This is a genomic window from Pedobacter glucosidilyticus (assembly GCF_002483235.1).
GTDB lineage: Bacteria > Bacteroidota > Bacteroidia > Sphingobacteriales > Sphingobacteriaceae > Pseudopedobacter > Pseudopedobacter glucosidilyticum_B.
Genome location: NZ_DLHN01000027.1, coordinates 31,939 through 78,655, shown reverse-complemented (window position 1 = coordinate 78,655; position 46,717 = coordinate 31,939). Strand labels below are relative to the sequence as shown.

General features: G+C 35.0%; 39 protein-coding genes and 1 tRNA gene. 31 read left to right on the top strand and 9 right to left on the bottom strand.

Going from position 1 to position 46,717, the window contains the following annotated elements; genetic code table 11:
• Positions 1-123 precede the first annotated feature (123 nt).
• The gene (locus B2745_RS11850; protein WP_304066820.1) at positions 124-1,104 is read right to left on the bottom strand and encodes a type I phosphomannose isomerase catalytic subunit; all 981 of its coding nucleotides are present in this window, start codon (positions 1,102-1,104) and stop codon (positions 124-126) included.
• A 244-nt stretch (positions 1,105-1,348) separates the two neighbouring features.
• Between B2745_RS11850 and B2745_RS11845 the strand changes: the two genes are divergently transcribed.
• A complete protein-coding gene (locus tag B2745_RS11845; RefSeq protein ID WP_304066818.1) occupies positions 1,349-4,117 on the top strand; it encodes a TonB-dependent receptor in 2,769 nt (922 codons plus the stop codon).
• An 85-nt stretch (positions 4,118-4,202) separates the two neighbouring features.
• Here the strand turns inward: B2745_RS11845 and B2745_RS11840 are convergent, their stop codons facing one another.
• Together B2745_RS11840 and B2745_RS11835 are read right to left on the bottom strand one after the other, a co-directional pair.
• Positions 4,203-4,403 carry a YwbE family protein gene (locus B2745_RS11840; protein WP_304067080.1) on the bottom strand — a complete coding sequence of 67 codons (201 nt, stop codon included), beginning with the start codon at positions 4,401-4,403 and terminating at the stop codon, positions 4,203-4,205.
• 124 nt (positions 4,404-4,527) lie between these two features.
• Entirely contained in the window at positions 4,528-5,754 is a 1,227-nt protein-coding gene (locus B2745_RS11835) for an NADP-dependent isocitrate dehydrogenase (RefSeq protein WP_304066815.1), read from the bottom strand.
• A gap of 168 nt (positions 5,755-5,922) precedes the next feature.
• Between B2745_RS11835 and B2745_RS11830 the strand changes: the two genes are divergently transcribed.
• Positions 5,923-6,327: a hypothetical protein gene (locus B2745_RS11830; RefSeq protein WP_026902886.1), complete on the top strand. Its 405-nt coding sequence runs from the start codon at positions 5,923-5,925 to the stop codon at positions 6,325-6,327.
• A gap of 1 nt (position 6,328) precedes the next feature.
• On the opposite strand, the gene B2745_RS11825 is transcribed toward B2745_RS11830, so the two are convergent.
• A complete protein-coding gene (locus B2745_RS11825; RefSeq protein WP_304066812.1) occupies positions 6,329-8,125 on the bottom strand; it encodes a DNA polymerase III subunit gamma/tau in 1,797 nt (598 codons plus the stop codon).
• 325 nt (positions 8,126-8,450) lie between these two features.
• Between B2745_RS11825 and rpsF the strand changes: the two genes are divergently transcribed.
• The 4 genes from rpsF (at position 8,451) to mtgA (ending at position 10,295) form a co-directional block, all read left to right on the top strand.
• On the top strand, positions 8,451-8,807 hold the full coding sequence (gene rpsF, locus B2745_RS11820; RefSeq protein ID WP_026902888.1) for a 30S ribosomal protein S6: 357 nt from the start codon (positions 8,451-8,453) through the stop codon (positions 8,805-8,807).
• On the top strand, positions 8,807-9,070 hold the full coding sequence (gene rpsR / locus B2745_RS11815; RefSeq protein WP_026902889.1) for a 30S ribosomal protein S18: 264 nt from the start codon (positions 8,807-8,809) through the stop codon (positions 9,068-9,070). The genes rpsF and rpsR overlap by 1 nt, the downstream gene beginning before the upstream one ends.
• A gap of 13 nt (positions 9,071-9,083) precedes the next feature.
• Positions 9,084-9,527 (top strand): 50S ribosomal protein L9, encoded by a 444-nt coding sequence (gene rplI, locus B2745_RS11810; protein ID WP_026902890.1) that lies wholly within the window; start codon positions 9,084-9,086, stop codon positions 9,525-9,527.
• A 69-nt stretch (positions 9,528-9,596) separates the two neighbouring features.
• Positions 9,597-10,295 carry a monofunctional biosynthetic peptidoglycan transglycosylase gene (mtgA, locus tag B2745_RS11805; RefSeq protein ID WP_304066810.1) on the top strand — a complete coding sequence of 233 codons (699 nt, stop codon included), beginning with the start codon at positions 9,597-9,599 and terminating at the stop codon, positions 10,293-10,295.
• Here the strand turns inward: mtgA and B2745_RS11800 are convergent.
• Positions 10,292-10,777, bottom strand: coding sequence for an ABC transporter ATPase (locus tag B2745_RS11800; protein ID WP_304066808.1), 486 nt, complete (start codon positions 10,775-10,777; stop codon positions 10,292-10,294). The two genes, mtgA and B2745_RS11800, sit on opposite strands and share 4 nt — an antisense overlap.
• Positions 10,778-10,900: 123 nt before the next feature.
• Here B2745_RS11800 and B2745_RS11795 point away from each other — a divergent pair, with 123 nt between their 5' ends.
• Positions 10,901-11,350, top strand: coding sequence for a hypothetical protein (locus tag B2745_RS11795; RefSeq protein ID WP_304066806.1), 450 nt, complete (start codon positions 10,901-10,903; stop codon positions 11,348-11,350).
• A 69-nt stretch (positions 11,351-11,419) separates the two neighbouring features.
• The gene (locus tag B2745_RS11790; protein ID WP_304066803.1) at positions 11,420-11,644 is read left to right on the top strand and encodes a hypothetical protein; all 225 of its coding nucleotides are present in this window, start codon (positions 11,420-11,422) and stop codon (positions 11,642-11,644) included.
• Between the two features lie 44 nt (positions 11,645-11,688).
• Here B2745_RS11790 and B2745_RS11785 read toward each other — a convergent pair whose 3' ends face one another.
• Together B2745_RS11785 and B2745_RS11780 are read right to left on the bottom strand one after the other, a co-directional pair.
• A complete protein-coding gene (locus B2745_RS11785) occupies positions 11,689-12,477 on the bottom strand; it encodes a (Fe-S)-binding protein (protein ID WP_304066800.1) in 789 nt (262 codons plus the stop codon).
• 109 nt (positions 12,478-12,586) lie between these two features.
• Positions 12,587-13,888 (bottom strand): (Fe-S)-binding protein, encoded by a 1,302-nt coding sequence (locus B2745_RS11780; RefSeq protein ID WP_304066797.1) that lies wholly within the window; start codon positions 13,886-13,888, stop codon positions 12,587-12,589.
• 472 nt (positions 13,889-14,360) lie between these two features.
• On the opposite strand from B2745_RS11780, the gene B2745_RS11775 reads away from it, so the two are divergent.
• From B2745_RS11775 to B2745_RS11760, 4 genes are all read left to right on the top strand, one after another.
• A tRNA-Phe gene (locus B2745_RS11775) sits at positions 14,361-14,436 on the top strand.
• A gap of 131 nt (positions 14,437-14,567) precedes the next feature.
• Entirely contained in the window at positions 14,568-15,617 is a 1,050-nt protein-coding gene (gene lpxK / locus B2745_RS11770) for a tetraacyldisaccharide 4'-kinase (protein ID WP_304066794.1), read from the top strand.
• On the top strand, positions 15,598-16,413 hold the full coding sequence (locus tag B2745_RS11765; protein WP_304066792.1) for a purine-nucleoside phosphorylase: 816 nt from the start codon (positions 15,598-15,600) through the stop codon (positions 16,411-16,413). The genes lpxK and B2745_RS11765 overlap by 20 nt, the downstream gene beginning before the upstream one ends.
• On the top strand, positions 16,413-18,443 hold the full coding sequence (locus B2745_RS11760; RefSeq protein WP_304066790.1) for a putative porin: 2,031 nt from the start codon (positions 16,413-16,415) through the stop codon (positions 18,441-18,443). Before B2745_RS11765 ends, B2745_RS11760 begins: the two co-directional genes overlap by 1 nt.
• Here B2745_RS11760 and B2745_RS11755 read toward each other — a convergent pair.
• Complete coding sequence (locus B2745_RS11755; RefSeq protein ID WP_304066787.1) at positions 18,440-19,696, bottom strand: asparagine synthetase B; 1,257 nt, start codon at positions 19,694-19,696, stop codon at positions 18,440-18,442. The genes B2745_RS11760 and B2745_RS11755 overlap by 4 nt on opposite strands.
• Positions 19,697-19,779: 83 nt before the next feature.
• On the opposite strand from B2745_RS11755, the gene B2745_RS11750 reads away from it, so the two are divergent.
• The 3 genes from B2745_RS11750 to B2745_RS11740 all read left to right on the top strand — a co-directional run bounded on the left by B2745_RS11750 (position 19,780) and on the right by B2745_RS11740 (position 22,181).
• A complete protein-coding gene (locus tag B2745_RS11750; RefSeq protein WP_026902901.1) occupies positions 19,780-20,241 on the top strand; it encodes a peptidylprolyl isomerase in 462 nt (153 codons plus the stop codon).
• A 20-nt stretch (positions 20,242-20,261) separates the two neighbouring features.
• A complete protein-coding gene (locus tag B2745_RS11745; protein WP_026902902.1) occupies positions 20,262-20,786 on the top strand; it encodes a DUF5606 domain-containing protein in 525 nt (174 codons plus the stop codon).
• A 342-nt stretch (positions 20,787-21,128) separates the two neighbouring features.
• Positions 21,129-22,181, top strand: a complete 1,053-nt coding sequence (locus tag B2745_RS11740; RefSeq protein ID WP_304066784.1) for an MraY family glycosyltransferase — start codon at positions 21,129-21,131, stop codon at positions 22,179-22,181.
• A gap of 1 nt (position 22,182) precedes the next feature.
• Here the strand turns inward: B2745_RS11740 and B2745_RS11735 are convergent, their stop codons facing one another.
• On the bottom strand, positions 22,183-23,148 hold the full coding sequence (locus B2745_RS11735; RefSeq protein ID WP_026902904.1) for a zinc dependent phospholipase C family protein: 966 nt from the start codon (positions 23,146-23,148) through the stop codon (positions 22,183-22,185).
• A gap of 275 nt (positions 23,149-23,423) precedes the next feature.
• Between B2745_RS11735 and rpsT the strand changes: the two genes are divergently transcribed.
• From rpsT to B2745_RS11655, 16 genes are all read left to right on the top strand, one after another.
• Positions 23,424-23,675: a 30S ribosomal protein S20 gene (gene rpsT / locus B2745_RS11730; protein ID WP_026902905.1), complete on the top strand. Its 252-nt coding sequence runs from the start codon at positions 23,424-23,426 to the stop codon at positions 23,673-23,675.
• 94 nt (positions 23,676-23,769) lie between these two features.
• Positions 23,770-24,471: a RadC family protein gene (radC, locus tag B2745_RS11725; protein ID WP_026902906.1), complete on the top strand. Its 702-nt coding sequence runs from the start codon at positions 23,770-23,772 to the stop codon at positions 24,469-24,471.
• A 96-nt stretch (positions 24,472-24,567) separates the two neighbouring features.
• The gene (pheT, locus tag B2745_RS11720; protein WP_304066782.1) at positions 24,568-26,964 is read left to right on the top strand and encodes a phenylalanine--tRNA ligase subunit beta; all 2,397 of its coding nucleotides are present in this window, start codon (positions 24,568-24,570) and stop codon (positions 26,962-26,964) included.
• Positions 26,965-27,027: 63 nt separating this feature from the next.
• Positions 27,028-27,318, top strand: a complete 291-nt coding sequence (locus tag B2745_RS11715) for a phenylalanyl-tRNA synthetase subunit beta (RefSeq protein ID WP_026902908.1) — start codon at positions 27,028-27,030, stop codon at positions 27,316-27,318.
• A gap of 22 nt (positions 27,319-27,340) precedes the next feature.
• Positions 27,341-27,637, top strand: coding sequence for a cell division protein ZapA (locus B2745_RS11710; protein ID WP_026902909.1), 297 nt, complete (start codon positions 27,341-27,343; stop codon positions 27,635-27,637).
• A 227-nt stretch (positions 27,638-27,864) separates the two neighbouring features.
• Positions 27,865-29,427 (top strand): ribonuclease Y, encoded by a 1,563-nt coding sequence (rny, locus tag B2745_RS11705; RefSeq protein WP_304066780.1) that lies wholly within the window; start codon positions 27,865-27,867, stop codon positions 29,425-29,427.
• A gap of 522 nt (positions 29,428-29,949) precedes the next feature.
• On the top strand, positions 29,950-30,459 hold the full coding sequence (locus B2745_RS11700) for a DUF962 domain-containing protein (RefSeq protein ID WP_304066777.1): 510 nt from the start codon (positions 29,950-29,952) through the stop codon (positions 30,457-30,459).
• A 108-nt stretch (positions 30,460-30,567) separates the two neighbouring features.
• Positions 30,568-33,384, top strand: a complete 2,817-nt coding sequence (locus B2745_RS11695; RefSeq protein ID WP_304066775.1) for a TonB-dependent receptor — start codon at positions 30,568-30,570, stop codon at positions 33,382-33,384.
• A gap of 103 nt (positions 33,385-33,487) precedes the next feature.
• Complete coding sequence (locus tag B2745_RS11690; RefSeq protein WP_304066773.1) at positions 33,488-34,687, top strand: hypothetical protein; 1,200 nt, start codon at positions 33,488-33,490, stop codon at positions 34,685-34,687.
• A gap of 706 nt (positions 34,688-35,393) precedes the next feature.
• Positions 35,394-37,043: a glycoside hydrolase family 43 protein gene (locus B2745_RS11685; protein WP_304066771.1), complete on the top strand. Its 1,650-nt coding sequence runs from the start codon at positions 35,394-35,396 to the stop codon at positions 37,041-37,043.
• Positions 37,044-37,093: 50 nt separating this feature from the next.
• Positions 37,094-39,463, top strand: a complete 2,370-nt coding sequence (locus B2745_RS11680) for a glycoside hydrolase family 127 protein (protein WP_304066770.1) — start codon at positions 37,094-37,096, stop codon at positions 39,461-39,463.
• A 77-nt stretch (positions 39,464-39,540) separates the two neighbouring features.
• Positions 39,541-40,854: an acetylxylan esterase gene (locus B2745_RS11675; RefSeq protein ID WP_304066767.1), complete on the top strand. Its 1,314-nt coding sequence runs from the start codon at positions 39,541-39,543 to the stop codon at positions 40,852-40,854.
• Between the two features lie 94 nt (positions 40,855-40,948).
• Positions 40,949-41,980 (top strand): GntR family transcriptional regulator, encoded by a 1,032-nt coding sequence (locus tag B2745_RS11670; protein ID WP_304066764.1) that lies wholly within the window; start codon positions 40,949-40,951, stop codon positions 41,978-41,980.
• 78 nt (positions 41,981-42,058) lie between these two features.
• The gene (gene rhaT, locus B2745_RS11665; RefSeq protein WP_304066761.1) at positions 42,059-43,138 is read left to right on the top strand and encodes an L-rhamnose/proton symporter RhaT; all 1,080 of its coding nucleotides are present in this window, start codon (positions 42,059-42,061) and stop codon (positions 43,136-43,138) included.
• Positions 43,139-43,158: 20 nt separating this feature from the next.
• Positions 43,159-45,279 (top strand): bifunctional aldolase/short-chain dehydrogenase, encoded by a 2,121-nt coding sequence (locus B2745_RS11660; protein ID WP_304066759.1) that lies wholly within the window; start codon positions 43,159-43,161, stop codon positions 45,277-45,279.
• Positions 45,280-45,368: 89 nt separating this feature from the next.
• Entirely contained in the window at positions 45,369-46,643 is a 1,275-nt protein-coding gene (locus B2745_RS11655; RefSeq protein WP_304067079.1) for a TIM barrel protein, read from the top strand.
• The last annotated feature ends 74 nt before the right edge of the window (positions 46,644-46,717 follow it).

Here is a 46,717-nt window from a genome sequence, read left to right as displayed (position 1 = left end):
TTGACCAATAACTATTCCCTATTCTCCCATTCCCTAATAACTATTCCCCATCACCCATTCCCTATCACCCTATTCCCCAACTACCCATTCCCTATTCCCCAACTACCCATCACCCATTCCCCATCACCCAACAAAACTCTCCAGAATCTTAAATCCCTCGTTAGTGCTAAGCTCTATTTTTTGTGTGCCAGCAGGAATTAAAATACAATCTCCCATGCTAACCGGTAACTCTTCCATACCATATTTTAAAATATAAGAACCTGAAACACAAACATGAATCACAAAGCTATCCAGAGCACTATAATCTCTCATCACAGAAGTTTCAAAGTCTAATACATGCGTGGTAAAATATGGGCAAGAAACAAGTGGTGTTGGCGTATTTTTTTCTTTTTTGTAGGCTGTTTTATAAGAATCGTAGAAGTTGTAATCAATTGCATCTAAAGCCTCTTCTACATGTAATTCTCTTTTATTGCCTTTATCATCCACACGGTCAAAATCATAAATGCGGTAAGTGATGTCTGATGTTTGTTGTATCTCAGCAATTAAAAGTCCTTTTCCTATCGTGTGCACTCTTCCGGCTGGTAAAAAAAACACATCATCAGCTTTTATATCTTCCTTGTTTAAAATATCTGTAAGTTTACCTTCATTAAATTTTTCTAAATAAAGTGCTCTATCAACTTTTTGGTTGAAACCGGCAATCAAAGAAGCACCTTCATCAGCTTGTATCACATACCACATTTCTGTTTTACCAAAAGAGTTATGGCGTTTTTTTGCTAATTCATCATCAGGATGAACCTGTATAGATAAATCTTCATTAGCATCTATAAATTTTACCAATAAAGGAAACTCATCTCCAAACCTGTCATAAACACTTTTACCTACCAGGTTTTCTTTTTCTGAAGCCAATAAAGCGGCTAATGATGTGCCTGCTAAAGGTCCATTTGCGATAACAGAAACATCACTTTTTACACCAGATATTTCCCAAGTTTCGCCGCAATTAGGCAAGTTTCCAAAATCTTTCCCCAAAACTGTTTTGATTTTTTGTCCGCCCCAGATTTTGTCCTTAAAAATGGTTTTAAATTTTAATGGATATAAATGATTCATTTTTTTAATTCAGTTAACAGGTTATGCTATAAGTGAAATGTAAAAATACAATTTTGAATGTACTAGGGCTGCTATTTATAAAATTCTTTTTTGCAGCATCAGTTAGTAAATGTTTAATAAATAGATATTCATCACTTTTTTGTGATGTAAGACATATTTATTTGATAATCCAAATATTTGTTATAAATTTATTTTATTATGCTTGCATAATATCAACCAATATAAACTATAAAAAATAATTAAGATGAAGAAACAGATACTTTTAGGCATCATGGTGCTTAGCTTTTCATTTTTTGCGTTGCCTGCATGGGCACAAAATGTTAAGGGGAAAGTTGTAGCGTCAGACAATAGTAGTTTACCTGGGGTAAGTATTATTGTACAGGGTTCTTTTGTTGGTACTTCTACAAATGGAGACGGTGCTTTTGCTTTGAATGTAAATTTTGATAAAGTACCTGTTGTATTAGAAGTTTCTATGCTGGGTTTTCAAACTCAAAAGGTTTCTTTAAATAAACCAAGCTCAGATTTGAAAATTACCTTGCAAGAAGCCAGCATAAACTTTGATGAACTTGTTGTTTCTGCTTCTAGGGTAGAGGAACGTATTTTGGAAGCCCCTGTAACCGTTACGAAGATTAGTTCTAACCAAATATTAGCTGGTGGTGGTCCAGAGATGTTTAGTAACCTGGCTAAATATCAGGGTATTGATGTTAACAGTTCTTCTATGCTTTTAACCACTATTTCTACCAGAGGCTTTAATAGCCCCAAATCAGAGCGTATGATACAACTTGCAGATTATGTAGATACCCAAGTACCAAGTTTAAATCTTAATGCAGGTAATATGTTGGGTGTTGCCGAGCTGGATGTAAGCTCTGTAGAAATTATACATGGTCCTGCTTCTGCTTTGTATGGTGCCAATGCTTTTAATGGTGTCTTATTAACCAATTCTAAAGATCCGTTTTATACAGAAGGTTTATCATTAAAATTAAGAGGAGGCAATAGAGCTTTATTTGATGGTCAAATCAGATACGCTAAAAAATTGACTGATAAATTGGCTTTTAAAATTAATGCTTCTTATTTTTCTGCTGATGATTGGTTGGCTAATGATCAATCATCTAAAAGAATAACTTCGGCAAAAAATTACGGACCAGGTTCTGGTTTTGGTTATGATGCTTTAAATACCTACGGAGAAATTAGTACAGTACAAGCTGGTGTAACAACTCCTATTGTTCCTGGAGAAGTCCTTTACACACCAGGATGGACAGAAACCGCTTTAATTGCTAATGATAACAGAACTTTAAGTTACAGAATTAACCCTAGCATCTCTTATTTAATTACCGATAAGATAAAAGCAACTTTAGATTATAAGAGAGCGGGCGGTACAACTACTTACCAATCAACCAGTAGATATCGTTTCAAAAATCTAAGTGTAGATCAGTTCAGAGCCGAGTTAAAATCTGATAGATGGTTTTTAAGAGCCTTTAGAACAGAAGATAATGGTGGCGATACTTATGATTTAAGCTTTTTAGGAGCTAGAATGGCTACTTTAAACCCAACGGCAGCAGGATTACCAGCGTTGCCTATAAATCCAACCACTATTACACCTACAAATCCACAAGGAAGACCATATTCAAATCATACTGAAATGTTTTTCACTACTTATGGTGGGGCTTTACAACAAGGCGCAACGCCAGTACAAGCTTATGCTGCTGCTAGTGCAACATGGCCAAAAGAAGGTTCTGCATCTTTTAACGCTTTACGTAAATACAATGCAGAGCTTAACCAGCCAGCAGGTTCTAGATTACCAGTTAACTCTGTTATGACAGATGTGAGCGGACAATACCAATTTGGTTTCAAATTTGCCGATGTTATTGTTGGTGGTGCTTACAGAGCATTTGGTCTAGCTTCGCAAGGTGCTGTTTTTGAGGATACTCCGGGTGGCGATAGAATTAAAAATTATGAATATGGTGTTTATAGCCAGGTGGCTAAAACTTTCTTTAATGATGCATTAAAGCTACAAGTTGCTGGTCGTTTAGACGATTTCCAAAATTTCGACTCTAAATTCTCACCAAGAGCATCAGCAGTTTATACTTTTGGAGAAAAAAGACAACACAACTTCCGTTCTAGCTATGGCGTAGCCTTTAGAAGCCCTACCCAAATAGACCAATATATCCGTTTAGATATTGGTAGTGCATTATTATTAGGTAACGTTAGAAATGGGTTTAATGGCTATACCGCTAGTTTATTAGCTGGAAGTCCAGCGGTAGTAGGGGCTAACATTGCAACAGTTGCAGGTGGTTCTACCGCATTTAATTACACAGCACCACGCTTAGATTTAGAACAGGTTGCCACTTTTGAAGTGGGTTATAAAACCATCATTAAAGATAAATTAACTTTTGATATTACCTATTTCAGAAGTAATTACGATAACTTTATCGGGGCCCAACCCTTTGTAGGTAATACAGATGGCTCAAGACCAACAGCAGGACAATTGGCAGTTGCTGTGGGGGCAGCACCTGGTTCAGATAATCAAACACGTAACCGTTTAAATGATCCAACAAGCCCTACCCGTATCATCCAAGTTTGGTTTAATAACCAACAAGAGGTAACAACACAAGGGGTAAGTGTTGGTTTAGGATATGCTTATAAAAAAGAGTTAAATTTTAATGCTAATTACAGCTACAACAAAATTGGTGATTTACCAACTGGTTTCTTGGCCTTCTTTAACACACCAGAAAACAAGTTTAATGTAGGTATTGATGGCGAGTTTAAGAAGAGATTAGGCTATAATGTTAATTACAGATGGCAACAAGGTTTTGTATATGAGTTCCCTTTTGATGTTGGTCCAATAGAAGATATTGGTACTTTAGATGCTTCTGTTTCTTACAAAATCCCTAAAGCTAAATCAACCATTCAGATTGGTGGATCTAATTTAACCAATGCTTATAACACGCAAATTTGGGGCGGTCCGCAATTGGGAAGAATGATTTTTGCCGGAATTTTGGTTGATATTAAATAAAACATAAATAACACACTAACTAATAAAATGCAAAGCTGCTGATGATGTATATCATTGGCAGCTTTTTTTTAGAGCATTTTATATTTTAATCTTCTTCCAGTATCTCTTGTACACGACCAACTTGTCCATCATCCAACATCACTTTAATACCACGATGATGTTTTGGAGCACTCGTTAAGATCCTCTTTACAATACCTTCTGTAAGTATACCTGTTCTCTGGTCTTTCTTTAAAACGATATTTACCAAAGCTCCAATTTTGATGTTATTTCTTATTGTTCCATCCATCATAAAAAAAATAGAATACATTAAAAAATCCTCAATATAAAGCTTAAAAAACTTTTACATTGAGGATTTATAAATTTTTAGACATAAGTTAAAGGTTAAACTTATGCGTATATAATTTAGCTGATTAGCCTAATTTAGCTTTTAAATTCTCATCAATAGCAGCTAAGAATTCTTCAGTATATAGGTAATGTGTACCATGTTCTACTTTATTTCCATGGATACAAACCGCTAAATCTTTAGTCATTTTACCACTTTCTACAGTTTCAACACAAACTTGCTCTAAAGTTTGGCAGAAATTAATAAGCTCTTGGTTGTTGTCTAACTTACCACGGAACTCTAAACCTCTGGTCCAAGCAAAAATAGATGCAATTGGATTAGTAGAAGTAGGTTTACCTTTTTGATGATCACGGAAGTGACGGGTAACCGTACCATGTGCAGCTTCTGCCTCCATCACTTTACCATCAGGGGTAACCAAAGTAGAAGTCATCAAACCTAAAGAACCAAAACCTTGTGCTACGGTGTCAGACTGTACGTCACCATCGTAGTTTTTACAAGCCCAAACAAAGTTGCCATTCCATTTTAAGGCAGAAGCAACCATGTCATCAATTAAACGGTGCTCGTAAGTAATACCAGCAGCTTCAAATTGAGCTTTAAATTCTTGTTGATAAATTTCTTCAAAGATATCTTTAAAACGACCATCGTATTTTTTCAAAATGGTGTTTTTAGTTGATAAATATAAAGGCCATTTTTTGCTTAAAGCTTGGTTAAAGCATGATCTTGCAAATCCTTTAATACTCTCATCTGTATTGTACATAGCTAAAGCAACACCATCTCCTTTAAAGTTAAATACTTCAAATTCTTGAACAGTGCCATCTTCACCTTCAAATTTGATGGTTAATTTACCTTTTCCTTTGGTAACAAAATCAGTTGCTCTGTATTGGTCTCCAAAAGCATGACGACCAATGCAGATAGGTGCAGTCCAGTTTGGAACTAAACGAGGAACATTTTTACAAACAATAGGCTCTCTAAATACTGTACCATCTAAAATATTTCTGATGGTTCCGTTTGGAGATTTCCACATTTGCTTTAAACCAAACTCTTCTACTCTGGCTTCATCCGGAGTAATGGTAGCGCATTTAATACCAACACCATATTGTTTGATTGCATTAGCTGCATCGATAGTGATTTGGTCATTTGTTTGGTCACGATATTCCATTCCTAAATCATAGTATTTAATATCTAAATCTAGGTAAGGAATAATCAATTTGTCTTTAATGAATTTCCAGATAATTCTGGTCATCTCATCGCCGTCTAGTTCTACTACAGGGTTTGCAACTTTGATTTTGCTCATTATTTATTTGTTTTTGTTTTATCCCACTAAAATGAGGCGTAAATATAAGAATTGATTTTTAATGCGAGCTTTTGGCCTAGCTGTTTTTTGTAATGTTAAGGTCTTAATTTTTGTGTTTTGGCATATTTATAGTACAACATGATTTACAATTACTTAAAATGATAAACCATGGAAAATAAAAAGCAAATAAACCACGATAACGAGCGGTTTAACCGTAACCAAGAGTCTAATCTAGTTGATAACGAGGCTCAAAATCTAAAATATAACCCTAAGGAAGGTAGTTTTGAGTTGGATGTAGATCCAGAAGAAGCTCAGGAAGTAGGATATGAGCATCCAGACCCTTATGATACTGCTGCCAATGATTATAGTTCTGATTATGATGAATCTAATCCTTATGTTGGCGATGAATATGATAAAAATGCTTCTTTAGAACACGATGCCGATAAATTAGGGATGCACATTACAGGGGAGGAAAATCTTAAAATCAGTAAAAAAGATGAAGAGATTGCTCGTACTCCAGAAGATAGTCGTGATGATTTAGATGAAGAAGGTTATCCTAAATTCTTAAAGTAATTTAGAAATCAATATCTAGGTTGAAAATTCTTCTAAAGTCTTCTAGTTTAGGGTTTTTTTCAACCAGATGTTGGTATTTATCTCTGCTGGTATATAATTTTCTTTCTTCCTGCTTCTCGTTAATAATAGGTTCTAAAGTAATGGAGAAATTATTTAATTGCTTGCGCAGATAGTTTAGAACGTCTATTCGCTCATTAATCAACTCGTTAGCTTGCAACTTATTCTCTACCTCTAGCTCTATTTGATAGCCTGCCTTTAATTTGGGTGTATAGTTCATCATTAAAGCGGCCAAGCTCATTTTACCATCAGCTTTAGCTTTAAAAGAGAAATTTCCCCAAGCTTCAATAAACTGCGCTGCTGTAAAATCATCCTTAGCATCACCAGTTAGATAGTCTATAGTGTCTTCCAGCTGTTCTTTGGTTTTTATAGCCGTAGGATTTTTTAAATTAGGTATTAAAGTAGCACCTAATTTTGGAATAAGCGTTTTAGGATTGATATTTATTTCTGCCGCTGGTGTTTCTGTCTGAGATACCACCTGATTTATCGCTTTTTCTGATGTTTGTACAGTAGGAGCGACCTTTTCTAGTACATCCTGTTTAGGAGCAGTAAGAGGTATGTTTGCTTGAGGACTGGCTAAATTTTCAGGTTTTTTTTTTAGTTGCTCAGCTATTTGCTGAACATGAGGGTTTTGGCTTAAGCTTACCGCTTGACTGATGTGGCTTATCTTAATCAGCGTAAGCTCAACCTGTAAACGTTGGTTTTTACTGATTTTATAATTTAAATCGCATTGATTGGCAATATTTAATGCACTTATTAAGAAAGATGCTGAAGCTAATTTAGCCTGCTCCAAATATTTTTGTTTGATATTCTCGCTAACTTCTAATAATTGAACCGTTGCGGCATCTTTACAAACCAATATATTTCTAAAGTGCGATGCTAATCCAGTAATGAAGTTGTTCCCATCAAAACCATTGTTTAAAATCTCATCAAACAAAAGTAAAGCGGCTGGCGTATTTTGCGCCATTAAAAACTCGGTAACCTTAAAATAATAATCGTAATCAAGAATATTAAGGTTATCAATAACAGCTTGATAATTAACCTGTCTGTTAGAAAAACTAACAATTTGGTCAAACATAGATAAGGCATCTCTTAAACCTCCATCTGCTTTTTGGGCTATCAGGTGTAAACCGTCCTGATCATAAGCTATTTCTTCTCTAGTGGCAATTTTAGCCAAATGATTGGCCATATCCTCAACCTTTATCCTGTTAAAATCGAAGATTTGGCAACGCGATAATATAGTTGGTAATATTTTATGCTTTTCTGTAGTTGCTAAAATAAAAATAGCATAAGAAGGTGGTTCCTCTAAAGTTTTCAAAAAGGCATTAAAAGCACTTTGAGAAAGCATGTGAACCTCATCTATGATATAAACTTTATATTTTCCGGCTTGTGGAGGTATCCTTACCTGGTCTATTAAATTTCTAATATCATCAACAGAGTTGTTTGAGGCAGCATCTAATTCATGAAAATTAAAAGAATTACCATTTTGGAAAGAGATACAAGATGCACAAGTACCGCAAGCTTCTGCTGTAGGGGTTAAATCCAAGCAGTTGATGGTTTTAGCTAAAATTCTGGCGCAAGTAGTTTTACCTACCCCTCTTGGCCCGCAAAATAAAAATGCTTGTGCAAGCTGATTGTTTTTAATAGCATTTTTTAAAGTATTGGTAATATGCAGCTGCCCCACAACACTTTCAAATGTTACAGGTCTGTATTTTCTTGCCGATACTATAAAGTTCTCCATCAGGTTGCTAAAATAGAAAGATGTATTTGATTGTGCAATTTAAAAATGATTAATCCTGGATGCTTTGTTTGAATTATATTTTGGTTTGTTAAATTAATTTTTTCATTTTTAATATACCAATTATTTAAGAATGAATAGGCTTTTATTTTTTGTAAAACTATTACCCGGCTTTATAACTTTTTTATTTAGAAAAGTAATAAAATGAAGGCATTATAAATCTTCCACATCGAGTTCTTTGAGATAAAATCCTTTTAATCTCTTGTTTATCAATTAAATGTTTTCTACCTTTGCAATCCCGTAAAAGCGGGTAAAACAATAGTAAGAAATGAATCAATACGAAACCACTATCATTCTTACCCCATTGTTATCAGAAGAAGTAGCAAAAGAAGTGATTGCAAAATTCACGAAAGTGTTAACTGATAACGGAGCCGAAATTGTCCAAGAGGATAATTGGGGTTTGAAAAAACTAGCGTATCCAATTGAGAAAAAATCAACTGGATATTATCATCTAACTGAATACAAGGTATCAGGAGAGGTTATCGGCAAATTTGAATTAGAGTTAAAACGTGATGAGCGTGTTATGAGATTTTTGACAGTACGTTTAGATAAACATGCTGTAGCTTATAACGAGAAAAAACGTAACGGCGCATTTAACAAGAAAAAAGCGGAGGCAGCAAACTAATGGCACAAGATCAAATCCAATATGTTACTGCTCCCAAGGTGGAGGATAACAGAAAGAAATACTGCCGTTTTAAGAAAAATGGTATCAAGTATATCGATTACAAAGACGCCAACTTTTTATTGAAGTTTATCAATGATCAAGGTAAAATTTTACCTCGTCGTTTAACTGGTACTTCTTTAAAATATCAGCGTAAAGTAGCTCAAGCAGTTAAAAGAGCTCGTTTAATTGGTATATTACCTTTCGTTACAGACGGTTTAAAATAAGGAGGCTAAGCAGATGGAAGTTATATTAACACAAGATGTAAAAAACCTAGGCGAGAAAGACGATATCGTTACAGTAAAGCCAGGTTACGGCCGTAATTATTTAATTCCTCAAGGTCAAGCTATTTTAGCTACTGAGTCGGCAAAGAAAGTTTTAGCTGAGAACATCAAACAAGCTCAGTTCAAACAAGAAAAAATTAAGAAAGACGCAGATGCTGTTGCAGCTAGATTAACTGATGTAAGGTTAACTATTGGTGCTAAAGCTGGCGAAAGCGGTAAAATCTTTGGTGCTGTTAATACGATACAAGTTGCAGATGCATTAAAGAAATTAGGCTTTGATGTAGACAGAAGAAGAATTACTTTTGATTCTGATGTGAAGTTTGTTGGTGAGTACATTGCTAACTTAAACTTACACAAAGAAGTTAAAGTACAAGTTCCTTTTGACGTAGTTGCTGAGTAATTTATCGGTACATGAATAATTTAAATGCTTCCTGATAATTTTCAGGAAGCATTTTTTTTGAAATCATATATGGCAAAATCATCTTCTTTGCTCCAAAGGCTATCCAAAATCATCCTGAGGTTGATGTTATGGTTTTTCGGTATCAGCATATTTTGGGTTATCCTGTTAATATTTGTAAATCCTCCTGTTACCTATTTGATGATTCAGAGGGGTTTTGAGAGAAAAGCAGAAGGTAAAACATGGAAACTTAAGAAAGACTGGAAAGATTTTGAAGACATTTCCATGAATCTTAAAAAAGCAGTTTTAGCAGCAGAAGACGCCAGATTTTTGATTCACCATGGTTTTGATTTTGAAGCTATAGAAAAAGCTTATCAGAAAAATAAGAAAGGTAAAAAAATACGCGGAGGTAGTACCATATCCCAGCAAACAGCAAAAAATGTATTTCTATGGCCGGGTAGGTCATATATCAGAAAAGGTTTTGAAGCTTACTTTACCTTGCTGATAGAGATTTTCTGGTCTAAAGAAAGAATTTTAGAAGTTTATCTTAATGTTATTGAAACCGGAGATGGTATTTACGGAATGGAAGCCGCTACCCAAACTTATTACGGTAAATCTTGCACAAGTCTATTAAAAGGAGAAGCTGCTTTATTAGCTGCAGTTTTGCCTAACCCAAGAAGATGGACACCCCTAAAACCAACCACTTATATTTATTACAAACAAGGTCTTATTTTAAGAAATATGAGAAATCTAGGAAAACTTAAGTTTTAAATGCTTTGAGGTAACGAAAATACCCTTTGATGCCAGCTATTTATAAACTTACCTTCCCACTTATCCTGATATTCTTGATAATTTTGAACTAGATTGTTGAAAACAATCGTGTTTTGATTAATTTTTCCTACCGCTATAAGAGCCTCAAAAGCATCACGATTTACAGTTTTTACTTCCTCTTGTTCTTTATAAGCTATATTAAACCTGTCGAAAAGATTAACTTGATATTTTTCCTGAATTTCTTTCATTAAATGAACAGATTTATCAATAGAACAGCCACTAGCTCCAGCCTCACGCTCATCCACAATTAAAACAATAAAACGATTATATTTAATTTCAAAGCCAGCTTTTAATTGTTGTTGATGCGCTTGCCAACCAGCGGTAAAATCTGCTAATAATTGCTCTAGTTCTTTTACTTCAGCATCAGTAAAAACTCTGTCTGATTGATAAATCCAAACTCTAGAAAGTGGGTGAAATTTCATACCGTAAAATTAGTAATTCTAAACATGATCTGGATGATGATTGTAAGAGTTTACATTAAGATGGAGTTAATAAGTGGAAAAATATATTTCTTGTTTTTTTAATAGTTGCATTAAATTTAATGCGTGAATTTACTTTATGTCTTAAGTTTTGTTTTCTGGAGTTTCCTTGGTGTTCTGAATGATACCGATGAGCTTAAAAGTTTTTATAGAAAGCAAATAGAAGAGCTTCTTAGAAAATACGATGCAGACCGATTCATTGGGAGTAAATCATTTACGCTGGAAGTTAACAATAATGGTTTTTTACGTTACAAAAGAATTTTAGCAAGTAACAAAACAGAGTACTATTCCGTAAGAATAGAAAAAGTTCAAAAGTTAAATTATTTTGGAAATGAAAAATCGGGTTGGTTAAGCGTAGTTTGCGAACCATCTTCTGTGATATTTCAAAGCTATAGAGATCCATCTGGTGACGTTGATTCCATGGCTCATGAAATTCATCTTCCTTTAAGAGGGATTTCAGAAGAAGAGCTTAATTCATTAAATAAAAGCTTTGATTTTTTAAGAGAAAATTATTAAAATACTCTTTAATCATGCTTTTAATTGATATTTTTTCTTATTTTAGTGTTATTATTTATAACGATTTAAATGAAGTTCGGTAAAATAAGTTTTATTATTCTGATTTGTGCACTACTGATTACGCATACCTTGGTTTTAAACATTTGGTTAAGTGAAGATGTTGCTCAGCAAAATCAAGTAAGTTATAAAAAGTATAAGAATGCCAAAGACAGTTTGATGCAAGAAGATGGCAGATTAATAAATTACAAAAACTCTTCAGCTCCGAAAATAGAATCTATTTCTGTAAGTAGGTAAAAATAACCCAGCACCTTTTACAAGATGCTGGATGATGAGGGTTTTTAAATTAGATTATTATTTCTGGCGGTAATTTCGGCAATATCTAATACTTCAATTTCCTGTTCTTTTTCAAAATGTTTAACGCCATCTTTCATCATAGTCATACAAAAAGGACAACCCACCGCCACAACCGATGCTTTGCTTTCTAACACATCATTCATCCTTTCAATATTTACATCTTTTTTGCCTTTTTCTGGTTCTTTAAACATTTGGGCACCACCTGCGCCACAGCAAAGTCCGTTTTGCTTGCAACGTTTCATTTCTACCAAATCGGCATCTAAAACTTCCAATACTTTTCTAGGCGCTTCATATACACCATTTGCTCTGCCCAAGTAACAAGGGTCATGATAGGTTATTTTTTTACCTTTAAAAGGCTCTCCGTTTTCTGCTTTTAATTTACCAGCATCAATAAGTTCTTGTATCAATTGCGTGTGGTGAATCACTTCATAATGACCTCCTAAATTTGGATACTCATTTTTAATGGTGTTAAAGCAATGTGGGCAAGCCGTCACAATTTTTTTGATATGATAACCATTCAAAACTTCGATATTCATCATGGCCTGCATTTGAAAAAGAAATTCGTTACCTGCTCTTTTTGCAGGGTCTCCGGTACAGTTTTCTTCTGTGCCTAATACGGCAAATTTAATATGACAATGCGTTAATATCTTAGCGAAAGCCTGTGTAACTCTTTGTGCTCTTTCATCATAACTACCGGCGCAGCCTACCCAAAATAAAATTTCTGGTTCTTCGCCCGCAGCCATCATCTCTGCTATGGTTGGTACTTGTATCATTGGTTATCTTTGTTAGTTGCCAGTTATCGGTTTCTGTGGTGAAATCTTTAACATCGTTAAGTGTCTTTACTCTTTTATCTATCTTCTCTTTATCTTTTTGTCTTAAAATTTAATCCTCTTTATTTGCCCAATTAAATCTATCTGCAGGCGAATATTTCCAAGGAGCACCATTATTCTCGATATTAGAGAACATCGCGTTTAAGCTTCCCGTTACATTAGATTCTTCCATTACTGCATAGCGTCTTAAATCTAAAATGATAGAAAGCGGATCTATATTTACCGGACAAGCTTCTACACAAGCGTTACAAGTGGTACAAGCCCAAATTTCTTCCCTGCTGATATAGTCATCCAATAAGCTTTTACCATCATGATAATCTTTACCATGCTTATCTATATTTCTGCCAATCTCTTCCATTCTGTCTCGGGTATCCATCATGATTTTTCTGGGAGATAATAGTTTACCTGTTATATTAGCCGGACAAGAAGAGGTACATCTACCGCACTCTGTACAGGTATAAGCATTCATCAATTGCACCCAGTTTAAGTCTTGTACATCTTTAGCCCCAAATTTATTGTTGGCATCAAGAGCAGGAGGTGTATAAGATGGATTTAACATAGCTTTTACTTCGTGAGACACAGTTTCCATATTGTTAAATTCACCTTTTGGAGTAAGTTTAGCATACCACGTGTTTGGAAATGCTAAAATGATATGAAAATGTTTAGAAAATGGCAAATAGTTTAAGAAAGCCAATATACCTAAGATATGGAACCACCAGCAAAAGCGTTCGATTAAAATTAAAGTATCCATATCTGTAGGCAATAAAGGTAAAATAAACTGCGATACAGGGAAGCTGCCTGCAAGGGCGTAATGACTAGCACCTGCTTGTTGTAATTTATAATCTGCTGCATTCATGGTTAAAAAGGCAGACATCAATAAAACCTCAATCACTAAAATATAAATAGCATCTGATTTTGGCCAGGCAGTCATTTCCACACCACTGAAACGTTTAAGCTGTAATACCAGCCTTCTCGCCAAGAAAACAAATACGCCCAAAAGAACTAATAAGGCTAAGATTTCAAAGGAAGCTATCAAGAAGTTATAGAAACTCCCTAAAAAAGAAAACACGCGGTGTGTACCAAAAATACCATCAATTACAATTTCTAAAACTTCTATATTGATGATGATGAAACCCACATAAACCAAAATGTGCATGATGCCCGCCACAGGCCTCGCAGTCATTTTACTTTGCCCAAGTGCTACCTTAAGCATGTTTTTCCAGCGCTCTGGTTGATGGTCTGTACGGTCTATAGGTTTACCCAAATTAATATTCCTGATAATTTTCTTAATGCTAATGGTAAAAGCTGCAATGGCTACCATAAGTGCTAAAATGAAAATAATTTGTGCCAGCATAGTGTTTAAATTGATGATAGAGCTAATATAAAGATTAAATTTAAAAAACTATGCAAGCATAGTAATTTTCTTCTTAATCCTACTCATTAAGGTATGAAATGTTTTTATTATCAATAATAATACCTGTAGAATTATTTTACAGGGCTTTTGTAACAAAGCTTTCATCAGCCTCGTCTTAGTATACAAATATTAAATTTATGGAAGAACAACTATTAGAAGAAGCTTTACAACTGATGCTTGCCGGAGAGCAGGAAGATGATTCTGTATTGAGCGAAGTATTAGCCATAGTACAACAACTTTTAGCATAATAGGGTTATGATTTTTAAGTACGAAAGAATATTGATTTTCTTTTATCGAGCTTTAATACGGTGACTTAAAGAAGTTTAGTAATTATTTGAAAATATTATTTGTATTTTATCAAAAAGAGGCTACATTTGCAATCCCGAAACGAAGCAACGTTTCCACCAAAGATGGTACGGTAGCTCAGTCGGTAGAGCAATGGACTGAAAATCCATGTGTCGCCGGTTCGATCCCGGCCCATACCACCAGAAACCCTTTCAAGTTTATCTTGAAAGGGTTTTTTGCTTTAATAGCTATCTTTGTAAGCATTTGGATTTTTATTTTCATCTTTAAAAGATATAACGCTTAGGTTTTCTAATTTTGTTCCTTAAGAAATAGCATGGCCACATTCCGTTTATTACTTTTTCCATTCTCGCTGATTTACGGAATCATTGTTTGGCTGCGTAACAAATTTTACGATTGGAATTGGTTGAGCAGCACTTCTTTTAAATTACCGCTTATTGTTATTGGCAATTTAGAAGTTGGTGGGGTTGGCAAAACACCTTTAACAGAATATATCATCAGACTGTTAAAGTCTGATTTTAAAATGGCAACTTTAAGTAGAGGTTACGGACGCAAAACTAAAGGCTTTAGGCTGGTAGAAGAAAATGAAAACGCATCCTTAAATGGTGATGAACCTCAACAATTAAAAAATAAATTTCCTGATATTACAGTTGCAGTTTGTGAAGACAGGGTTTTTGGTGTGGAAAAACTTGAAGATGCACATGAGCTTATTGTTTTAGATGATGCCTATCAGCATAGGGCTTTAAAAGCCGGGATGAACATTTTATTGTTTGATTATCATCGCTTAAAGCATTTTAAATTATTGTTGCCTGCCGGAAATTATAGAGAATCTTTTGCAGGTAAAAGTAGGGCTCAAATGATCGTGATTACCAAATGCCCCTTAGATTTATCCGAGACTGAGAAAAATAAAATCAAGGAATCTTTTTCCTTAGCTCATCATCAAAAAATCTTTTTTTCTTCCTTAGCTTACAGCAAGCAATTAAAAAAAATTGATACTGGAGAAAGTTTGGCTTTAGAAGAAATAGCAGCTGATACACCCATTTTATTGCTCACAGGTATAGCTAGGCCAGCATTATTGCGAAAAGAAGTAGAAAAATATAGTTCGCATATTATTCATCATAATTATCCAGATCATCATCATTTCAGCCGAAAAAATATGCTTAAACTTGTAGCAGATTTTAAGAAATGTGGTACAGGAGCATTAATGATTACAACAGAAAAGGATGCCGTACGTTTAAAATCTCAGGCTAATAAAGAACTGTTAGCTGGGCTACCTATTTATGAATGGCCTATTGAGGTTATTTTTAAGCATGATGAATTGATTTTTAAAGAAGAAATTTTAAAGTATGTTAAAGCAGTTAAATGATTCTGTAGAATTTATTAAGAAAAGAATAGGCGAGTTTGAGCCAGAAATAGGTATTATTTTGGGCACAGGTTTAGGCGGTTTGGTGAAAGATATTGAAATAGAATATCAATTATCCTATGCGCATATCCCTCATTTTCCTATTTCTACTTTAGAGTTTCACTCTGGCAAATTGATATTTGGAACATTATCAGGCAAAAAAGTAGTAGCCATGCAAGGGCGCTTGCATTATTATGAAGGCTATAATATGAAACAAATTACTTTTCCGGTGAGGGTTTTAAAACTATTAGGAATTAAAACTTTGTTTGTTTCCAATGCAAGTGGGGCTTTAAATCCGGCTTTTAAGAAAGGCGATTTAATGATTATTGAAGACCATATTAACTTACAGCCAGAAAATCCACTAACAGGAACTAATTTTGATGAGTTGGGTCCGAGGTTTCCGGATATGAGCGAGCCCTACAAAAAGCACTTAATAGAAAAGGCTTTGGCTATTGCCGCAAAAGAGCAGATTACTTGTCATAAAGGCGTTTATGCTTCTGTTACCGGGCCAAATTTAGAAACCAGAGCAGAGTACCGATATTTAAGAATTATAGGCGCCGATGCTGTTGGAATGAGCACTGTACCTGAAGTTATTGTTGCCAACCACATGGGCTTACCTGTATTTGCCATTTCTGTTTTAACAGATGAAGGTTTCCCCGAAACGTTACAACCTGTATCTGTAGCCGAAATTATCAAAACAGCAACAGAAGCAGAACCACACATGACCAATATCTTAAAACAGTTAATTTTATTGGTGTAATGTTAAAAAAGCTGTTCCTTTTCATCTTACTGGCTATTGGATATGTTTCTGTAATAGCACAGGTACGCCAAATGCCACGTACCATTGGAACGGGTAATACCAGGTTTAATGATCCGAACCAAAATCAGCCAAATGGACAACAGCCTGTGCAACCTAAAGAAGAAATAAGTGTTGATTCTTTAAGAAGGCAGTTAGAAACCAAGAAGGACTCTATCATTTACACAGCAAAATTTATAAAAGTTACAAAAGAAGAGTTTTTAAGAGATAGCGCCAGGTTATTTCCTTTAGACACCAGTACCACTAATTTTCATAGGTTTAACCCTTTGTATGACCCTAAAAGCCCAACCATGAATACCGGAGCTATGGGTATGGCTTACAGGCCCATGTTGTTTGAGCCCTTAAAAAATATAGGATTTGATTTAGGCTATCATTTTTTTGATAGGTATTTAACCAAGCCGGAGGACATTATATATTATCAGGCAAGGTCTCAGTTCACAGAAATGTATATGGTATCAACCACATTGGGGGTAAATGCCGAACAGGCTTTCCATGTGATCCATAGCCAAAATATAAAACCTAACTGGAATGTTGGAGCAAAATATGCTACCAACCGTACAGAAGGTTACTATTTTGGGCAAACAGCAAATAATTTAAACGCTTCTTTATGGACATGGTACGAATCTAAAAATAAACGATATACGCTTTTAGCAAACGCTATTTTTAATACGCTTAAAAGTGGTGAGAACGGATCTATCAGAAATGATTCTATTTTTACAGTACCTACAGTTGTGCAGCCCGAGTTTGAAGCTACCCGCTTAAATGGAGCGCTGCACAATTGGCGATACAATACCATCAACATCAAACAGTTTTATAATATCGGTAAACAAAGATTTGCTTCGGCAGATAGTACATCGGCTTTGCCAACACAAAGGGTGAGCTATAATTTTACTTATAACAGGCAGAAATATTTTTTCAGAAATGCAGGAGTTGATACTACTGGCGTACTAAATAACTATTATATTTTTAGAGACTCTACTTCTGACTCTACCTTGGTAAATCATTTAAAAAATGAATTTGCTTATAGTTTTTATTTAAGAGGGAAAAAGCTTTCTTTTTTAAAGAATGAGTTGAAGCTGGATGTTGGCTTGGTACAAGATTTTTATGACTATAAGCAGGTTAATTATCAATCTCAATTCCAAAACTTAAGCTTAAAAGGAACTTTAAATTATAGCTTTAGCGATAAAGCTAGCTTAAAAGTAGATTTACAGCAGATTTTCCAAGGCAGAAATATTGGCGATTTCTTGTATCAAGCGCAATCAGAAATAAAGCTGAGCAATTCTGCTGGTAGATTGGTCTTGGGTGCTTACTCTCAAAACCAAAGTCCGGCGATTATTTACGAACGTTGGTTTTCTAATCACCACCGTTGGAATTTGAATTTTGATAATCAAAAAACACAAAACTTATCTTTTGCTTATGTAAACCCAAAGTTTCATTTTCAGGCTAAAGCCGAGTATTTTTTAGTGTCTAATCATCTTTACTTTTCATCAGAAAATAATATCATAGAGCCTAAACAATTAGGTAGTAATATCAATTTATTGAAACTTAGCGTAGGTAAGGATTTTAAGTTTGGCAAATTTACTTTTGAGAATTATCTGGTTTACCAGAAAACAGATTTTGAGCAAATTTTAAGAACACCAGAAGTATATACCTTCCATAGTATATATATGCATCAAGATTTTTTTAAGGTTTTAAAAACCGAGTTTGGTTTTGATGTACGTTACTTTAGCGAATATACCGCACCTTCTTATGCACCAGCTATTGGGCAGTTTTATAATGGCGAGGCAGTAAGGTTTAATACCTGGCCTGTTGCTGATGCTTGGATAAGAACCAATTGGAAAAGAGCCAACTTATTTTTAAGATATAATTATGTAAACAAAGGGCTTTTCTCTAACGGATATTATACGGTAAACAGGTATCCTATGCCTTATTCTGCAGCTCAATTTGGCATAAAATGGAATTTCTACGATTAGGTTTTTTGTTTTTTCTTTTTAGCTGCCGGGAAAAGGATGTTGTTAAGGATAAGTCTGTAACCGGGCGAGTTCGGATAAAGATTTAAATCAGTTGGCGGATCGCCCACAATATGCTGATAATCTTCTGGGTCATGGCCAGCATAGAAAGTCCATTGCCCTTTTCCAAACTGCCCATGAATGTATCTGGCTTCATTTGCAGCTTTTAATTCGCCCATCACCAATACATCAGGTTTTATGGTTTTATTGTTAAAGGCAGTAGTTTGCCCCATAAAACCTTTGATAACTTTTTCATGGTTCTGGGTTAGCATGGCTGGTACAACATCCCATTTTGCCGAAAAATCAAATAGCGTAAAGAAATCTCTTGTTCTTTCTATATTTCTAAAACTGGTAGCATCAATATTTGAAAACTCATAATTAGATGGGTTTAAATCCAACAAGAAATTGTGGAAAGCAAAAGTATTGTCGAATTTTAGCTTTTGCTGAGCCTGTGGGTCGGCTGGGTCACCATCAAACATGCTTTCGCAGATGTCTGTTCCGGCAGCGGCCAAAGCGATATCAAAACTATCTGTACCAGAACACATGGCAAATAAGAAACCACCTCCGCTACAAAAGTCTCTAATTTTTGAAGCTACAGCCAGTTTCATCTGAGATACTTTTGTAAAGCCCATCTTTTTAGCGGTGCTTTCTTGCTGTTGCACATCATCCCTGTACCAAGAAGCCATTCGATAATTGGCCCAAAATCTTCCGTATTGCCCCGTAAAATCTTCGTGGTGTAAGTGAAGCCAATCATATTCTGGAAGTTTGCCATTTAAAACCTCTTCATCATAAATAACATCGTAGGGAATCTCCGCATAAGTTAAAACCATGGTTACGGCATCGTCCCAAGGAAGCTTACTTTTAGGAGTATAAACAGCTATTTTTGGCGTTTTTTCAAGTTTCACAATATCCATATTAACCTCCGGATTAGAAATCTCCGTAAAAATGGCTGTTACTTTAGCATCGGCAATAACCTCATAACTGATGCCTCTTATTTTAAGCTCTTTTTCAATAGTAGTATTATAGTTTGTTAAAAAGCTCCCACCTCTATAATTTAATAACCAGTTTACTTCCTGCTGATTTTTTAAAACCCAATAAGTAAGTCCGTAGGCTTTTAAATGGTTCTTTTGGTCTTCATCCATAGGGATAAGGATAGAAGCTGCAAAGCCTTTAAAAGTGAAAATTAATAAGAATAAAAGAAGAAAGTTTTTTTTCATTTCTCTAAAATTACGCATATAGAATGAAAACGATTAGTGGAGGCTAAAAATTTTATTAATTTTGCGTTCTTAAAACCAAGAATATGAGTAAAGCAATCATTAAAACCGAAAAAGGAGATATGACTGTAGCCTTCTATGATGAAGACGCACCAAATACAGTAGCCAACTTTAAAAAATTAGCGAAAGAAGGATTTTATAACGGTGTAACTTTTCATCGTGTTATTCCTGATTTTGTAGTACAAGGCGGCTGCCCTTTTTCTAAAGACGCTGCAACATCATACAAAGCAGGTAGCGGTGGTCCGGGTTATCATATAGACTGCGAGTTAACTGGCGGTAACCAATATCATGAGCGTGGAGTATTATCTATGGCGCATGCAGGAAGAAATACAGGTGGTTCTCAGTTTTTTATCTGTCACAGTCGTAACAACACAGCTCATTTAGACCGTAACCATACTTGTTTTGGTAAAGTTATAGAAAATGTAGATGTTGTTGATGATATCAGACAAGGAGATAAAATTTTAAGTATAGAAATAGTAGAAGATTAATTAGAGCTTCAACAAAAGATATGAATTTAACAGGCTTAGTAGCTGTTTCGGGTAAACCGGGCTTATACAAATTAATAGGGCAAAACAAATCGGGTTTTATTTTAGAAAGCTTAGATGCTCAAAAATCTAAATTAGTTGTAAATATGTCTACAGCTAAACTAGCATCTTTAGAGGATATTACCATTTATGGTGATGACGAGGATTTAAGGTTAAAAGATGTTTTTGAGGCCATGAAAGCTTTTAAAGGTGTTGTTCCAGAAGCTAAAGCTGATGGCAAAGACCTTAGAAAATTCTTTTTTGAAGTGGCGCCTAACCATGATGAAACCAGAGTTTACGCTTCTGATATCAAAAAAATTGTATCCTGGTATCATATTTTAAAAGATCTTCCAATTTTTTCTGAAGAAGAGCAAGTAGCTACAGAAACACAGGAAATAGAAGCCGTAACAGAAGAAAAACCTAAAGCGGCAAAAGTTAAAGAAGCTAAACCTAAGGCAGAAAAAACTACCAAAGCACCTGCCAAGAAAGCTACAAAGAAAGAAGCATAAGTATAAATCGTAAAATACAAAGCCTTTAAGATTTTCTTAAGGGCTTTTTTATATTTGATAAATTTCTAAGATTAGCTGCTATCTTATTATGTCTACAAATTATAGGAGGTATCAGCCACCTTGTTATTGATTATTACGTTTAAAAGCTTTATGCCTAAATTCTTTTGTTGTTTAACAAGAGGGCAGCCTTAAATTATGGATGAGTTAGATGAGAGCTTTCCCCTGTAAAACCTTTAAGGAAATTGAAATAAATTATAATATTAGCTATCTTTAAACAGGCTAAGCAAAATTCGCATTTTGATATTTGATAATTATAACCTTTACTATCTCGGTATTATTTTGATGTCGGGATTCGTAAGTCTTACGGCACTTCCTTCTATCATGTTTATAGCAAGGGAGCGAAAATTATATGATGATTTTCATCAAGAGCGTAAAACACATCAATCTGGTATATCCAGATTAGGAGGAGTTGGTATTTTTTGTAGTTTCACCATTATATCACTACTTTTTGCAAGGTACGATAGCGTTTTGCCTACTAATATTTTATTAACAGCCTGTATCATGCTATTTGCCGTAGGTTTAAAAGATGATTTGGCAGGGGCAGGGCCGGGCACAAAATTTTTCATTCAGTTTTTAGCATCAGCAATACTCGTTTTTTTAGGAGATGTTCGTTTAACCAGCATGTATGGTGTTTTTGGAATATCAGAGATAAGTTTCCTGTCTAGCATAGTACTTTCTATCACCACCATTATGTTTATGATAAACGCCTTTAATCTTATTGATGGGATAGATGGCTTAGCAGGCACCTTAGGTCTTATCGTTAATTTAACATTTGGAATCATGTTTTTGCACATGGGGCAGGGCGAAATAGCCACGTTGGCCTTTAGTATGGTTGGTGCATTAGCAGGCTTCTTATATTATAATTATACACCTTCAAAGATATTTATGGGTGATACAGGAAGTTTATTAATAGGTTTAATTTCGGTAGTGTTAGGGATTAAGTTTATAGAGCTAAATAAATTTGGAAGTACAGAAGTTACACCCGTTTTTATCTCTGCACCAGCTACTGTAGTAGCCGTACTGATTATACCTTTATTTGATACTTTTAGAGTGTTTACACTAAGAGTTCTAAAAAAGAAATCTCCTTTTAAAGCCGATAGAAATCATATCCACCACCGTATACTAGCTTTAGGCTTCACCCATTTACAAGCTACTTTTGTAATTGTATTAACCAATTTATTTTTTATTTACTTGGTTTTGGTATTGAAAGAATGGGGCAATTTTGTACTCATTTTTGTTTTTTTTGGTTTGTGTATACTCATCAATTGGATTACCACAGTTTTATTAAGAATCAAGTTCAGGAAAGATTTTAAATTAAGTTATTTCTGGGAATAACTTAATTTTCAGGTCTTCCTAAGGCTTTCCCTTTTTGATAAAGCTGCTCTTCCTTTTCTACCAATTGTTTTTCTTCCAGTGATTGGTCTTTCCTAATTAAATTCTTCATATCGGGTTGCCCTGCATCTACCCAAGCCGAATACCAAAAGCTACCAACCGAAAGAATAGATTTTCTCATTTGCCTTTCTACCATCCCATCTAAAGCCTTATGGTAAGCTTCTGAGTATTCTGCAGAATATTCTCTAATTACCTTATTGTTTCGCTCGCTATAGCTATACTTTCTGTCAGAGGGAAAGCTTTTACTTAATTGCTTCTCAAATAAAAGAGTGGAATCTAGCATAGTATAGGTGTTTTCTACAATTTTCCAGGCTTCATTTAAAGGATTATCTATATATTTTGCTCTTCCAACAAAGTAATCATATCGGTCTGCAAATAATTCGGGCAGTCTACTTTCCCAAAAACCATGTATGCCTATTTGGCCTGTCAGTTGCCCATTATAATTCTCGGTAGTATGCAAAGGCACATGAGCATCTGCTATATAATGCCCAATATCGGCAGAGTGACGTAGAATTTGAACCGAGTCTCGGTCTTTAAATGCTTTTACCAGTCTGTAGTACACACGTTCTATATGCCAAGGTACAATACCATAAGCTTTTAAAGTATCTTCAGAATACTTTTTAACAGCATCATTCCATTTCTTAGGGATACTATCAAAAGGAGCTTTTCCATAATGGTCGGCATCTAGGTAATGCCTTGGTGCTTCTAAAGAATCTGCATACCTGCGTTTATCTGGGTCTACCGCATGGTCTGTTATATAGTTGATGTTGCTCTTATAAAAGCTAATGAGGTCTTTTGGTAAGGTAAAAACAGCAAGCCTGTTTATCCTTTTATGCGCAAAAAATCCCCAAGAACAAAGTAAAATTACCAGTGGTAAAAGAATGATGAGTAGTTTTTTAGTATTCTTCATAATCAAATGTAAGGCTTGTATATTTATTTAAATAAGTTATTGTTTAAAATTTTTGTAAAGCTTATTTTTTTATGGCTTACACATTCAGGTGCTAGGCTATTTTGTGTTAAATGCTGCTTAATAAAGCATATCATGAATTGGAAGCTCATGCTACTTAATTTTTAAGGTTTAAATACATGTAAAAAAAATGGCATAACACTTTGTATTTTAATTTTTTCAATCTATATTTGCATCCCCAATAGGGAAAGATATTAATAAGGAATAAAAAGCTTAAGATGGCAAATCATAAATCGGCATTAAAAAGAATCAGATCAAACGCAGCGAAGCGTTTACGTAACAGATACCAAGCTAAAACTACTAGAACTTTTATCAAAAGATTACGTAGTGCAGTTTCTAAAGACGAAGCTTTAGCATTATTACCTAAAGTAACTTCAATGTTAGATCGTTTGGCTAAAAAGAACGTAATTCATAAAAATAAAGCAGCTAACAATAAGTCAAGATTGACAAAATTTGTTAACTCCTTATAAGATATAGATATTCCTTTTATCTAAAAAAGCTGATTTTTTAATTAAAATCAGCTTTTTTTATTTGTGTTTACATAGGTTTTTGTATTTTTAATTAATGAAATCAACCTATGAACAAAAAATGCCTATTACAACCTGGGCAGAAGAAGACCGTCCACGCGAAAAATTATTAGCTCAAGGCAGAAGAGTTTTATCAGATGCTGAGCTTATTGCCATCTTAATTGGTTCAGGCAGTAGGTCAGAATCAGCCGTAGATTTAAGTAAAAGAATACTAAATACTTATCAAAATAATCTAGATGCTTTAGGTAAGCTAAGTGTTCAAGAATTATCTAAATTTAAAGGAATTGGAGAAGCTAAAGCCATTTCTATCATAGCAGCCCTAGAACTAGGCCGGAGAAGAAAAGAAGCAGATGTACCAGAACTTACCAGTATTTATACGCCATCAGACATATTTAATGTATTAGAATCTTATTTTGCAGATTTAATGCATGAAGAGTTTTGGATTATTTTACTCAATAAAAGGAATGCTATTTTAAATAAAATTTTAATATCTAAAGGTGGTTTGGCAGGTACTGTGGCAGACCCTAAAATCATCTTCAAAGCGGCATTAGAACATCATGCTGCTAGTATCATATTAGCTCATAATCATCCTTCCGGAAATTTAAAACCTAGTTCGGCAGATATCAGGCTTACCAAAAAAATTGTAGATGCAGGTGCTTTGTTAGATATATCCATTTTAGACCATGTTATTTTTTGTGATAAAAAATTTTTTAGTTTTTCTGATGCTGGCATGATATAAGCGTTTTTAATTAAACTTAATGATGGGCACTTTGCTAATATTTTCATCATTAAGCTTTCTTTTCCTATTTTTGCGCTTTCGCGAAAATACAAATACATGAAGATATCCTACAGCTGGTTAAAACAATTCCTAGATACAGATTTAAAACCCGAAGAAATTTCAGCCATACTCACTTCCATAGGTTTAGAGGTTGAAAGTTTAGAACGTGTACAAGTAGTACCCGGTGGTTTAGAAGGTTTGGTTATAGGTTACGTAAAAGAGCGTTCCCAGCATCCTAATGCTGATAGATTAAGCATCACTAAAGTTGATGTTGGTACCGATGAAGATTTACAAATTGTTTGTGGCGCACCAAACGTAGCAGCTGGCCAAAAAGTAGTAGTTGCAACGGTAGGTTGTACTGTACATCCAACAAGTGGCGAGCCTTTTAAAATAAACAAATCAAAAATAAGAGGCGAGGTATCAGAAGGGATGATTTGTGCCGAAGATGAAATTGGTTTAGGAAAATCACATGATGGTATCATGGTTTTGCCAGAAGATGCGCCAATTGGTACAGAAGCAAAAGAGTTTTTTAATCTTCAGGATGATTTTCTTTTTGAAATTGGCTTAACACCAAACCGGGCAGATGCTGCCTCTCATTTAGGTGTTGCCCGTGATATAGCTGCTTACTTACAGATTGATATTAAAAAACCTGTTGTTGATAGTTTTAAAGTAGCAGAAGAAACATCAGCTATTGAGGTTATTATGGAAGATGCGGTTGCAGCACCCAGATATTCTGGTATAACCATTAGTGGGATAGAGGTGAAAGAATCTCCAAATTGGTTAAAAGAAAAATTAGCTGTGATAGGCGTAAGAGCAATCAACAACATTGTAGACGTTACCAATTATGTTTTGCATGATTTAGGGCAGCCTTTACATGCTTTTGATGCCGATGAAATCAAAGGAAATAAAGTTATTGTGAAAAAATGTGCAGAAGGTACTTTGTTTAAAACCTTAGATGAGGTTGAAAGAAAGCTTTCTGCCGATGATTTGATGATTTGTAATGCCCAAGAGCCCATGTGTATAGCTGGCGTTTTTGGTGGTATAACATCAGGCGTAAAAGCAACAACAAAAAATATATTCTTAGAAAGTGCCTATTTTAATCCCGTAAGTGTTAGAAAAACAGCTAAAAGACATGGTTTAAAAACCGATTCTTCTTTCCGTTTTGAACGTGGTACAGATCCAGAAATTACCGTTTACGCTTTAAAAAGAGCCGCTTTATTGATACAGGAAGTTGCTGGAGGTACCATTTCATCTCCAATATTTGATCATTATCCGCAGCCAAACCCTTATTTTGAAGTTGATTTAAGCTTAGATAGGGTAAATAAAATCATTGGTCAGGTAATTCCTGATGAGGAAATCATCAGCATCATTAAATCTTTAGGAATTACAGTTGTTAAGGCCGATAACAGGTTACTTCAATTACAAGTACCTAGCTATAAGGTTGATGTAACCAGAGAAATTGATGTGATAGAAGAAGTGCTGAGAATTTATGGTTACGATAATATCGATATCCCTGGCAAAGTTAATGCTTCTTTAAACTATTCATCTAAACCTGATAAGGAAGCGGTACAACACACCATTGCCGATTTATTATCCTCAAATGGATATTTCGAGATTTTATCTAACTCTTTAACAAAGAAGAGTTTCACTTTGGATGAGGAAAAAGCTGTAAATATCTTAAACCCGCTTAGCTCTGATTTGGATGTGATGCGACAGTCTTTGTTGTACTCTGGTTTAGAAGCCATAGCTTACAACAGCAATAGAAAACAAGCAGATTTAAAGTTTTACGAGTTTGGAAAGACTTATTTTTTAGAGGAAGAGAAATATCAGGAAAATAATTGCTTGGCTATTTTTGTAACCGGTAAAACACCTGCTAACTGGCAAAATGCAGCTAAAGAATATAGCTTCTATCAAATTAAAGCCACAGTTGATGCTATCATTCAAAAGTTAAATGTTGCTAATCTTATCTCTGAAGATTTAAAAGATAGCGAGTTTGCTTATGGCATCACCTACAAAAAAGGACAAAAAACTTTAGTGAGGTTTGGCGCAGTAGAAAATGCAGCTTTAAAAAAGGCAGATGTTGATAAAGCCGTTTTTGCAGCCATCTTCAATTGGGATTTAATTTTTACCATCATCAGAAATAATAAAATCACTTATCAAGAGATTTCTAAATTCCCTGCGGTGAAAAGAGATTTATCGATGCTGCTAAATGCTGATATTAGTTTTGAGCAATTGAAGAAGATAGCTCTTAAAACAGATAAGAAATTGTTGAAAGCTGTTGATGTTTTTGATGTTTACCAAGGAGACAAACTTCCGGAAGGAAAAAAATCTTATGCTTTAAGTTTTGTTTTGCAAGACGAAGAACAAACCCTTACGGATAAACAAATAGATGCGGTGATGCAGAAATTAATTGTTAATTTCGAAAAAGAAATAGGCGCAGAAATTAGAAAGTAAATTTCTATATTTTGTATTCCCTATTTTAACTTTTGAATTTTTAGTTTAGAATTTTAAAATATTATGTCTGTAATAGCTCAAAAATTAGATCAGGTTCTGGACCGCACCCAAAAACTGGTAGAGTTAGCAAAGGCTTTACAAGAGCATAATGACCTTTTAAATCTTGAAAATCAATCGCTTCAAGTAGCATTAAATACCAGCGAAACCAAGCGAAAAGAGCTAGAAGAAAAGCTTAGAGTTTTAAAGTTAGCGAAGAGTTTAGAGGGTACAAGTGAAAAAACACTTGACATCAAGAAAAAAATTAACGAATTTGTGCGGGAAATAGATAAATGTATTGTATTGCTGAAGAAGTAATACAGTAGTGAACCTAAGCTCAATGGGAGAGATCTCCATAAAAATAAATATTGCTGACCGTGTTTATCCTTTAAAGATAAACGTGGAGGAAGAGGAAGTTGTGAGGCGAGCTGCTAAATTAATAAATGACCGCATAAAAGAATTTCAAGAAAATTATGCAGTTAAAGATAAACAAGATTTGCTCTCTATGTGTGTGCTGTATTATGCTACAGCAACCATAAAGGCCGAAAAAAATGCCAGTAATGAAGATACAGAGGTGGCAGAAAAAGTTTATCATTTAGATAGTTTATTGAACGATTTTTTCGCTAAACAAAAGTAATAGCGTTCTTTATATAAGAGTTTTAAAATTTAACCGCAGTTAAATTTTAGGTTTCACTATTAAAAACTTAACACTTCGATATTTTGAAGGTAAGTATAGATAATGCCGATTTTTTGTCATCAACAACAACACCTCGGTTATTTGTACCTTTAACCTGTAATTGAAGTTTACAATACATGAAATCTAAGAGTTAGTTGCGGTTTTTTTATTTTATTTAACGACATTTTATGGAGATAATGATTTACCTCGCTATTGCAATTGTTGCTTTTGGTGGAGGAGTTTTAACAGGAAGAGTACTACTTCGTCAGCTGCTAAAACAGCAAGAAGTAGCAGCACAATCTAAAGTAAAGAAGATTTTAAAAGATGCTGAAAATAATGCTGAGATCTTAAAAAAGAACAAATTATTAGAAGCTAAAGAGAAATTCTTGCAAATGAAAGCAGATCACGAGCAAGAAATCAATCAAAAAAATATTGCTATTTCGCAAAGAGAGAACACTTTAAAACAAAAAGAGCAGTCTCTAAATCAGAAATTAGAAAATCAAACCAGAAAAGAGCAAGAGCTTGACAATCTTAAAAAGAAGTTAGAGCAACAAACAGAAATTGTTGTTAAAAAACAAGAAGAGGTTGAGACTATCAAAAATCAACACATCAAAGAATTAGAAACTATTGCAGGTTTATCTGCCGAAGAAGCTAAAACGCAACTAGAAACTAATTTAAAAGAAGAAGCCAGAACCAACGCCATGGCTCAAATTAAAGATATTGTTGATGAAGCTAAAATGACTGCCGCTAAAGAAGCTAAAAAAGTAGTTATACAAACCATTCAACGTACTGCTACAGAATCTGCTATAGAAAATACGGTATCTATTTTCAATATCGAAAATGATGAGATCAAAGGTAGAATCATAGGTAGAGAAGGTAGAAACATCAGAGCCTTAGAAGCTGCAACAGGTATAGAAATTATTGTTGATGATACCCCTGAAGCTATCATTTTATCAGGTTTTGACCCGGTAAGAAGAGAAATTGCCCGTTTAGCACTTCACCGTTTGGTAACTGATGGACGTATACACCCAGCCAGAATTGAAGAGGTTGTAGCCAAAACCCAAAAGCAAATTGAAGAAGAGATTATTGAAATAGGTGAGCGTACCGTTATCGATTTAGGTATACATGGCTTACACCCAGAGTTAATAAGAATGGTAGGTAGAATGCGTTACCGCTCTTCTTACGGACAAAATTTATTACAACACTCTAGAGAGGTGGCAAACTTCTGTGCTACTATGGCATCAGAACTTGGTCTAAATGCTAAACTTGCAAAAAGAGCCGGACTGTTACATGATATAGGTAAAGTGCCTGATGATAATCCAGAATTGCCACACGCAATTTTAGGTATGCAACTGGCAGAAAAATATAAAGAGCATCCTGAAGTTTGTAACGCTATTGGCGCCCACCATGATGAGATAGAGATGACTTCTATGATATCGCCTATTATCCAAGCTTGTGATGCTATTTCTGGTGCAAGACCGGGAGCTAGAAGAGAAGTTGTTGAAAGCTATATTAGAAGGTTAAAAGAGTTAGAAAGCTTAGCTTTATCTTATCCAGGTGTTGAAAAAACTTTTGCTATACAAGCCGGTAGAGAGCTAAGGGTGGTTGTAGAAAGTGAAAAAATAAGTGATGCGCAATCTGAAATTTTAGCTGCTGATATCTCTAACAGAATCCAAACGGAAATGACTTATCCAGGTCAAATCAAAGTTACCGTTATCAGAGAGACTAGGTCTGTAGCTTACGCGAAATAAGTTTAAAGTATAGCGTAGAAAGTACAGAGTAGAAAGTATAAAGACCCTGAATTTTTGAGTTAAAGAGATTTGAACTTAAAGAATTAATATCAAGAAGCTATCTCAAATTAGCATTTTGTGTCACATTGAGGTCTAACACTTGCCTGTAGCAGGCAAGTATTTCATATAAATGAATATGAAATGACGTGTTTAGGTAATTCGATAGTCGAGCCTAAGCACAAACAACCGTTTACGCCCAATTCCGCCTTGGCGGTTGCGGCATCTACAGGACTAGCCCTAGCAGAACCTTTAGAAGCAAGCGGCGTAGCGGAGAGTTTTTGGTTACTTTTTGCGGAAAAAAGTAACTTGACATGGCCGGTCAAGAGGCCGGAAAGCTTGTGCGTGAATGCCTGTTTTAAATATTTATAATAATGTCAAGGGTGGCGGAGTTGAAGCCTTGCTGAGCATATCAGAGAATATTTCGACTCACGCTCAATTTGACAAGTATAATTTTTGAACCCATCGCTTTTATATTTAAATGAAATGGCTAAAGTAAATCAAGAAGAAAAAAGAGAAATAGACGTTTTGTTTGATGAGTATTCAAAATCACATCAGCACCCAACAAATAAACTTATCCATTGGATATGTGTGCCGCTTATTTTATTTAGCATCATTGGTTTAGTAACTGCCATACCTTTTCCGTATATTGCCTTTTTAGGAAAGTATAATACTTATATCAATTGGTTTTCTTTTCTATTAGCGGGTAGCATCTATTACTATTTAAAACTATCGCCTTTGCTTTCTTACTTGATGTTATTTGTAGTGGGAGGGATGTATTATTTTATTGTACAGTTGGAGTATGTAGAAAAAGCTGGTGGTCCGGCATTATGGCAAGTAAGCTTGGCAATATTTATACTATCGTGGATAGGGCAATTTATAGGGCATAAAATTGAAGGTAAAAAGCCTTCTTTTATTACAGATTTGAAGTTTCTATTGGTCGGACCTATTTGGCTACTTCATTTTATTTTAAAGAGGTTCAACATCAGATACTAAGGTTAAGTGTTAACCTTTTCTTAACACATCAATTACTGTTACTTAATTTTAAAGTAACACCTACGTAACATGTAGCTAATACTTTTGCAACAACTAAACAAAGCAAAAGTGAATCAAAAATTATTTAGCTCATTTTCTATCATTAGCGTTCTGCTAATAACTTTATCTATCAACGTTTTTGCGCAAACTGGCAAAATAACAGGTAAAGTTACCGATAAAACCACAGGAGAAACATTAATAGGTCTGTATGTGGGTATTGATGGTACAACTAAAGGCGCTGTAACCGATGTTGATGGTCGTTATAACTTAATAAATTTAGCACCGGGTAAGTATAACTTAGTTTTTAAATACTTAGGTTATCAAACTAAAAATGTAAGTAATGTTGAAGTAAAGGATGGTATTGTTTCTACTTTAAACATCATCATGGAAGAGGCAGCTACAAAAAGCTTAGGTGAAATTGTAGTAACTGCAACTTATAGTAGAGAGTCTGAAACGGCTCTTATCCTAAACCAAAAGAATTCTATAGAAATTAAACAAGGTATAGGGGCACAAGAGCTATCAAGAAAGGGTATAAGTGATGTAGAAGAAGGCTTAACCAAAATTACAGGTATTACTAAAGTTGATGGTAGAGGATTATTTGTTCGTGGTTTAGAGGATAGGTATAATAATTTACTTATCAATGGTTTGGCTGTTCCATCTAATAATCCTTTTAAGAAAATTATACCATTAGACCTTTTTCCTACAGATATAGTAAGTGTTTTAGAAACATCTAAAACTTTTAATTCTAGTTTGTACGGAGATTTTGCTGGTGGTACATTTAACATTGTGACATCAAAAGGCGAAAAACCGATTACTAAAATCAGTATAGGAACAAGTTTTTTGTCTAATACAACTTTTAGGAAGTTTTTAAGAGCAGAAGACGCAACTTCTTTAGAGAGTTATGTAGGTTTTGGTGCTGATAAAAGATCACTACCTAAAGCTTTCGGAAGCAGACCATCTGCCTACATGATGTCTGCCAGTGAAGCACTTTCTCAATTTGGTTCTGGCTATGACCTAGACAACGGCAATGCACCCTTAAATACAAGTTTAAATATTCTTCATACGCAAAGATTTCAGTTAGAAAAAGAACGCTCTTTCCAATATCTTTTTTCATTAAATACTGATAATAACTTTCAATACAGAGAAGGTGTAGATCGTTTCTTTAATACAGCACAAGGTATTTATGATAACAATCTTTATACAACTACCAACAGATTTTCTACCAATTCATCAGTATTATCTGCTATAAACTATGGTACCAAAAGATTAAGTCTTAATCTCAACGCTTTTTATTTGAAAGGTACTGAAAATACTATTCAAGACCAATTAGGTTATACCAATAGTCAGGCAACTGTATCAAATGCATTTATCAGATTAAATCAATTACAAAAAACAGACTTTTTTACAGGTCAGCTTTTTACGAATTATAAGTTGACAAAAAATGATGCCCATAGCATTAAAGCAGGTGTATCTTACTCAAAAACTCAATACCAATTACCAGATAGAAAATCCTTTAGAGGTTCTCGTATTGATGAAAATACAACTTCTGTAAATTATTCTGGAAATAGCTTATACAGACAATATATGGATTTTGATGGGGATTTCTTTGGGTCTGGGTTAGTAGAGTATAACTGGAAGTTTGGGAATGATGATTTAACAAAGGCTCATAAACTAAGCTTAGGATATAACGGTTCCTTTAATAAAGTAGCATCGAGTTCAAGATTTATAGTATCACAAAATTTAGCATCTAATAATACAAGCTTTAATACCAATGCTCCTGATGCTACTTTAGCAAATGAAATAGCAAATGGTAATTTTACTTACAGAGAGGGTAGTAATGCTACGTATGCGGCTACCATGCAGGAAGGTGTAAATGCAGGGTATGCAGATTTGGCTCTTCAATTTAATGATAAATTGAATATTAATGTAGGTGCTAGAGTTGAACAATCAGAACGTTTAACCAGATTCAGAAATCCTGGTAGTTTTACTGACCCTTTTCAAAGAGTAAAACAGAATAACTTAGATATTTTACCCGCGGCCAATTTAAAATATAGTTTAACAGATAAAGCAAATTTAAGATTTTCGGCTTCTAAAACTTTAACTAAGCCTGTTATCATGGAGGCTTTCCCATTAGAATTTGTTAATCCTGACGCTACTATCGAAAGTGGTAATCCTAATATTATCAATAGTGATAACTATAACTTTGATGCTAAGTACGAGTTCTTCCCAACAAATAAGGAAATGTTTGCCTTTACAGCTTTCGCCAAGTTTATAGAAAATCCCATAGAACGTTTATTTCTGCAAACAGCTGGTAGTGGCGGCTTACAAATAACTTATAATAACTCAAAACAAGCTATACTTTACGGAGCTGAAATAGAGTTCTTATTACAATTATCTAGATTAAGCGAATCTCTTTCAAACTTCTCAGCCGGATTTAATACTTCATTAATGTATACCAGAACAACGATAGATGTTCTTAAAAATAGTGTTGAAACTGCTGCTATTGGTAATGATAATACACGTAGACTTCAGGGTGCATCACCATGGTTAATAAATGCTGATATCAAACATGAAACAGATTTTAGTAAAAAATGGAAAAGTACTATGACTTTAGCTTATAGCATTTACGGAGAGCGTATTTACGCAGTAGGAACCAATGGCCTAGATAATTATTATGAAAAGCCATTCGGAAAGCTTGATTTTATTTGGAACAATAAAATTTCTACTAAATGGGATGTGAAATTAGGAATAGAAAATATCCTGAATCCAACCTATAGAATAGATTTAGGTGATGAAAGTACCATCCAAATTTTTGAGAATGATTTAACTGTTAAAGACTTTAAAAGAGGAGTTGGGGTGTCTTTAGGTTTAGGATATACCTTCTAGAGGGTTTACAATTTATTAACTCAAGTTTGATGTAATGATAAAGTTGAGTTAATATCTTCAAAACATTTAAAAATTAAGTTTGCACTATAAAAAAACAATAACAATGAAAAAATTACTTTATGCAATTGCAATTTCAGCTACAATTTTCACTGGCTGTTCTGATGATGAAGAAGAAATTACTGTAAAAGTTCCTGTTCAGGGCGAAATAACTGGTGATATTACTGCTAATAGAACGTTGGCATTCGGGAATTATACTTTGAAAGGTTTAGTTAAAGTTCAACCAGGCGTTACATTAACTATTGAAGCTGGAAGTACTTTTACAGCAGACCAAGGAGATGGTGAAGATGGATTAGTAATTTTAAATGGTGGCAAATTAATTGCAAATGGTACTGCAGACGAACCTATAGTTTTTACAGCAAAAACTAAAATAGGTGGACAGTGGGCTGGTATTATTATGTATGGTGATGCACCGATTGTAAACTCTGCAACAGCTACAGGCGTTCAAACAGCATTATCAGAAGATGGTCAATCAATAACCTATGGTGGTACTAATGCTACGCATAATGGTGGTTCATTAAGATATGTAAGGGTAGAATATGCAGGTTTAGTGTTTAATAACAATACTAGAGAGCACAACGGGTTTTCTTTTTACTCTGTAGGTTCAGGAACTGTTTTAGAAAATTTGGTATCATACAAAGGAAACGATGATGGTTTTGAGTTTTATGGTGGTACTGTAAGTGCTAAAAACTTAATTTCTTACGGTAATTCTGATGATTCATTTGATTGGCAAGACGGTTGGAGAGGACAAGAAAACACCAATTGGTTTGCTTACCAAACTGGTATCGCTAATTATGGTATGGAGATAGAAGCAAAAGGGGTAAACAATACATTCTTCCCTAAAGTAACTAACATCACACTTAAAAGAGCTGCAAACACAGCTACTGAGTCTCAAAATGAAAAGCAATTTGATGCTATCCAATTCAAATCTCAAGGAAATGGCGATTTCAGTAATATCTTAATAGATGGTTTTGCATCTGTAGAGGCTGGTTTTGGTGCAGCAATTCAAGTACGTGATTTAGCTACTTATACTAGTCAGGTTGTAGGAGGAAAAGTTAAACTTCTTAATGTAAGACTAACAAATACACCAGTTACTTTTCTTTCACAAAATTCTGGTGGTGCATTTACTGTGGATGCAGCTAGCTTTGGTGCTAACTTTACAACTTCTACAACTGCAACAGGAGCTTCTTTAACCTCTGGAAGATGGGCTAATGTTGATGGTGTAAATTTACTTGCTAACTTATAGTACATATCATAAATATTAAATATTAACAAAAAGGTCACACATCAATGTGACCTTTTTTGTGTTTAAAGAATCTAGTATTTATTACTTGTTTAGATAGATGAGCCATAAATCATTGTCTTTTCCCTTTGATAACACATATATCCTCGTTTTGCGCAAGTATAAGGAGTTAGGTAAGCAAGTCAAAGCTAATTAGACCTTAATTGACAATTCTAGTGCTTAAAGGCGTGTCATATTTGCAAATCAAAAAGGCGAATACATAAATTAGAGTATGCCTATGCAACCGAAATAAGACTATTCTGATATTTAATTAATCTTGGTTTATCCATAAGAATATCGGGACTAACCACCCAACCACCTACCACCTAACCACCTAACAAACTAACCACCTAACAAACTAACCAACTACCCCCCCCCTAACACATACATCACACATAGATCACACATATCAATCCGAAGGAGCACCGAAGGGAGAAAACACCAAAAAACAGATTTTTCACCATTTCTTGCCTATTTCAGCAGCAAGAGCAGTAGAGCCAACAGAAGCTAATAGGTTCTATTTTGTTCTAAACAAGTTGCATAAGGTTCTATTTTGTTCTTTTAGCTCAAACACATTTGGAACTTCATTTTATATGGATAACAATTTTAGCATCTTTATGTGCGTAAAGCCTAAAAATAAGCTCTATCATTAAAACCAATTTAAACCTCCATGAGTCAGTATTTCATATTTTCAAGACTTAGAAAACTTTGTATATTATTTTTATTAAGTGTTAGCAGTACATTTGCACAAGACAAGCCTGTGTTACATAATCCGGTTTTAAAAGGGTATTATCCAGACCCAAGCATTTGCCGCGTAAATGATGATTATTATCTGGTGTGTTCAACTAACGAGTATTTTCCTGGCTTACCCATTTTCCATAGTAAAGATTTAGCCAACTGGCAGCAAATAGGTCATGCTTTAGATAGACCAGACCAAATAAGATTAGATAGCGTAAATCCATCAGGAGGGATTTTTGCACCTACCATCAGATACCATCAGGGGCTATATTATATTTTATGTACCAGAGCAGGTGGCGATCCTGTAAAAAGAAATTTTGTGATAACAGCAACAAATCCCGCTGGCCCATGGAGCAACCCATATTGGCTGGAAAAAGCCCCAGGTATAGACCCCTCTTTGTTTTTTGATGATGACGGAAAAGCTTGGTACACAGGTAATAAAATCCCAAATAAAGAAAGATATTTCAAACAAAGAGAAATTTGGTTACAAGAGTTTGATACCAAAACTATGAAACTTAAAGGTCCGGTAACCCTTTTATTGGATGAAGGAGCAACCAGAGAAGCCCGTAATATAGAAGCCCCACATATTTATAAGGTAAACGGTTATTATTACCTCATCATAGCAGAAGGAGGTACAGATTTTAACCATGCCGTAACAGTTTTCAGAAGCAAAAATATTCAGGGACCTTATGAAATTGGAGCTAAAAATCCCATCATCACCAGCAGACATTTAGGCAATCATTACCCTATACAAAATATTGGTCATGCAGATTTTGTAGAAACACAAAATGGCGAGTGGTATACCGTTTTGCTCGGAACCAGACCCTACGGAGGGAAAGGTTTGGCTAATTTAGCTCGCGAAACTTTTATAGCACCCTTAATTTGGGAAGATGGATGGCCTGTTGTAGCACCCGGCGAAGGCAAAGTACTCCCCCAGTTTCCTTTTCCTAATTTGCCGGCATTTAAAGTGACCAAGCCTGATAGAAGAGATGATTTTGATAGCGATAAATTAGCATATCAATGGAATTTTATCAGAACACCATCAGCAAATTTATATTCCCTAACCCAGAAAGCAGGAACTTTAAGGCTATATCTAAAACCAGAAACCATTACAGAAAAAGCTAACCCTGCTTTTATAGGGCGCAGGCAACAGCATATCAATTTCTCTGCAAGTACATTCATGGAGTTCAATCCAAGAAATAAAGAAACAGCAGGGTTGTTGGTTTATCAAAACCCAACCCATCATTTTAAGTTGGAGTATCTCTTGCAGAATGGAAAAAAGGTGCTACGCTTAACCAAGGTAAAAGCAGGAGAGGTAGAAATACTAGCAGAAAAAGCTGTTGATGCCAAGCAATTATTTTTAAAAGTATCTGCCAAAGGTCAGGCCTATGCCTTTCATTACGCTACAAAAGAAAACGAATGGAACTTATTGCTAGATGATGTAGAAGGCACCATGCTTAACAGAACAGTAGCAGGAGGCTTTACAGGAGTTTACTTAGCTATGTATACCAGTAGTAATGGTTTAAAAACCAAGAATTATGCAGATTTTGCATGGTTTGATTATTTGGGTGAAGATAAATAGGCAGTACAACAATAATGATGTTTTTTACGATGAATAGCTCTTTCCCATTGATGATTAAAATAATTCTCTTCAGCTTCTTATGCTTTCAAACGGCTCAACTTTACGCACAAGAGCAGCCAAAGGCCCAGCTATTTCCTCTTGCTGCTGTAAAATTAGAAGACGAACTCTTTCTTAAAGCACAACAAAATAATTTAAAGTATATATTGGCTTTAGAGCCCGACAGACTTTTAGCCCCATTTTTAAAAGAAGCCAAGCTTACACCTAAAGCACCTATGTATGGTAATTGGGAAACCAGCGGACTTGGAGGGCAAACTGCTGGTCATTATCTTTCATCACTTGCCATGATGTATGCCTCAACCAAAGAGCCAGAGTTGATAAAGCGGCTAAACTATATGATAGATGAGCTAGCTATATGCCAACAAAAAAATCCTGATGGATACCTTGGTGGAGTACCTGATGGTTTAGCCATTTGGGCTGATGTAGCAAATGGAAAAATAGAAGTATCAAACTTTTCATTAAATAAAAAATGGGTACCATGGTACAATTTACATAAGCTTTATGCCGGCTTAATTGATGCTTATTTAATCGGCAATAATCAGAAAGCAAAACAAATACTAGTGAAACTGAGCGATTGGTGTTTAAATACCATTGCCAATTTAAGTGATGAGCAGATGCAAAACATGTTGCGTTGCGAGCATGGCGGTATGAATGAAGTTTTAGCAGATGTAGCAGCCATCACTGGTGATGATAAATATTTAGCGGCAGCCAAGCGCTTTTCGCATCAATTTATTCTACAACCTTTAGTACAACAAAAAGATGCCCTCACTGGTCTTCATGCCAATACACAAATTCCAAAAGTAATAGGTTTTATGCGTATAGCAGAACTTACAGATAACCAAAGCTGGAAAAACGCAGCTAAGTTTTTTTGGGAAAACGTCGTCTATCATAGAAGCGTAGCCATCGGAGGCAATAGCGTAAGAGAACATTTTAACAAAACCGATGATTTTTCTGAACTTATTCATCATAAAGATGGTCCAGAAACTTGCAACAGTTATAACATGTTAAAATTAAGTAAGCAGCTGTTTCAAGATCATCCACAAGCAGCTTATATGGATTTTTATGAGAAAACCACCTATAACCATATACTGGCTTCGCAACACCCGCAACACGGAGGCTTGGTTTATTTAACCCCTATGCGGGCGCAACATTACAGAGTTTACTCTAAACCAGAGTTGGCTTTCTGGTGCTGCGTAGGCACTGGTATAGAAAACCATGCTAAATACGGCGAGTTGATTTATGCTCACCAGAAAAATGATATCTATGTAAACCTATTCATAGCATCAACCCTAAACTGGACAGAAAAAGGACTCATTTTAAAACAGGAAACAAAATTTCCCTTTCAGGAATCTACAGCTTTAACATTAAAATTGGCAAAACCATCCTCATTTACTTTATACATCAGAAAACCAGAGTGGTTAAAAAAAGCTCAGATGAATATTTTAGTTAACCAAAAGCCTGTAAAAGCCCAACTACAGCCAAATGGATATTATGTTATCCAAAGAAACTGGAAAAATAATGATCAAGTAAAGCTTACACTCCCCATGACAACTCAAGCAGAAAAATTACCCGATCAATCTTCTTGGGTAGCTTTTAAATATGGCCCAGTAGTACTTGCCGCAGCTACCTCTTCTCAAGATTTGGTAGGTTTAGTTGCCGATGATTCCAGAAAAGGGCATATTGCTAACGGGCCTATCTATTCTGTTGCAGATGCTCCGGTTATCATCACAGCAGCTGCAGATTTTAAACCCCAATTAGAAGTTATCAACAAAGAAAAGCTTATTTTTGGTGCTTCCTCATATATCTATCAAGCTAAGTACAAAGATTTAAAATTGATTCCTTTTTTTAAGCTGCATGATGCTCGTTATATGCTGTATTGGCCGGTAAGTAACCTCGAAAATGTAGAAGAAAATCGTAAGAAATGGCTGGCAGATGAGCAAAGAGTTTTACCACTAGAAACTGCCACGATAGATTTTGTAGCACCTGGCGAACAACAGTCGGAAGTAGACCACGCTTTTGAAGGAGAACAAACAGAAAATGGATTATTTAGAGATAGGCGGTTTAGAGCTATAAAATCCTGGCTCTCCTATGAGCTTAAAAACGATAATAAGCAGGCTAGAAAACTACGTGTTACGTATTACGGAGCTGATAAGGTAAACGGACTTCAAATTTTTGTAAACGATAAGCTTTTGCAACAAGTTGTTTTAAATGGAGATAAAGGAGAAAAGTTTTTTGATGAAGAATACCTCATTCCTGATGATATACTTTCAAGCGTTGATGCTAAATCTTTAAAAGTGAGATTTGTAAATCAAGAAGCTACGCCAACAAAAATCTTTTTTATAAGACTTTTAAAAAACTTATAAATGATAAAATGATTTTTATGATTTACCTAACAATATTAACTTAGCAAATATTAGCTAACCATATACCAAACCTCAGCATGAAGAATTCTATTCTTAAATTTAAGAGCCTAACGTTTATAATAGTAAGTTTTTTACTTGTTTTAAATGTACAGGCACAAACCAACAACACATCCAGCTTTACTTTAGTAGTTACCGCCGATAAACCTAACTGGATTTACCAATTGGGCGAGCAACCTAAATTTAAAATTACAGCCCTGCAAGATGGTAAGCAAGTTAAAAACATAAAAGTGAAGTACGAGCTTGGTCCAGAAAAAATGCCGGCCCTTAAAAAAGACTCGCTAATTTTAACCAAAGGAGAAGCTTTTGTAAATGCCAATTCTTTAACAGCACCAGGTTTTTTAAGGATAACCGTTACGGCACAGTCTGGAGATAAAATAGTTAAAAGTTTGGCTACAGCAGCTTTTGCCCCTGAAACCATAAAACCTACCATTACTTTACCTGATGATTTTAACACTTTTTGGGCAAATGCGATAAAGGAGTTGGAGAAAGTACCTTTTGATGCAAAATTAGAACCGCTAAAAGAACGTTCTACAGCCACAGTTGATGTTTACCAGCTCAATATCCAAAACATAGGCACTTCCAGAATTTACGGTATTTTGTGTGTACCAAAAAAAGAAGGAAAATATCCGGCCGTGTTAAAAGTACCGGGTGCTGGTGTAAGGCCATATAATGGTGATATTGCCTTGGCAGAGAAAGGTTTTATAACCTTAGAAATAGGTATACATGGTATCCCTGTAAACTTAAAAGCAAATGTTTATGATGATTTAAGAGCTGGTGCACTAGCAGGCTATGCTGGGTTTAACTTAGATAATAAAAACAGCTTCTACTACAAAAGAGTTTATTTAGGATGTATCAGAGCCTTAGATTATTTAGCCAATCATCCAGCTTATGATGGTACTAACTTAGCTGTACAAGGCGGTAGCCAAGGTGGGGCATTATCTATTGTAACGGCAGCATTAGATAAAAGAATTAAATATTTAGTAGCATTTTATCCAGCTTTAAGCGATGTTACAGGCTATTTATTTAATAGGGCGGGTGGCTGGCCGCATTACTTCAATGCAACATCTGTAACACTAAATAATACCAAAGCCAAGCTAGAAACTTGCCAGTATTATGATGTGGTAAATTTTGCCAAGCAGTTAAAGGTTCCAGGCTTTTACAGTTGGGGATTTAATGATGAAACCTGTCCGCCAACATCTATGTATGCAGCTTATAACAGCATCAGTGCACCAAAAGAATTAGCTATTTATAAAGAGTCTGGACATAGGCAACTGCCCGAGCAAAAAGAACAAGCCACCAACTGGTTAATAGATAAGCTAAAAAAGCCTTAATTGCGAAATTTAAAATAATCTTATACCCTTGTATTCAGAACTATTTATTTAGTTCTGTTACATTTGTATAAACACTTACTTATTTTGCTGATTGATGCGTACCGATAATTTTTTTAAGCTCATCCAAATAGATGAATATTCTGCTACCCCAAAATACTTGCAGCTTTGCGACTCTATTGTAGAAGCCATAGAAAACGGAAAGCTTAAAAAAGGGGATGTTTTACCATCTATAAATGAGTTAAGTTATGCTCTAGATATTTCCAGAGATACAGCAGAAAAAGGATATAAGCATCTTAAAAAGCAAAATATCCTAGTATCAGTACCTGGTAAAGGCTATTACATAGGGCAAACAGATTTTAAAAAGAAAATCAGGGTGTTCTTGCTCTTCAATAAGCTATCAGCACATAAAAAAATTATTTACGATGCTTTTGTAGCCGCATTGGGTGAAGAGGCAAGTATTGATTTTTACATTTATAATAACGATTATACCATCTTTAAAAAGCTTATTCAAAGTAAAAGAAGCGATTATTCTCACTATGTCATCATCCCACATTTTGTAGAAGGAGGTGATGATGCTTATCAAATTATCAATACCATACCAGCAGAAAAACTTATCCTATTAGACAAAAAATTAGAGGGTATAGTAGGTAATTATTCGGCAGTATATGAGAATTTCAGGCAGGATATTTACCAATCTCTCCATCAAGCTAAAAAAGAACTCTCTAAATACCACACATTAAAGCTTATTTTTCCCGATAAAAGTTATTATCCAACAGAAATCATAGATGGTTTTAAACTTTTTTGTCAGCAATATGCCTTTAACCACCAAATCATTCATAATATAGAATCAGAACCTATAGCAAAAGGTGAAGTTTATATCAATTTGATGGAGCATGATTTGGTTACTTTGATAGAAAAAATACTTTCTTTAAATTTTGAATTGGGTAAAGAGGTTGGCATCATCTCCTATAATGAGACACCATTAAAAAAACTATTGCTAAACGGAATTACCACCATTTCAACTGATTTTAAATTGATGGGAACCATAGCAGCAGAGATGATAAAAAATCAAATTTCAGCACACCGCGAAATTCCATTTGCACTTACTTTAAGAGCCTCTTTATAAAGAGCACATGATGGTACATGACAGTTTAACTGAGCTTGGTGCATATTTTAGCGCTACCAATAAGTTAAACGAATTTACATGCAAGCATTATTAGGCGTTATTTTTCATTTTATCGGGGGCTTTGCTTCGGGTAGTTTTTACATTCCTTACAAAAAAGTTAAAGGTTGGTCTTGGGAAAGTTATTGGATAGTGGGTGGGATATTTTCTTGGCTCATTGTACCTCCTCTAGCAGCTTATTTAACCATACCAGATTTTACTGCAATAATTGCCGCTACTGATGGTGGCATTTTGGGCTTAACTTACTTTTTTGGTGTTTTATGGGGAATAGGCGGCCTAACCTATGGTTTAGGAGTAAGGTATTTGGGGGTTTCTTTAGGGAGTTCAATCATCTTAGGTTTATGCTCTGTTTTTGGAGCTTTAATTCCTTCTTTTTATTATGATTTACACCCAAGTCCGGGTAAAGATTCTTTTACAGATTTAATCACTAATACTTGGGGCCAGATGGTGTTGCTGGGTATTCTGGTATGTATCATCGGAATTATCATCTGCGGAAAAGCAGGTATGATGAAAGAAAAAGATTTAAACGCTGCAGAAAAGGACACTGCTAACAACGAATTTAAAATCGGTTTAGGACTTTTCGTAGCTATTGTTTCTGGTGTTTTAAGCGCATGTTTTGCTTTCGGTATTGATGCAGGTAAAGATATGGCCTCAACCGCAAACGAAGTATGGAAAGCTAATAACCCCAACCAGGGCGAGTTCTTATTCCAAAACAATGTAACTTATGTTGTTATTCTCTTAGGTGGTTTAACTACCAATTTTATATGGTGCATGCTGCTAAATTTCCGTAACAAAACTTTTGGAGATTATACCAACAAAAGCACACCACTTTTAAAAAACTATATCTTTTCTGCCTTAGCAGGTACAACATGGTTCCTCCAATTTTTCTTCTACGGTATGGGAGAAAGTAAATTAGGAAATGGTCCAAGTTCTTGGATATTACACATGGCATTTATCATCCTTATAGCCAACCTTTGGGGTTTAATCCTTAAAGAATGGAAAGGTGTAAAAAGTAAAACCCTCACTACAGTAATAGTAGGTATCCTTTTTATCATCCTTTCTATTTTAATTGTGGGCTACGGAAACTCAATCAAATCATAAACAATAAAAACCAAAATAAGATGTCTTTTGATACAAAGCAATTTAAACATGTAAGCTATTTATGGGATGAGGCAGAAGCAGCAAAACTTGCCGGTGATGAAGTAGCTTTATTAATTTATCGTTCAAATTTATTAGGTGCAGATTTAAGATTAACCAACTACGGCGGAGGAAATACATCTTGCAAAGCCATAGCAAAAGATCCTTTAACAGGTGCAGATACAGAAATCATGTGGATTAAAGGCTCTGGTGGTGATATTGGTACCTTAAAGAAAAGTGGCTTAGCAGCGCTGTATGTAGACCGCTTACGCAATTTAAAAAATATATACCGTGGTGTAGCCTATGAAGACGAGATGGTTGAACTTTTTAACCACTGTATTTACGATTTAGCTTCTAAAGCGCCATCTATAGATACGCCTTTACATGGTTTCTTACCATTTAAGCATATAGACCATTTACACCCCGATGCGGCTATTGCAATCGCGGCAGCAAAAGATGGAAAAAAAATCACTCAAGAACTATTTAACGGAGAAATTGGTTGGGTAGAGTGGAAAAAACCAGGTTTCGAGCTAGGCTTACAGTTAAAACAATGTTTAGATGAAAATCCTGGTATTAAAGGCATTATGCTAGGTTCTCATGGTTTGTTTACTTGGGGAGATACAGCTTACGAAAGCTATATCAATACCTTAGAGGTGATAGAGAAATGTGCAGAATACCTAGAGCAAAATTACGGTAAAAAAGGACCTGTTTTTGGTGGTCAAAAAATACAAAGCCTTCCAGAAGATCAACGTAAAAAACAAGCGGCTGCTTTAGCACCCATTTTACGTGGTTTTTGCTCAAGCGAAAGAAGTATGATTGGCCATTTTACTGATGATGCTAGAGTGCTTGAGTTTATCAACTCTCATGATTTAGACAGGTTAGCACCATTAGGAACAAGTTGTCCAGATCATTTCTTAAGAACCAAAATTAGTCCTTTGGTATTAGACTTAAAGCCAGAGCAAGATTTATCAGATGTAAAAGCGATAAAAGAGCAATTAGCACCAGCTTTTGAAGCTTATCGTAAAATGTATACTGATTATTACGAGACTTGTAAGCATGATAACAGCCCGGCTATAAGAGATGCTAACCCAGTCATTATTTTATACCCTGGTGTAGGTTTATTCTCTTTCTCAAAAGATAAGCAAACTACCCGTGTAGCAGCAGAATTTTATATCAATGCTATCAATGTGATGAAAGGTGCTGAAGCTATTTCAGAATACACCTCATTACCAAGACAAGAAGCTTTTGATATTGAATATTGGTTGTTAGAAGAAGCTAAGTTACAGCGTATGCCTAAACCTAAAGCTTTATCAGGACGTATTGCTTTAATTACCGGTAGTGCTGGTGGTATAGGTAAAGCTATTGCAAAGAAATTTGTTGAAGAAGGTGCTGTGGTTATTTTAAATGATATGAATGCAGAGCGTTTAGCTGGTGCAGGCGAAGAGTTTAAAAAGCTTTATGGTAAAGATGCTTATACAACCGCAGTTTTAGATGTTACCAATGATGCTCAAATACAAGAAGCTTTAGAAGTAGCTGCCTTGGCTTTTGGTGGTGTAGATTTAATTGTGAATAATGCTGGTTTATCTATCTCAAAAGCTATAGAAGACCATACCGATAAAGATTGGGATTTACTTTACGATGTTTTAGTAAAAGGCCAATTTAAAATTACTCAGGCTGGTGTAGCAATTATGCGTAAGCAAAATATTGGTGGCGATATCATCAATATCGTAAGTAAAAATGCTTTAGTTTCTGGTCCTAATAACGCGGGTTACGGTTCTGCAAAAGCAGCACAATTACACTTAAGCAGGTTAAATGCAGCAGAATTAGGTGCTGATAAAATCCGTGTAAACGTGGTTAACCCTGATGCTGTTATCTCTGATAGTAATATCTGGGCTGGCGGCTGGGCCGAAGGCAGAGCTAAAGCTTATGGCGTTAAAGTAGAAGAACTGCCTGCTTACTATGCAAAACGTACTTTATTAAACGAGATTATTTTACCAGAAGATATTGCTAATGCTTGTTTCGCATTTGCTGGTGGTTTATTAAATAAATCAACCGGTAATGTGCTAAATGTTGATGGTGGTGTTGCCATGGCATTTGTAAGATAAAAAGCAGCAATGAAAATACCGATTAAGAACAATTGCTACGGTTTCTTAATCGGTTATTTTTGATTACATTAATAAAAACCATTACAAGCATGTTGATAGAAAAAAGTCAGATAGACCAACATAATAGTGATTATCAAACATCACATCAAAAAAGGTTTGATTTTATCAAATCAGAAATTCCTCAAGTAGAGGATGTTATCCAAAAATTAATCGATTTTCAGATAGCTATACCTAGCTGGGCTTTAGGTATAGGCGGTACGCGTTTCGGGAGGTTTTCTGGTGGTGGCGAGCCTCGTAACTTAGAAGAAAAGATTGCAGATATAGGTCTTCTTCACAAATTAAACCAATCTAGTGGCGCTATATCTTTACATATTCCTTGGGATATTCCTCAAGATTATGATGCTATAAAAAACCTAACTGCTAGCCATGGTTTACGTTTTGATGCCATGAACTCTAATACTTTTCAAGATCAAAAAGGGCAAGAGCATAGCTACAAATTTGGCTCATTACAGCATGTAAATAAGGCCGTAAGAAAACAAGCTATCGAGCATAATATAGAAGTTATTCAGCAAGGTTTAGCCTTAGGGTCAGACGCTTTAACCGTTTGGTTAGCAGATGGTTCTTGCTTCCCTGGGCAATTAAACTTTAGAAAAGCTTTTCAAAATACTTTAGAAAGCTTACAAGAAATATATGCTGCTTTACCAAAAGACTGGAAAATGTTTGTAGAGTATAAAGCTTTCGAACCAAATTTCTACTCGATGACGGTTGGAGATTGGGGTCAGTCTTTATTATTTGCCAATAAATTAGGTCCACAGGCTTATACCTTAGTAGATTTAGGTCACCATTTACCAAATGCCAACATAGAGCAAATTGTTGCTTTATTATTGATGGAGGGTAAACTAGGTGGTTTCCATTTTAATGATTCTAAATATGGGGATGATGATTTAACAGCCGGAAGTTTAAAGCCTTATCAGCTATTCTTAATCTTTAATGAATTGGTTGAAGGTATGGATGCTAAAAACATGAACCACACTAAAGATTTAGGTTGGATGATTGATGCGTCACATAACGTAAAAGATCCCTTAGAAGACTTGTTACAATCTGTAGAAGCCATCATGATTGCCTACACACAAGCTTTATTGGTTGATAGAAAAGCTTTACAACAAGCTCAAGAAGAAAACGATACGGTTAAATGTCAGGAGATATTACAAAATGTTTTCCGTACGGATGTTAGAGCTATAGTTGCAGAAGCTCGTTTACGTTCTGGCGCAGCTTTAGATCCTGTAGCAGCTTACAGGAAATTAGCTGTAAGACAAGAGCTTATCAAAGAAAGAGGAGCAGTAACGGTAGCAACAGGACTTTAATATTTTAGATTTTAGAATGACGATTTTAGATTGATTCCTGAAGATAGTTTAGATTTTAGATTGTCCGTCTTTAA

Excerpts from the sequence above, each read along its gene's own strand:
- lpxK (WP_304066794.1), top strand. The coding sequence starts at position 14,568 with ATGGCCACATTCCGTTTATTACTTTTTCCATTCTCGCTGATTTACGGA.
- B2745_RS11750 (WP_026902901.1), top strand. The coding sequence starts at position 19,780 with ATGAGTAAAGCAATCATTAAAACCGAAAAAGGAGATATGACTGTAGCC.
- B2745_RS11785 (WP_304066800.1), bottom strand. The coding sequence starts at position 12,477 with ATGATACAAGTACCAACCATAGCAGAGATGATGGCTGCGGGCGAAGAA.
- B2745_RS11825 (WP_304066812.1), bottom strand. The coding sequence starts at position 8,125 with ATGGAGAACTTTATAGTATCGGCAAGAAAATACAGACCTGTAACATTT.
- B2745_RS11800 (WP_304066808.1), bottom strand. The coding sequence starts at position 10,777 with ATGAAATTTCACCCACTTTCTAGAGTTTGGATTTATCAATCAGACAGA.
- radC (WP_026902906.1), top strand. The coding sequence starts at position 23,770 with ATGAAATCAACCTATGAACAAAAAATGCCTATTACAACCTGGGCAGAA.
- B2745_RS11840 (WP_304067080.1), bottom strand. The coding sequence starts at position 4,403 with ATGGATGGAACAATAAGAAATAACATCAAAATTGGAGCTTTGGTAAAT.
- B2745_RS11690 (WP_304066773.1), top strand. The coding sequence starts at position 33,488 with ATGAAAAAATTACTTTATGCAATTGCAATTTCAGCTACAATTTTCACT.
- B2745_RS11740 (WP_304066784.1), top strand. The coding sequence starts at position 21,129 with ATGTCGGGATTCGTAAGTCTTACGGCACTTCCTTCTATCATGTTTATA.
- B2745_RS11660 (WP_304066759.1), top strand. The coding sequence starts at position 43,159 with ATGTCTTTTGATACAAAGCAATTTAAACATGTAAGCTATTTATGGGAT.
- B2745_RS11835 (WP_304066815.1), bottom strand. The coding sequence starts at position 5,754 with ATGAGCAAAATCAAAGTTGCAAACCCTGTAGTAGAACTAGACGGCGAT.
- B2745_RS11745 (WP_026902902.1), top strand. The coding sequence starts at position 20,262 with ATGAATTTAACAGGCTTAGTAGCTGTTTCGGGTAAACCGGGCTTATAC.
- B2745_RS11845 (WP_304066818.1), top strand. The coding sequence starts at position 1,349 with ATGAAGAAACAGATACTTTTAGGCATCATGGTGCTTAGCTTTTCATTT.
- B2745_RS11670 (WP_304066764.1), top strand. The coding sequence starts at position 40,949 with ATGCGTACCGATAATTTTTTTAAGCTCATCCAAATAGATGAATATTCT.
- mtgA (WP_304066810.1), top strand. The coding sequence starts at position 9,597 with ATGGCAAAATCATCTTCTTTGCTCCAAAGGCTATCCAAAATCATCCTG.
- B2745_RS11765 (WP_304066792.1), top strand. The coding sequence starts at position 15,598 with ATGTTAAAGCAGTTAAATGATTCTGTAGAATTTATTAAGAAAAGAATA.
- rpsT (WP_026902905.1), top strand. The coding sequence starts at position 23,424 with ATGGCAAATCATAAATCGGCATTAAAAAGAATCAGATCAAACGCAGCG.
- B2745_RS11755 (WP_304066787.1), bottom strand. The coding sequence starts at position 19,696 with ATGAAAAAAAACTTTCTTCTTTTATTCTTATTAATTTTCACTTTTAAA.
- rpsF (WP_026902888.1), top strand. The coding sequence starts at position 8,451 with ATGAATCAATACGAAACCACTATCATTCTTACCCCATTGTTATCAGAA.
- B2745_RS11830 (WP_026902886.1), top strand. The coding sequence starts at position 5,923 with ATGGAAAATAAAAAGCAAATAAACCACGATAACGAGCGGTTTAACCGT.
- rhaT (WP_304066761.1), top strand. The coding sequence starts at position 42,059 with ATGCAAGCATTATTAGGCGTTATTTTTCATTTTATCGGGGGCTTTGCT.
- pheT (WP_304066782.1), top strand. The coding sequence starts at position 24,568 with ATGAAGATATCCTACAGCTGGTTAAAACAATTCCTAGATACAGATTTA.
- B2745_RS11760 (WP_304066790.1), top strand. The coding sequence starts at position 16,413 with ATGTTAAAAAAGCTGTTCCTTTTCATCTTACTGGCTATTGGATATGTT.
- B2745_RS11780 (WP_304066797.1), bottom strand. The coding sequence starts at position 13,888 with ATGCTGGCACAAATTATTTTCATTTTAGCACTTATGGTAGCCATTGCA.
- rpsR (WP_026902889.1), top strand. The coding sequence starts at position 8,807 with ATGGCACAAGATCAAATCCAATATGTTACTGCTCCCAAGGTGGAGGAT.
- B2745_RS11735 (WP_026902904.1), bottom strand. The coding sequence starts at position 23,148 with ATGAAGAATACTAAAAAACTACTCATCATTCTTTTACCACTGGTAATT.
- B2745_RS11685 (WP_304066771.1), top strand. The coding sequence starts at position 35,394 with ATGAGTCAGTATTTCATATTTTCAAGACTTAGAAAACTTTGTATATTA.
- rny (WP_304066780.1), top strand. The coding sequence starts at position 27,865 with ATGGAGATAATGATTTACCTCGCTATTGCAATTGTTGCTTTTGGTGGA.
- B2745_RS11680 (WP_304066770.1), top strand. The coding sequence starts at position 37,094 with ATGATTAAAATAATTCTCTTCAGCTTCTTATGCTTTCAAACGGCTCAA.
- B2745_RS11850 (WP_304066820.1), bottom strand. The coding sequence starts at position 1,104 with ATGAATCATTTATATCCATTAAAATTTAAAACCATTTTTAAGGACAAA.
- B2745_RS11675 (WP_304066767.1), top strand. The coding sequence starts at position 39,541 with ATGAAGAATTCTATTCTTAAATTTAAGAGCCTAACGTTTATAATAGTA.
- B2745_RS11655 (WP_304067079.1), top strand. The coding sequence starts at position 45,369 with ATGTTGATAGAAAAAAGTCAGATAGACCAACATAATAGTGATTATCAA.
- B2745_RS11710 (WP_026902909.1), top strand. The coding sequence starts at position 27,341 with ATGGGAGAGATCTCCATAAAAATAAATATTGCTGACCGTGTTTATCCT.
- B2745_RS11715 (WP_026902908.1), top strand. The coding sequence starts at position 27,028 with ATGTCTGTAATAGCTCAAAAATTAGATCAGGTTCTGGACCGCACCCAA.
- B2745_RS11700 (WP_304066777.1), top strand. The coding sequence starts at position 29,950 with ATGGCTAAAGTAAATCAAGAAGAAAAAAGAGAAATAGACGTTTTGTTT.
- B2745_RS11790 (WP_304066803.1), top strand. The coding sequence starts at position 11,420 with ATGAAGTTCGGTAAAATAAGTTTTATTATTCTGATTTGTGCACTACTG.
- rplI (WP_026902890.1), top strand. The coding sequence starts at position 9,084 with ATGGAAGTTATATTAACACAAGATGTAAAAAACCTAGGCGAGAAAGAC.